Here is a 57,671-nt window from a genome sequence, read left to right as displayed (position 1 = left end):
TTTATAGCATAAACGCTATTTCCATCGTCTAATGACACCTCTACAGTATTTACATTTAATCCATATTTATTTTTAATATAGTTTGATATTTGATTGGCCAAATTTTCTTTATACACCTTCATTATCAATTCATCCTGTTTTTTCTGTATATCATCAATGTTATAATTAAATTTTGTATCAACTATCTGGGGTGTTTTTAGAATATCTCCGTCTCCGAAAGTTATAAGGCCAAGGATGGGTTTTATTACAGCAATCATCACTAGCATACCAATTACCAGATCTATATACTTTCTATATTTATTATCAGGTATCAACATATCAACTACAGTGACAAATATGACTAACATTGCAATATTTGTAATCCAGGATTTTAAAAAAAGCATCATACATATCACACCCTTAAAAAGCTGGTAGTAGCCAGTAATATGGCCAGTGATATAAAAAACATAACAGCAACTACAACAACGCAACTCATCAAAAGTGTAAGCGAATTGGCTACTCCTTCAATTCCCTTTACAACTCTTTCATCAGAAATAGGCTGTATAAAAGCTGCTGAAATTTTAAGTATAATCAGCAGTGCAAACATCTTTATTAATGGATAAACCGTTATAAATACCACGGCTAGCATCCCAATGACACCAATACTATTTTTCAATATCACGGTATATCTCAATATTGCATCAAAAGTATCGGACATCACGCTCCCCACCATAGGTATAAATTTACCCGTTGCAAACTTAGCTGTTTTGATCGCTGCATTATCAACGAAAGGAGATGTTATTCCTTCGACAGTCAGAACACCTAAAAACATCAAAGGTAAAAGGACAATGATAGTTGTAATAATACTTCTGATAAAATCGATATATTTGTCAATCTGCAGCCTTGTATTTAAATTATTGATCAACGACAGCACAGATATCCAATATATAACTGGAATTATATAATCCCTCATTATAGCACTTATACCTTCGACGGAAAATGCTATTATAGGGTTAAATGTCGCTGCTGAAACAGCAGAACCAGATGATACCAATGCTGCAAAAAGTGTGGGCATCAGTGCTTGCATAAAATTTACCATTTGATCAATAGTTCTTTTACCCACGTCCATCGATGCCTTAAAACTATTTAAAAGCAATATGACAATTACCATATATGTTACTATAAAAGCAATTTGACTAATGGTCTCATCATTAAAGCTTTGCTGAAGATTTATCAGCAGTGCACATATGACACTCAGAGCAATTATTTGGATTAAAAGCCTTATATTTAACGAAATCTCTCCGAATACTACTTTAAATATGTCAGGTATTAATTGGTTCATGTTAAGGATATTTTTCCCATTAATAATATCCCGTATTATATTCACTATATTTAATTTAGGAAAATTGCTATTTTGGCTGCTTATCTCATCCAATATCTGCTGGACATTTTCCACGTTTAAATTTTTTTCTTGCTGGTTTATTATATCCTGTGGCAGGTTAGAGGCAAAGGCAAATGTTATGATATTAAATATTATCAATGCAGATAAAGATATCATTTTTATGACTTCTATTTTTCTTACGTTCATATACTCACCTTCATCTCATAATATTTAGAACTGTATCCACTAGTGCCGTTAATATAGGTAATGCTTGCAATAGGATGAGCACTTTGCCACCAAATTCTACTCTTGAAGCAATACTGTTTTCTTCCGCATCCTTTAAAATCTGAGCTGCAAATTCTGTTATATAAGCAATTCCTACTATCTTTAACGTTATGCCAAGATATAATTTATCCACATGCGCTTTCTCGGATATATTTTTCAAAATGTCCAGAACAGGTAGTAATTTATCAACAGTAAAAATAAATATGATGATCCCTGTGACCAATGCTATTATCATGGACAGTTCAGGTTTTTGCTCCTTTAATATAATAGACAATAATGCAGCAATAAGACCTAACATGACAATATGCGCAATATCCATAAATAAAACTCCAATATCAATATAAATTGAAAATGCTTTTTACCGTTGTAAACAACTGATTTATTAAAGTGATAACCATCATTAAAACGACGACGATGCCTGCCAATGTAACCATCATGGCCTGTTCCTCGCGGCCTGAATGGGTTAGTATCATATTTAAAACAGAAACTAGTATACCTATAGCAGCAATTTTAAATATCAAGTCAACGTTCATTTTAGTACACTCCTTCACATCTATTCTTATGTGGCATTTATATGAGCAATATGACAATAATAGCCCCACATAAAAACCCAATTTCTTTAAAAAGTTTTTCATTTTTTTCTTTTAGCTTTAGGGCCAATTCCTCCTGTTTTGAGAGACGGCTTAACGCCAGCTTAAAAGCCCTGACCTGATTTTCTACGTCTGTTGACCCAAGAGTGTTACCTAAATGCTTAATTATTTTTATATCTTCTCTATCCAGAGGTAGATCCAATTTTTCAAGGGACTTAATAAAAGCCTGCTTTATAGAGCAATTCTCTTCTCTCTCTAATATCTCTATGGTGGCCTCAAAAAGTGGAGCAATCTCTTTGCTGGCAATTTTTGCAGTATTTATAAATGCCTCGGGTAAAGGTGTCTGTACGTATATTACCTCTGTCATCAAATACTCCAGACATCTCTGTATATCTCTTAAAGCAGTTAACCTCAATTTATAATTATTGGCTATGGATATACCTAAAAATGTTGTAGAAAACAATACCATAGTGCTTCCCAGAATCTTCAATATCACTTTATCACCTCCAATCTTTTTGGACCCTTATAAATAGGATTACCCTCGCTATCTAATATCTCTTCCAGTGTACCTGTGCCTAATCTTGGTGAAAGAACTATATACCTATCAAAGAATTCATTTTCAAATAAACCTTTAATATTAATCCTCTTCTTTATATCGTTCAAATCATACCCATGTATTGAAGTGATAATAGAAACCCCTGCTTTTAAACATTGGTTTATTGCTTTTATATCCTCAGCATCGCCAATTTCATCTGTGATAATCACAGAAGGAGACATAGACCTTATCATCAACAATATTCCTATATTCTTAGGACACGCGTCAAGAACATCGGTATTTGGCCCCACATTTCTCTGTGGTACACCATTGTGGCAACCTGCAATTTCTGATCTTTCATCTACAATTCCCACGTTAAACCCATGTAAACTAAGATTTCTGGCAATGTCTCTTAACAATGTAGTCTTACCACATCTAGGTGGCGAAATTATCAATGTATTTTTTATCTGACCATAATTTAATATATACTCTAAAATTCCATTTGAAATGCCTTCTAATTCCCTTGTAATTCTAAAATTGACACATGTTATATGCTTTTGCGTCTTTATTTTATCACCGTCAAGTACTACCCTACCTGTAAGGCCAACGCGATGCCCTCCTTTTATGGTTATAAAGCCGTTTTTGAGTTCATCTTCAAAGGCATATATAGAATAATTTGATATAAGCTGTATAACGCTTTCAATATCTTTATGTGTAACTATGTACGCATTGCTTTCATCTACAATGTGACCCAAGCTATTTATATGATATATTTGGCTATCCACAGAAATAGATAACGGTTTGTCCTCTCTTAACCTTATCTCTTCGATTTTCCCCATCTCAACATCAGAAATCTTCATAACAATTTCCCTTATATTTCTTGGGAGAGATGCTAATACCTCATCTAACACAACTTGTCCTCCTTTCAATAAATTTATATTATGGGTACACAGACTTTATGACATAAAAAAAGAGAACCCATCTTCATGGATTCCCTTTTTATACCATATCATTTTATTTTAATCCTCGTCATCATTATCGTCGTCAAAATCATAGTCCTGCTCTTCTAAATCCTTTACATATATCGTCTCATTACAATTAGGGCACACTATTTCACCGTCTTCATCATCAAAAATGTCTTCATCTACATATACCGTCTCATGGCAGTTAGGGCACTCTACTTCAACGTAATTATCATCTTCTTCATAAAGCTCATTTTCTATATCAGCCAGATCATCGTCAATAGTATCTACATAATCCTTTAAATCCGAATAGCTGCTCTCCAATTCATCGTAAGCGTCAGCAAATTCTTCAAGGGTGTCAATAATAGCATTTATGATCTTTTGTTCTTTAGTGCCTTCCATGCCAAGGCCTTCTGCCAAACCACGCAAATACGAAACCTTCTCATTTAAATAACTCACCTTAAACCCTCCTTTTCACAGATATATTATCGACACATATACACAATACTATACCCGCTCTATATATTCTCCCGTCCTTGTATCGATTTTTAACACGTCTCCTACGTTTATAAATAATGGGACCTGTATAACCGCACCGGTTTCCACTGTCGCAGGCTTTGATCCTCCTGTAGCAGTATCACCTTTAAAACCGGGCTCTGTTTCTATTACCCGAAGCTCCACAAAGGTTGGAGGTTCCACTGAGAAAACTTTACCCTTATAGGACTTGACTGTGGCGATCATATTTTCTTTTAAAAATTTCATAGCATCTTCCACCACATCTTTGCTCAGAGGAAGTTGCTCATACGTTTCCGTATCCATAAAATAATAAAAATTACCGTCATTGTATAAATATTGCATATCTTTTCTTTCTATGTGAGCTTCTTCTACCTTTTCTGTAGGGTTAAAAGTGCGCTCTAAGACAGCACCTGTGACTACGTTCTTTATTTTAGTCCTTACAAATGCTGCACCCTTTCCTGGTTTTACATGCTGAAAATCCACTATTGTGTAAATTTGACCATCTAACTCTATTGTAACACCTTTTTTAAAATCACCTGCTGATATCATTACATAATCCCTCCGTGTTTATTATTATAATATAATCAATTGTTTATTTGACTTAGTTATATCTATTGTACCATTTTCACCTACGAATATCATATCTTCTATTCTGACTCCAAACCTGCCGGGTATGTATATTCCAGGCTCTACGGTTATCACTGTCCCTGGCAGTAATAATCCGTCAGATCTTGGCCCCACCCCGGGCTCTTCATGAATCTCAAGACCTACACCATGTCCCAGGCTATGTCCAAAATATTGACCAAAACCCTCTTTTTTAATGAATTCCCTGGCTATACTATCGGCATCTTTTAGAGCCATATTTGCTTCGATATTTTCAAGGGCAGATATCTGTGCATTTAAGACAGTATTATAAACTTTCCTCATTTCGCTGTCTACGTTTCCTACTGCTATAGTTCTGGTCATATCCGAACAATAGCCTTCATAAACGCACCCAAAATCCATAGTCACGAACTCGCCATTGCGGATTTCTTTATTCGTAGGTTGACCATGGGGCAATGAACCATTTTTACCACTTACCACGATTGTAGGAAAGGAAGTCCCTGAAGCACCATTTTTCTTGATATAATATTCAATCTCATTGGCAATATCCTTTTCAGTGACTCCTGGCTTTATAAATCCACATATGTACTGAAACGCTTTGTCTGCTATATCTTGCGCTTTTTTTATCCGTTCTAATTCACTTTTTTCTTTAATCATTCTCATATTACTGATATAACTATCTATACTCTTAAAAGTCCCTGAAAATTTTTCTTTTAATTCTCTGTATAGGTCTACAGTCATGTATTTTTCTTCTATTCCCAGGGTATTAATATTTAAGTCAATGATTTGTTCGGCCATAAACTCAGTCACAGGATAACCGTGCTCCCGAACTTCAATCCCCTCAATAACCTCTTTTTGAGCTTGCTCTGTATATCTGGAATCAGTATAAAATATCACCCTGGTTTCTGTTATCAAAAGGAAACCCGCGTCCCCAGTAAAACCGCTTAAATACCTTATATTTACTGGTTTTAAGATTAAAGCTCCTTCTATCCCGTCTTTCTTTATCCTTTCACATAACTTCTTAATCCTTACCGTTTTGATCACTCCATTTCAAGCTAAAGTATTCCAGTGCCAGTAGATAACTATAAGCCCCAAAGCCCGCTATCTGTCCAACACACACCGGAGATAAAACCGATTTATGTCGGAATTCTTCCCTGGAATATATATTAGATAAATGCACTTCTACACAGGGAATATCAACCGATTTTATAGCATCTCTTATAGCATAACTATAGTGGGTATAAGCTCCTGCGTTGATTATTATCCCATCAACCCTCTTATAGCAACTATGGATAATATCGATAATTTCACCTTCGCTATTGGATTGAGCAATATCAACAATAATACCCAATTCCTTTGCACGAGCTGTAATTCTACGATTGATATCTTCAAGCCCCGCAATACCATATATGTCTTTTTCCCTTATTCCTGTAAAATTTAAATTGGGACCGTGTATCACCTGTACATGCATTATATACATACCCCTTATATAATATTGCTAATAATTGAAGTATATCATATTTAACTGATTTTGACCAGTATCATGTTCTAATTTGTCCATCACCCAGTACGATATATTTATATGTGGTAAGCTCTTTTAAACCCATAGGTCCTCTGGCATGAAGTTTCTGGGTACTTATGCCTATTTCAGCGCCAAAACCATATTGGCCTCCATCGGTAAATCTCGTTGATGCATTGACGTACACAGCCGCTGCATCTACTTCTCTCAAAAATTTTTTGGCTTTGCTGTAATTTTCAGTCACTATTGCTTCAGAATGCTTGGTCCCGTACTTATAAATATGCTCTATAGCTTCATCAATATCTCTAACGACTTTAACTGCCAGGATAAGGTCAAGATACTCCGTCGCCCAATCCTCCTCAGTCGCTGGAACCACCTCAGGACAAATTGCTCTCGTCTTTTCACATCCCCGTATTTCAACACCTGCTTTTTTAAATCGCTCTATCATTGGAGGTAAAAAAACTTGAGCTATTTTTTCGTTTACTAGCAAGGTTTCCATGGCATTGCATACACCTGGGCGTTGTACTTTCGCATTAAATGCTATCTCTTCCGCTTTTTTAAGATCTGCCTCATCGTCTACATAAGTGTGACAGTTGCCAACACCTGTTTCAATGACAGGAACAGTAGCATTCTGTACTACCGCTTTTATTAAACCTGCACCGCCTCTTGGTATGAGCACATCAAGATATTCGTTCATCCTCATCAATCGTTTTACGGTTTCCCTGTCGGTATCCTCTATAAGCTGGATACAACCCATTGGTGCACCGGCCCTGTAAGCTGCTTTTGAAATGATATCTACTATTGTCTTATTGGACTCAATAGCTTCAGATCCACCTTTGAGTACAACCGAATTGCCCGCTTTGATACATAAGCCAGCGGCATCTACTGTAACATTTGGCCGTGCTTCATATATTATACCTATGACACCTATTGGGACCCTAATTTTCCCTATAGTCAATCCATTAGGTCTTTTCCACATGCCCTCAATTTCACCAACAGGATCACTTAAGGTGGTCAACTCCTTTAATCCATCCACCATATCCTGTATTCTCCTGTGATTTAACGTCAATCTATCTATAAGCGCATTTGAAAGGCCTTTTTTCTTTTCTCTCTCTACGTCATAAAAGTTAGCTTCTAATATGCGTTCTTCATTATCCATAAGAGACTCTGCCATCTTTAAAAGGATTTCATTTTTTTGGTCCGATGATAACATACCCATTTTTCTCGACGAATCTTTTGCTTGAGCGCATTTTTGCACTAATTCATCAAGCATATTTTTTCCTCCCTAACACGTTTTAACCATGTTATCCCTGTGTATCACTTCATCACAGCTTTTTGAGCCTAATATTTCTTCTATTTTTTCTGATGAACAACCCATTATCTTTTTTACATCACAGGCTGAAAAATTCACTATGCCCCTTGCCACCTCGCGACCTTGTTCATCGTACACCGTCACTGTATCTCCCGCATCAAAATCCCCCTCAACATACTTAATGCCACACGCTAATAAACTCTTACCATTATTGATAATAGCATCCTTTGCTCCTTCATCTATAAATATTTTACCGCTACTTAAAGAGCCAAATGCTAACCATATACCTTTGCTATTTAACTTATGAGCAGAGGGTTTAAAAAACGTACCTATAGATTCTCCACTGACAATACGACTTAAAACCATATCAGCCCGACTGTTTGCTATTATCATACTGACGCCGGAAGCTGTGGCAATGCGAGCAGCTGTCAATTTTGTCCTCATACCACCGGTGCCATAACCACTAACGGCATCTCCCGCTGTTATCTGTATATCCTCCGTTATATTTTCAACTAAAGGTATAAGTCTGGCATCGTCGTATACATGGGGATCCTTATCATAGAGCCCATCTATATCAGATAATATTACAAGCAAATCAGCACCGATAAGACTTGCTACCATAGCCGATAAAGTATCGTTATCACCAAATTTTAACATAAGTTCTTCAGTTGCCACTGTATCATTTTCGTTGATGATAGGAACAACACCATATTCAAAAAGCTTTGACATGGTATTTATAAAATTGACACATCTCTTCCTAATGCTCAAATCATCGCGAGTGAGCAGTATCTGCGCGACACTTAAACCGTATTCGCTAAATAATTTCTCATATATATGCATAAGTATACCTTGTCCAACTGCGGCTACAGCCTGCTTCTCTCGGATAGACGTCGGTCTATGATTAAGGTGAAGTCTGGTCATACCGGCTCCCACCGCCCCTGACGACACAAGCGAGATATCAATACCGGCATTTCGGATATTTGTAATTTGCCTTACTAATTTTTCAATGGCTTCAATATCTAATTTCCCATTTTCATGTGTCAATGAGCTGGTCCCTATTTTGACCACTATTTTTTTATGTTTATTGCTATACATCACGACCTCCCTGATTCAATTTACTTAGATAAATCTTCTTAAGTTCCAGAGCATCTTCTGCCATCATGCCCCTCGATTCGCATATTATCGTCGGCTGTAACTTGCGCTCGACGAGCAATTCTGCCAAAGGTTCAAATTCAGGGCCAAACTGTGTATCTTTAAGATTCCAGTGTTTACTTTCCCCTCCCTCAGTGTACTCTATTCTACTAAAGTGTACATGAAAATGCAGTGCTCTTTCATCTTTTAATGACGACTCAATCGTATCTAGGATTCTGGCATAATCATCCTTATTTCTGATAGCTCCGCAGTCCCGTGCATGTATATGTCCAAAGTCTATAGTGGGGATAAGCCTATTATCAATGGAACATAAATCCATAACCTCGTCAACAGTTCCTAACTGATTCTTTTTACCCATAGTTTCAGGGCACAAAGATATATGACCAAGACCCAGGCTATCAATTTCTTCTAAAGCTTTTGCTAAAACATACTTTGCCTTTTCTAAAGCTTCTTTCCTTGACATTTTTCCAGGTACTCCCGGGTGAATCACAACCCTTGTTGCGCCCATCCAATCCGCGGCAATAACGCTGTCGACGATATACTTTATAGAATTGCGCCTTTTTTCTTCATCAGGGGTTGCCAGATTAATATAATAGGGTGCATGAACAGAAATGGTTATTTGTTGAGATTTCGCATTTATACCAAGAGATCTTGCAGTATCTTCTTTAATCCTTATTCCCCTTCCAAAAGAATACTCATATGCATCCAAGCCCATATCGCGTAACCACGCGGGCATTTCAAGAGAGGATTTATGACCTTGTTGATAAAAAATATCAGAATTGCCAGATGGTCCAAATTTTATCGTCATCATTTTCTCCTTTCTGCATCTTTTAAAATGTTAATGATTTCATGTGCTATAGTTTCAGGATCCTTCCCATCAATGTCAATAGAGTAATGGCTATTTTTAACATATAATGGGTGTCTTTTATTTAATAGCTCTTTTATAGTATTATAGGGATTTGAAGTGTGGAGCAATGGCCTATCTTTATTATCGCCAATGTGGGCAATAATAGTTTCTGGAGATCCTTTAAGGTAGAATACCAAGCCTTTCCCCTTTAAAGTATTTATATTTTGCTCATTTAATACGGCCCCACCGCCCAGTGATATAACACATTTATCCACGTCAGAAATATCCTTAATGATCTGGCTTTCTATCTGTCGAAAATAAGCTTCGCCATATCTTTTGAATATATCGGAAATGGATATTTTAGTTTTTTCAACTATCAAATCATCGGTATCAATAAAATTCCACTTCAAGTATTGTGAAACAATACGTCCTACAGTAGTTTTCCCGCATCCCATAAACCCTATCAAAACAGCATTCACATCAATTCACCTTGCCCCACATCAAGATCTTGGTACTCACTAATAGAGTATTATCATCAACATTAAATTGAATATTCCCATTATATGCAGTACTGCTTTTACCACAAATTCCTATTACCTGTAAGAACAACACATGGCGAAATACTTTATAGTCGGACTTCAAAGAATCAAAATATTTTAATTCTTTAATATAATATTTACCTGGATAATTATAGATATTTTTAACGGTGTTTGTGGACATTGTATCACACCAGTTGCTCATATAATTGTTAATAATACCATATACGTTATCCTTCGTAAGCAAAGAGCCTTGAGCTTCACGTTGTTCCTTTATGCATTGTATCTGGTTATTTAAGGACGCCACTGCATCTTCTATATAAACCTTCATTACTTCCATACCCGCTTCTGCTGAATACATGGCAGCAATTTCTTGTTTACTATAAAGCGCCATGGTATACTCTTGACTGGACATGGCGCTTAAAGCGGTTATATAGAGCAATGCTATTGTCACTATAAGTATAACAGCAACAGTAACCCATCCTCGTTGTTCCACAATTAATCACCACTATTATACATTAATTTCACTGATGCTGACAATACCTTCTTTTTGACTTTTATAGATATCGTCAACAAATCGCCTTCAAGGCGTGCATTAAAATCATCTATACCATAAGCTAGATCATTTTGTGCACTAGAATACATATAAATAGTTTTAGTTTCGGGAATATAATAAATATCCAGTGGGGCAGTGAAATTTGACTCCATTATATTGATTTTTCTACCCCCGTTCTCTATTACAATTTTTCCTCTGTCATTGACCTTCTTAACCTCACTTACTATTTTGTGCATAGCGTACCTGACATTTTGCTGTATATCTAAATCATTAATCATTCTGGTATAATAATCGTATGAATAAGAAGAAAAATAAAACGCTATCATTAAAACCATTGAAATCAATGCAAGGGACAATATTACCTCTATAAGAGTAAACCCTCTACTCATACCATCACTTCCTTATATAAGTGACCAGGCGAAAATATAAAGAATCATGCGCTTTCAATCGCAAAGTAACATCCAATTCCTCTATACTTTCAGGCACACCAGGAGGAAATATCTTTTTAATTGTAATATCATATTTACTGCTGTATTGCGAAAGGTCTACATTTTTATTGGACTTATAAAGTTCTATAATGCTTTGGGCTATATATGCCATTTCAGTTTGTATCTCCGATTCCTGGACGGCACTTTTTGTATTCTCCCACATATAAAAAATTGGAATACTTAAAACACCCATCAGCACTATAGCTAACAGTACATCGATTAATACAACGCCCTTTTGCTCTATTTTATCTTCACCCTTCCTGTAATAGGTCTAATCGTCAAAATAACGTTTTTCTCTTCATACGAAAGCTTTAAACTACATCCCGAACCATATATTCCTACAGGCATACCATCACTTTCAAATTTTATAGTATTGGACCCAGATATTACCGTCAATTTAACTCCATCAGGAAGATATACTCTGGACGAATTTATCCCATTACTTATTACATAATAAGTGTTATAAAAAATCAATGTATGGGTTTTATTAGTAAAATCTGATAACTCCTGGTAATATCTAATATCATTTAATAGTTTATGCTGTGCTGTTTCAAACTTAATAGAGCCTATATCAAAAGCATAAGGAACTGACACCGTTATGACAACTGCCAAAATCGCTAATGTGCAAATTAATTCCATCAACGTAAATCCATTTTTTATCAAAACAAATCCCTCCATTTATGTAAATTCGACATAAATAGAGGGATTCCTTCTTATTAATAAAATTTCTACCATTTTATGATTTATTCATCTATTTGAGAATGTTGACATCATGCCTTGGATTTTCTGCCACATATTGAGCAGCTTTTACTATCTCTGATATTATATCAGCCTCGAATTGCTGTTTCAGTATATTTACTTTTGTATATACCTCTCCTATCGGCGTCACAACATAATGAGGTTTCAAATTATTTAAAGCCAGCGCTGCAATATCCATTTTACACTTATCACATTTGCACACATCGATGTCTTTTATAATCCCATCTATCATCTCAAACACAAGATCTTCCATACAGTTCTTCACCTTTAACACACTCTTTCCCTCCTTTTTTCATTTTTTACCAATATTATCTATAAGGCTATTTATCGTTTCCTTTAATTGATTCGTTATCTCCTTATTGATCTCTTGCTGAACCTGGGAACTTCCCGTTTGAGTTAGATTACCATTAGATTGTGTTGATTGACCTTGAACAGGAGTTACTAATGGTTTAAACGGATCGTCCTTACCTGAATATTTTCCCATTTTCGCGTTCATAAAAGAATCTTTTTGGTAATATATATTTACGTTTATAATAGCATTTATACTTTCTTCAGATCTGGATAACGATACGCCTTTTATAGTGGTAAGCCTCCTAGAGTTCTGAATCATCGTCACAAAATTGGCAATGCATGTATAACTACCCTTGACATCAATAATCATAGGATATACCTTATAAACCTTTGATTTTGCTTCCTGCTGCTTTGAGCCTTGTTGCTCCTGGTCAAACTGAATCGATTGGATTTTTATTCCTGATGTCTCAGCATATTTATACAATTCTACTATAAAGTCCTCTATATTTGAATACTCAGGAATATACTCATCGTATAATGCCAGTTGCCTCTCATATTTTTTTATAGAATCACCTATATTTGAAACATCTATGCTTTTTGTAGTACTGTTATATCTTCTTTCCATCGACATATAATTTGCTTTTAATTCATTTATTTTCAATAGCCTTGGATAGATAATATATTGGTAATACAGCGCCAATATAGAGACGATTATCAAAAGTATGATCAACCGTTTTTCCCTATTTGTTAAACTCATCTTTGTGCCACCTTAAAGTATATATTCAAATTAAAAGACAATATACCCTTATTTTCATCTCCAATGGATACAGGTTTTATCTCATAAATATAATTTAAAGATTTGAGGTTCTTAATAAATAATGCTATATCTTCCGCAGATTTGGCCTCTCCAGTCAATTTCATCCCTTGTTCATCAGCTGTAAGATTTATAATAGAAACATTTCTAGGAGTTATTAAAGTAATATCATCGAATATAGCAGGCCAATCCATTCTGGTCTTTTTTATCTGCTCGACAGATTTTTTCATTGATACAACAGCATTTTCCAAGTCTTTAAGCCTTGAAAGGTCACTTATAGTACCATTCTTTGCCTTTATGGTTATGGAATCGATTTTACTTTCATACGTAGACTGCACCCTAACTGTTTCTACATAGATACCTATTAAAAAGGCAAAAAATAATAAAATTAACAATGTCTTTAAAATTCTTTTTTTTCTCTGATATTCTTTAATATAAATCTCTTCTGGCAGTAGATTGATGTCTTTTATATTCAACACCCCCTCAAGGCTGCTCCCAGTGCAGGCAATATACACTTCATATCTTCTGATGAAAAATATTTTATTTCTATATTAAAATAATCCTTTATAACCCCATCTAATCCTTTGATATTGGAAAGGCCACCGCTTAAATATATATATGATATATCCTTTCTAAAATGGGTGTAATAGTAATTAAATACCGTATCAATTTCCCTTAAAAGCGAGTCGAAAAAACCGTCCATTTGAATTATGTCATAATCGCCTTTTGTCAGTTTTTCATCAGCTGTATTCAAATCGATATTGTACTTATTTGCCAGGAGTAATGCTACATTTTCACTGCCAAAAGGTATTTCTCTGTAAAACCCGTATACTCCCCTTTCAGCGATCAATATCTTGGTGTATTTATGTCCCATATCTATTAATGCCATAGGATCATCTGTAAGAAATTTAAAAAATTTTATGGCTTTTATTACAGCGTTTGGGAAAATATCGACGGCCTTAATCTTCATTCTAAGCTTGACGGCTAAATTTAAGTATCCGTCTATAGTTGACCGTGGACAGGCAACTAAAAGCACTCTCAAGCCATTATCTATTTCGCCTAACACCTTGTAATCCACAATATAATCATCAGATAACATCGGTATATATTTACCAGCTTCAAACCTCACGGCATTTTTTAGCTCTGCTTCACTCATCCTGGGCATATATATCTCTCTTATTATAATATCAGAACAGGATAATGAAAAGCACAGTTGACCCTTAATCCTATTTTTCTTAAAAAAATCCTTTATACTAGAAGCCAATTTATCCACGTCTAATATTCGCCCATTGTTCACGCAATTGTCCGGCGTCAATAAGCTGTAATATTTGTATTTATCTTTTTTTAAAATAGCTATTTTTGTGAATTTAGAACCCACATCTATGCCGATATTCGGTAATAAAAATACCATTGTTCCTCTCCCATTTACAAGTTATTAAATATAGCAGGTTTATAGCTTCCCTTAATTATCTTCCACGTTTCTATCGATAAAGAACTTGAATTACCATGCGTATCCACTATCAGTTTGATATAAGCTGTATAAACCTGCTTACCTGCATGTCCTTCTGATGCAATTGATATTACATATGAAGAATTGCCGTTACCATTATTGCCGTTATTATTGCCATTACCATTACTTTTGCCGTTATTATTGCCATTGCCGTTACTATTATCTAGAACTGAAATACCTTTTATAATAAAATGTTTATCACCTTCTATTTTTTCTATCTGGTCTATATAACCACTAAGTGTCTGCTGTAAAATGTCCTCGTTGTCATTATTTCCTTCGTTTTGTTTGTTACCATTATTTTCTTTTTTGCCGCTATTATTATTTTTATTGCCATTATTTCCATTATTATTAGAATTGTTATCTATACTGTTATTTATAACAGCCTTCATGTATTCGATGCCGCTTTCAGCGGCATAAATTGCTGATAGATTGTCATAATCCCTATTTACTTTAGATCTTTGGTTAAAGGTCACCCATAAAACAGACAATCCCAACAATGACAATATAAAAAAAACAATTACAATTGAAACTAACGAATATCCTTTTTGATTCATACAATCACCTGCGCAAGACGACAGATGTCGTCAACGTATAATCCCTACGAGCACCTTTTCCTGTTATAAAGATATTTATCGTTCTCTCATTTACACTCACGTAAAAATTCTCTATGTCTTCTGCTAAAAGATACCTATTTTTATATACCTTTAAATCATTTTTGTCATAATTGTATTCATCATTACCTACTTTTAATATAAAATTTGAATCATCCGCTGAAATACTTATTAAATCAGAATCATTTACAGCTCGTATATCTTCTACTATACTATTCATTAAATCGTCCATTTGCACCTTAAGCTTTGCGTCGTCGCTTAATACCCTGAAGCTTAACAATTCATATCTAAAAAAAGAAGCCACAACCAGAAATACAATACTAAACAGCGATATAGTTATTATCAATTCCACCAATGTGAAACCTCTTTGTCCAAAAGTATATTTTACACTCATAAAAACCACACATTCAATTTTTCTCTCAGGTTATCCAGAAATTTTGCTAGCTTTTTTACAATTCCCCAATCGGTGCCTTTTAACCCATGAGCTTTTTCAATTTCACTGGCCAGATCGGCATTTTTGATAACACCCTTATAATCCACGCCGTAAAACTTATCGTGCAGAATATCCATAACATAATCAAAAGCTTTTTTAGAATCAGGTATAGCCAGGTCAAAAATCGTCTCTTTTGAAAATACGGTAGAGGCAAGATATATCACCAATACCAATATAAACATAGTGTTAAAAGTATCCGTATGGGCTCTAAGCCACTTGTAAAAGCTATCCTCCTTTGGTTTCCCATTTTGTTCACCGTTATTCCCAGGGGACTCATAAGACACATCTCCTGCCGTATAAGCTGTAAGCTCTACACCCCAATTGGGGGCATTTTGAGGATATACCTTAATGTGTACCTTGTTTAAGCCAGAAACGCCGCTCACATTAGAGGACTTTACATCAACACAATACCCTTTAGGCGGCTGATAACCTTCAGATACCTTCCCGGCCATCACATCTTCCATAACCGCCTGGGCAGCATTAAGAGTTTGGATTTTCGACCATGAGCCCTGATCTACTAAATAAGCTTGATTAAACAACCCTAATATAGGCACCATTATTATGCCAAGTATCCCTATCGTTACTACCAATTCCAGCAGTGTAAAACCACCTTGTTTATTATAAAGCCATTTCATGTATATCACCCTCTTATAAGGGTCATGTACCAGTTTAAAAGCTGATACCCAAACAAAATCGATATGAAAGCACCCACTGATATAAACGGTCCAAAGGGAATATAATCTTTACGTCCTTTCACCTTGGAAGCTATGAGGATGAGGCTTATCACTGCACCTATAACAAAGGACAAAAACAAGGTAGAGAGAACTAACTTCCAATCCACGTATAACGCTATTACTCCCATGAGTTTAGCATCGCCCATCCCCATGCCTCCTGAAATCAACGCTATTAAAAAAAGCAATCCAAACCCCAACAAAACACCTATGAGGTAATCATGCAAGCCCGTTAGATCTATTAATCTACAGACAATACCACCTATAAACCCCACTGCCAGGATTTTGTCTGGTATTATCATATGCTCTAAATCTATAAACGATAATGAGATCAACATCGAAACAAGCAGTGCATAAAAGAACGCATCAGCAGATACTCCAAACTTCCAAAACAGAAGCACAAAGGATAATCCAGTTATAGCCTCAACGGCAATGTACCTCGGCGATATCCTCTCGCCGCAGTGCGAACATCTACCTTTCAGCAATATATAACTTATGATAGGTATGAGTTCATGGGCTTTAAGTCTTTCACCGCAGCGAGTGCAGTGAGAAGGTGGATACGTAATAGACTCTTCCCTCGGCACTCTGTATATGACTACATTGAGAAAGCTGCCTATAATAGCGCCAATTATAAATACAAAGATATACAATATAAACATGATTACCTCCTTGAGGTTATTGAGATGAAGTATTCTTATTTGACGTTATTATATCCACAGTTCTTTTAACAGGATTAGTTGCTTTTGGCCATGAAACTTCTATAGTAGCTGTATTATTAGTACCAGAAGTTACTTTAACTGTAAAATCTCCTTCCCCCGATTGAGGTTTTGGTATATCCTCTAAATAACCATTATCTTTTAACGTTTGTAAATCTATACTAGTAGTACCACTATCAATACTGTTATCCAGTACATACCTTGCAGCTGCATCAGCTATAATTTGAGCTGTGGTTTCATCTGCCTTGGTCTTTGCATTGTTTAGTGTTCCTGTAAAACGAGGTACAGCAATTAGAGCCAGTATGCTTAATATAGCGAGCACTACAATAAGCTCTACCAGCGTAAAGCCCCTCTCGTCGCGGGTTTTTCTCGATAATGCTTCCCATATCCTCTTCATCCTTCTCACCTCCTTCCCCTCCATTTCAGTATTTGATGGTATTATACATCTGAAACATGGGCATGACAATTGAAATGACTATAAATCCCACAACTACTGCAAGGACCAGAATGATAACAGGCTCCAGCATTGTGGTCATCTGAGAGACAGCCCTGTCCACTTCGCCGTCAAAGAAATCCGCCGTCTTATCAAGAAGGCTGTCAAGCATACCCGATTCTTCACCGACGGATATCATCTGTATAACCATAGGCTGAAATACACCTATGGAGCTCAGCGGCTTTGAGAGACCTTTGCCCTGTCTTATACCCTCTTCAGCTCTTTTGAGCCCCTCTGCCACAATGACATTTCCCACTACTTTTTCCACCACTTGCATGGCCTGCATCACGGGTATACCACTGGCTAAGAGCACACCCAGTGTCCGGGTGAACCGCGAAGTTATTACACGGCGATTTAAATTGCCAAATATGGGTGCCTTAAGCTTAATCCAATCATACATGCGCCTTCCTTCAGGTGTCTTTATATACCTGTACAAAGACAATGCAGTGAGAAAAAGTATGGCAAAGATGTAATACCAAAAGTGACCTAAAATAAAACTAACAGTGAGCAATATCTTTGTAGGTAGCGGCAATTGTGCACCAGCACTGGTCAACATATTTATAAATGTAGGGAGAACATAAGAGACCAAAAATATAACAACTAAGACGGCAACTACCGAAACTATAGCCGGATATGTAAGCGCTGCCTTTATCTTCTGGTTTGTAGCATTTTCCTTCTCAAAGTACACAGCCATGCGGTCCAGTACCATATCTAACCGGCCGCTGACTTCACCTGCTTCTATCATGTTTATCAATATCTCAGGAAATACCGAATATGACCTCATAGATTCCGACAAGCTCTTGCCTTTTTGAACATCTTCGTAAATCTGGCCCAATACATCTCTCAATTTCTTGTTAGACGTCTGTTGGCGCAAGATGTCAAAGCAGTTGGCAATGGATATGCCCGCATTTAGAAGTGTAGCAAACTGCCTGCAGAATATAGCTAGATCCGATACCTTTACTTTTGAAAACTCAATACTTATGTTTCTTCCTTGTATTATCTCTTTTATCTCCACGGGGTATACTTTCTTATCTTGAACAGCTTTTACTGCTTCACTATAATTGTCTGCATCGATAGTACCTGAGACAAGCAATCCTTGTGCATCTCTTGCTCTAAAAAAATACTGGGGCATAATCTTCACCTTCTGCCTAAAAGCATAAGCATATTTTCTGGTTCCATAGCATACATCTGGGCTTCTTCTAATGTTATTATACCATTCTTATACAAGTTTGCAATGCTTGAATCCATTGTATGCATTCCATATTTAGCCCCTGTCTGCACTGAAGACTGTATTTGAAATGTTTTTCCTTCCCTTATGAGGTTTCTTATAGCCGGTGTGGCCACCATTACTTCTGTAGCCAAAACCCGCTTATTTCCGTCAGCACTTCTCAACAATTGCTGTGATATAACTCCTTCTAACACCATAGATAACTGTACCTTAATCTGTTGTTGCTGATAGGGTGGAAACACATCCACAATCCTATCAATAGTTTTGGCAGCTCCAATGGTATGCAACGTAGACAAAACCAGATGGCCAGTCTCAGCAGCCGTCAAGGCTATCTGCATAGTCTCCAGGTCTCGCATCTCTCCTACCAATATTACATCAGGATCTTCTCTCAAAGCGGACCTCAACGCACTGGCAAAGGACATACTGTCATAACCTATTTCCCTTTGATTTACAATGCTCTTTTTATGCTTATGAAGGTATTCTATAGGATCTTCCAACGTAAGTATATGGCATTCTCTATTGCTATTTATCAAATCGATCATAGCAGCCAATGTCGTGGATTTACCACTGCCTGTTGGACCAGTAACAAGCACAAGACCTCTGGTTTTCATAGCCAGGTCTTTTACGATTAAAGGAAGACCCAATTCCTCAATAGATGGTACATTTAACGCCACCATCCTTATAGCAAGGCTAAATGTACCCCTCTGCTTATAAGCATTTATCCTGAAGCGACCTACGCCGTGTAAGGAGTAAGAAAAGTCAATCTCGCCCTTCTGCTTTAGAATCTCATATTGCTCCCGAGACATAAGCTGCTGTACAAAGGCTTCTGTATCTTCGGCCCTTAAAGGCTGATAATCAGTTCTTACCAAATGTCCATTTATTCTTAAAACAGGTGGAATTCCTATGGTTATGTGGAGATCAGATGCCTTCCTGCTTACAGCCTCTGTCAAAAGCTCTATTATATCAACCATACAGGATTTACTCCTCCATATAAGCAATTCTAAGCATCTCATCAATAGTCGTCAAACCATCCAGGACTTTTCGCCTTGCGCTTTCTTTAAGTGTGATCATTCCCTGCTTTATAGCTAGATCTCTTAATACATCTATAGAGGCCTTTTCATTGATCATTTCCCTTATATCCTTTGACACGGACATGATTTCAAATACCGCCAGCCTTCCTCTATAGCCTGTTTTGTTACATAAAGCGCAGCCCCTCCCTCGATATAGCGTAAGATCCTCACTCACCTCATAACCCAGAAGGCGCTTCTCGCTTTCACTAGCCTGATAAGCGTATTTGCAATTATCGCACACCCTTCTTACCAGGCGCTGCGCTATGACACCTATAAGCGATGCCGACACCAGATACGGCTCAATCCCCATATCTACTAGCCTGGCTACCGTACTTGGCGCATCATTGGTATGTAGTGTAGATAATACAAGGTGACCTGTGATGGCAGACCTGACAGCAATCTGAGCCGTCTCTGTATCCCTTATCTCTCCTATCATTATTATATTAGGATCCTGTCGCAAAATCGATCTCAATGTCGTTGCAAAGGTAAGCCCCGCTTTCTCATTGACCTGCACCTGGTTTACTCCCGGAAGCATGTATTCAACAGGATCTTCAACGGTGACGATGTTCTTGTCGGGAGTATTGACCTCTCGCAACATGGTATAAAGGGTCGTGGTCTTACCGCTACCTGTAGGACCTGTCACCAGTATTATGCCATGGGAATTTCTGATAAAAAGATCAAAAAGTTTTAATTCATAAGGATTTAAGCCCAGTTCATGCTTAGATACCAAAAAGCTACTCCGGTCTAACAGCCTCAAAACAGCCTTTTCTCCATGTATTGTTGGAAGCACAGATACGCGTATATCCATGTCCTTCCCTTCCACGTTTAGCTCAATTCTCCCGTCCTGGGGCAACCTTCTCTCTGCAATGTTTAAATTGCTCATTATCTTTATACGAGTTATAAGGGGACCGTGAACGCTCTTTTGGGCGCTCATATTTTCTATAAGCTGGCCGTCTATCCTGAACCTCACCCTTACATCGGTGGCAGATGGCTCTATATGTATATCAGATGCCCTGCTTCTAACGGCCTGTTCTATTATAGAATTGACCAATCGAACAGCAGGGGCGTTATTTATCTCATCACTTTGTACCTGGGCATTTACCTCATATTCACTATCGAAATCATTTACAGCTCGTTCTACTTCCTCGGGTTCGTAGTACTTTTTTATGGCATCTTTTATATCCTCTTCTGTAGCTATCAGAGGGATAACATTCAATTTGGTTATGAGTTTTACATCATCGATCGCCAATATATCCATAGGATCGCTCATTGCGACATAAATATTGTTTTCATCTCTTTTTACGGGGATGAGCATATTACGCCTTGCCACTTCTTCTGGTACCATGAAAACTGCATTCTTATCGATGTAGTAGCGCTTTAAATCTACATGAGGTATACCCAACTGAAATTCTAATATCTCTATCAACCTGTTTTCTGTGATAAGCCCCATTTCAGAAAGAACCTTCCCCAGCCGCTTACCTGTTTGATTTTGAATCTTTATGGCCTGATCCAGCTGCTCTTTAGTGATTAATTCGTTTTCAATGAGGATATCTCCTAACCTTTTTCTTGCCATTAACTCACCTCTTATGTTACATTGTGTATATTATTCGACATATTAAACAAAATTCCTTCTTTTTTAAGATATGTAATTATAACGTCTTCTGGTATATCTACACCCGTCCATATCTTAAATGATTCTACTGCTTGCCCTATGAGCATCTCTATACCGTATACGATTTGACATCCTTTCTCTTTGGCCATCTTTATAAGTTTGGTTTCATAAGGATTATATACTATATCATATACCACTTTGACTCCTTTTGGAATGTCATCAACTGGCGAATTATCCACATGGGGCCACATCCCTACAGATGTGGTATTGACCAGCAGCTCCGCCTCATACTTTGAAATATTTTCTAACGTATCCGCGTTTACCTTGCATTTAGAATCTATTGATTGTATATGGCTTGCGAGCTTTACAGCGTTCTCATAAGTCCTGTTTATAATGTTAATCCTTTTTGCACCATTGAGTATAAGAGCTGTACATATAGCCCTGGAAGCTCCACCAGCTCCTAAAACAATGACCTCATTTATTTCTATATGATGATTTTTCAACGTATTTATAAAGCCTATGCCGTCGGTATTATATCCCTTAAAATGCCCATCTTTATTAATTACAGTGTTTACAGCTCCAATCAATCCGGCATTTACATCAACTTCATCTAGATATTTAATTATACTTTCCTTATAGGGTATTGTTACATTAAAGCCACTTAAACCTATGGCCTTAAAGCCATTTATAGCATCGCCTAGTCGATCAGGATTGATATCAAAGCACAAATAAACAGCATTTACACCTGCATATTTAAAAGAAAAATTATGTATATGGGGTGATAAGCTATGCTTTATGGGATGTCCTATAACGGCATAAAGCTTTGTACTGCTATTTATCACATTCATAATCTATCCCCTCAATTTATCCCTTAATTTTTTTTCAATTTTCCTGATAAGTTTGGTCCAGAAAAACTCTTTTTCTGATAATGGGTCTACGAGAATCGTATACATACCCATTCTGTTTCCTCCAAATACATCTGTAAAAATCTGATCACCTACAACAGCTATATTTTTCACCGGACAATCCAAATACTTAGACGCCTTTATATATGCTGCCTTCAAAGGCTTTTTAGCATTCCATACTACAGGACAATTCAAATCTTTATTAAATTCTTGAACCCTACTTTTGGTATTGTTGGATATAAGGCAGACTTTAAATCCTTCGTTTCTTAACTTATTTATCCAGAGATAGGTATTTTCATCCGGAACCTTATTCGACCAGGGTATCAAAGTGTTATCTATATCAACTATTATACCCTTTATTCCTATTCTTTTTAGATGATCTATGTCTATGTCGCTGAAGGTCTTATAATATTCATTTGGATAAAACAACAAAATCACTCTCCATGGCTACATTATATACAAAAAAGCGCCGTTGTTCAACGGCAGCTTCCCGGTATTAATAATTCTTTTAGAAGCTTTTTTAAAGCTTTTTTCTCAATCCTGGATACATAAGACCTTGATATACCTAAAATATTCGCGATCTCCATCTGAGTCTTTACACCCATATTGGTTAAACCGTATCTAAGCTCTATTACTAACTTTTCCCTGTTTTTAAGTACAGTATCAATTTTATCTTTTAACCTTTTTATCTGAAGTTTTGTTTCAACCTCGTTACATACGCTATCAGGATCAGCGACCGGTATAATGTCCATAAGCGATATCTCATTCCCCTCCCTATCAATTCCTATAGGATCTTGTAACGATACCTCATTTCTTTCCTTTTTATTTGAGCGGAGATACATTAAGAGTTCGTTTTCTATACAGCGTGAAGCGTAAGTAGCCAGCCTTACGCCTTTGGTTTTGTTGAAGGTCGTTATAGCCTTTATAAGCCCTATTGTTCCTATCGATATTAAATCGTCACTATCTATCCCCGCATTAGAATACTTCTTTACTATATGAGCAACAAGCCTGAGATTCCTCTCAACCAATATATTTTTAGCTTCTTCATCGCCATTTAGATACCTTTTTATATATTCTTCTTCTTCCTCAGCACTTAAAGGCTGTGGAAATGAATTGGCATTGCTGACATAACCAGATAAAAAAAACATATTATTTACAAGAGGCAAGAAAAAAGTAATAAGGCCTACCATGGCTTCACCTCCACAATAGCTTACAATACATCATATGAAATCCTGTGGAGGTGCGTGCAAGTCCACTTTATTTTATTTTTAAAATATTTTCAACAATATCTTTAAATACAGGCGCTGCTCTAACTCCTCCTTCTCCTCCGTTTTCTGCAAATACTACAACAGCATACCTGGGATCACTGTAAGGAGCGTAACCCGCAAACCATCCGTGAGAAATCCCGGTTTTTCCCGTTTCAGCCGTTCCAGTTTTACCTGCGCTGCCCTCCCGTATATCAGCTCTGATGCCAGTACCATCTGTTACCACATCCCTTAACATCTGTTGTAGTTTCTTAGCTGTGCTTGCAGATATAACCCTATAGGATCTATTAACATTTTCTTTCCTAATCAAATTACCGTTGTCGTCTACGATGCCCTGAACAATAATAGGAATATGCCGGATGCCGTTGTTCGCTATAGTTGCCATCATATCAGCTACTTGAAGTGGCGTTACAGTCAGCGTCCCCTGGCCAATCGACAAATTGCCAATACCTGCCCCTGCTACCTCTTTCGGTTGGGGTATGTGGCCAGTGTTTTCCTCTGAAAAATTAATCACCTTATTTCCAAAGCCAAATTTTTCTGCCATATCAATAATTCTGCTGCTTCCCACTCTTTCTCCTATTTTTATAAACGTGGTATTGCATGAGAGAGCAAAGGCTTTATCCATATCCACAGGCCCATGGGCTTTATTCTTATAACAAGGGTATGATATACCATCAATTTTAACATTGCCCGTACAATAGAAAGTCTGTTTTTCTGTGATTACATTATTTTCCAAAGCTGCCGCTGCCACAACGGTTTTAAAGACTGACCCCAGCGGATATGCTGTAAGGGCTTTATTTACCAATGCCCCATCGCTGTTACTCAGGTATTCTGATATTTTTGATGGGACAAAATTAGGCCTGCTGGCCATAGCCAATATTTGGCCTGTCTTGACATCTAATATCACCACAGCTCCATTTATATGATGTTCATCCATAACATCTTCTGCAATTTTCTGTATGTGATAATCAATAGTAGTTTTTATACCATAAGATCTACGCTTTACTCCTGTAATTGTATACTGTGAGCCGAGACCCTTTATTGCTTGTAAGTTCCCATCTAAAAAAATGGTATATTGAATTTGTCCTCCTGAATTCAATACATTATCATATGCTTTTTCAATGCCGTATACCCCGCTGTGTGAGTAAAGATTTAAATAACCTATTATATGAGACGCTATCGCCTTATCAGAATATCTTTCGGATACTGTCGCTATGTATATGCCATTTTGTTGTGTTTTTATATTGCTATTTTCAATTGCAAGAGTAAATGCTGTACCATTTAACAGTTTCTTTAAAGTAAGGACATCACAACCTGTTATGCGCGTCAGATAAGATATGGCTTTGTTTTTATCTTTTATAAGGTCTGGAAACACTACAGCGTATTGAGTTGATTTTCTTTCTGTGATAGGTATCATATTTCGATCATATATAGTTCCCCTATAATCAGATAAATAGACCCTCCTTACCCGCTGGTCTACAGCCGATCTCGAATAAATACTGCCATTCACAATCTGGATATAAGCAAAGCGCGCAATCAAAATAAAACTCAAAGCAAGTATCATCGATAAAAGACTATTTATCCTCTTCAAAAAAATCACCCAGTCTATTATTTACCATAATAGACTGGGTTATACCTTTTTCCTTCTCAACATATCATAGGGTTTTACTCTATTTTTCACCTTTATTTTAAATAACTGTTGTGGGTGTGGCGCGACGTCTATAGTATTTCCTTCTTCATCGTACATTTCTTCAATGACCTGTTCAAAATAGTCTCTATAAGGGCCTATGATTTCTACTTTATCGCCTTTAAAAACCCGATTTCTCTGTTCTATCGTCGCTAACCCGGTTTTTTCATTGTAATCAAGAACCATCCCGACAAAGTCATAATTCCTTATATAACTACTGGTCTTATAGTTCTGTGATTCGTATGGTTTACCTAAGTAAAAACCGGTGGTGAATTCCCTATAACTGGCCTTTTTAAGCTCATCAAGCCATTGCTCCTTAAACTCATATGCTTCAGGTTTTTTGTAATACTCATCTAAAGCTTTTCTATATGCGCCTACCACTGTGGCTACATAATACGATGATTTATTTCGGCCCTCTATCTTAAAACTATTTATGCCCGCATCAATCATCTGTGGAATATATTGGATCATACAGAGGTCTTTAGAATTTAATATATAAGTCCCTCTTTCGTCCTCTTCTATTGGAAAATATTCTCCAGGGCGTTTTGCCTCATATAATGCATATTCCCACCGGCATGGGTGCGCACATTCACCTTTATTGGCATCTCTACCTGTCATATACATACTTAAAAGGCACCTGCCCGAATAAGATATACACATCGCACCGTGAACAAAAGCTTCAATTTCCAAGTCATCCGGTATGTTTTGGCTGATGTAACTTATTTCCGCTAGAGAAAGCTCTCTTGCTATTACAATCCTTTTTATACCTTGCCTGTACCAGAATAAGATGCTTCGAAGATTTACTGCATTTGCCTGCGTGCTGAGATGGACGTCGACATCTGGCGCTACTTCTTTTACTACAGATAAAACCCCAGGATCTGATAATATTATACCGTCTGCACCATTATCTCCCAAAAAAGCCACATAATCACTCAATCCCTTAAAATCATCATTATGTGGTATGATATTTACCGTTATATACGCCTTTTTGCCTCTATCGTGCAGGTATTGTATTCCCTTTCGAATGTCTTCTAAAGTAAAGCCTACACCCGATCTGAGCCCAAATCTATTTTCACCGAAATACACTGCATCCGCGCCATATTCTGCTGCTACTATCAATCTCTCTAGATCACCTGCAGGCGCCAGAAGCTCAACCTTTTTTTTATTCATCGCACAACACTACCTTTTTCTATTGCTTTTATCGCATTCAGGTGCTGGTCATAACTGTGCGAAAAGACGTGAGAACCATCACCTCTAGCAACATAGTAATAATAACCTGTTTTTGCGGGATTCAACGCCGCCTGGATAGATTTGTACCCTGGATTACTTATAGGGCCTATAGGCAAACCTTTAACATAATATGTGTTATATGGCGATTTGAACTCCAAATCTTTCAGAGTGAGTCTATCTTTCTGTATACCCAGGGCATATAAAACCGTGGCATCCACTTGTAGTTTCATGCCTTTATTTAGTCTGTTGTATATAACACTGGCAATAAGTGGTCTATCCATATCAATTCTCGCTTCTTTTTCTATCATTGATGCTACAATAACGACTTCATCTAATGGTATACGTTTATTTTGTGCGTTATAATACTTTACTACCACATCATCAAATCTCTTTAACATCATATCAATTACCTGATGTTCAGATGTTTGCTTTTTTATGAAATAGGTATCCGGAAACAGATAACCCTCCAGCCTATAAGGGCGATTAGAAGGTATATCTTTTAAAAATGCATAATCAAAAATTCCAACCTTACATTCTTTTAGAAATTCATTACGGCTCCATCCCATTTGTGACAATTTATCAGCGATCTGCGCTACCGTATAGCCTTCAGGAATAGTCAACCTGACGTATTCACTGACATTGCTGCCCTTTGTTAGAATATCCACAATGTCTTTATAAGGCATGTCCTGCTTTAACTGATATTTTCCGGCTTTAAAATTATTCCCCTTTCCGTTGATTTTTAAATAAAGCATAAAAAAATATTCATTTTTTATTACCTTATTTTCTTTGAGGATCTTGGCTATGCCTAAAGCTGTTGTATTAGCGGGAATTACCACATTTACACTTTTATTGCTGCTACCAGCAGGAATACTACTATTGATGTAGTATGCTATTAGAAAAACAATAACCAATACTATATATAACGCATACAAGGTATGTTTTTTTCGCATAGCCAAAATCCCCCTTTTTATTACATCCTCACTTTTTCCAGTACATCGCCGATTATCTTATAAACATCGGCAACCAAAGTGCTAAAAGAATATTCAGCTTGAAGGTATTCATTTAAGTCCATGTTCATGGAAAGAACCCGGTAGAGGTTTTGAAGCTGTTTCAATTCTTCATCGGCCTTTTCGCCCATCATCTGTTTTGTCTGATAATTTAATTGTTTTTGATGAAAATCTTGCAACATTTCTTTATTTTTAGGATTTGCTTCTATCTTTTTTTTAGCTTCTACTAGTCTTTTATACTCTTCACAATTTTCTATAGCCGAAGCCAGGGCATAAGCCGCGTCATGAACATTTACCATGAAACCCTCACCTCATATCTCCATAATAATCGGCAGTATCATCGGTTTTCTAGCGGTTTTTTCAAATAAAAATTTAGTTACAGCATTTTTAATTTCTGATTTAATAGTAGCCCATTCTGTAAAGTTGTTGCTCAAACACTCATCAAGAGACTTTTTGACGACTTTTTTTATTTCTTCCATAAGATCCTCTGATTCTCTGACATATACAAATCCTCTTGAAATTATGTCGGGTCCTGCGATCACAGAACCGCTATCCTTTGATATGGTGACAACAACTACCAAAAGGCCATCTTGTGAAAGATGCTTGCGATCCCTCAAGACGATATTCCCCACATCGCCCACGCCAAAGCCATCCACAAGCACTCTCCCGGCCGTAACAGTGCCGGCTATTCGCCCGGAATCTCTGTTAAATTCCAATACGTATCCATTATCTGCAATAAATATGTTCTCTGGTGGCATTCCAAGATTTTCAGCCAACTTGGCATGTTGCTTTAAGTGTCTATATTCTCCGTGAACGGGTATAAAAAATTTTGGTTTAACAAGCGTGTGCATTAACTTTAGCTCTTCTTGGCAAGCATGACCAGATACGTGTACATCTGCCAAAGCTTCATATACAACTTCAGCTCCTTTTTTAAACAGCTGGTTAATCACCCTTGATACAGTCTTTTCATTGCCAGGTATAGGATCTGCAGAAATTATCACAAGATCCCCTGGCACTATATCGACTAATTTGTGTTCTGAATAAGCCATTCTGGTAAGTGCAGACATTGGCTCTCCCTGACTACCTGTTGTCAAAATAACCACTTTATTATGAGGTAGTTTAATAGCATCTTCCAGCGATACCATCATATCACTGGGTAAATTTAAGTACCCTAATTCTACAGCCACATTTATTACGTTAATCATACTTCTGCCACTCACAGCAAGCTTTCTATTATACTTATAAGTAGCGTTTATAACCTGTTGTATACGATGAATATTTGATGCAAAAGTGGCAATCAAAATCCTGCCCTCAGCACCACTAAAAATATTATCAAGTGCTTCGCCAACAGTTTTTTCAGAAAGAGTATAACCTGGCCTCTCAATATTGGTACTATCTGCCAGCATAACCAAAACACCTTTTTTACCTAGCTCTGCAAATCTGTGTATATCCATTGGCTTACCATCAATTGGTGTGTAATCCACTTTAAAATCACTGGTATGAACTATTACACCCATAGGCGTATGAATTGCCAGGGCCACAGAATCTGCTATACTGTGAGTCGTTCTTATAAACTCTACTTTAAAATTGCCTATTTCTACTGACTCTCCAGGATTTACATTTATTAATTTAGAATCTCTTAGCAAACCTTGTTCTTTTAATCTGGTTTCAACAATCCCCATGGTCAAACGCGTACCGTAAACAGGCACATTTATTTGTTTTAAAACATAAGGCAAAGCACCAATATGATCTTCATGACCATGAGTCAATATAATCGCTTTTACCTTTTCTTGATTTTTCAAAAGATACGAAATATCAGGTATCACCAGATCGATCCCTAACATTTCATCATCAGGAAAAGCCAATCCACAATCTACTACTATAATCTCATCTTTGTATTCATAGACCGTCATATTTTTTCCGATCTCATTTAATCCACCCAATGGTATAATTCTTATTTTAGAATTTTTGGCAGGCACTATTTCTCTCCTTTCTGAACCCGTTCATACAAACCGATCACGCACCGCTATTATTTATTATACTTTATTATAATACCCAGTTCAAGCAAAAGAAAAAGTCAAAGATAAACCTGCTGGTTATTTCTTTGACCTGCAATTCTTACAATAACCAAAAAACCTTACATTATGGTCAACGATTTCAAAATTCTTCTCTTTTTCTATTCTCTTTTCCAGATCCTCCAACAAATCTTCTTCTACTTCGAATATTGCTCCGCACTTTAAGCAAATAAGATGATGATGTTGATGATCCTCTTTATTCTGGTATAATTCATACCTGCTTCTGCCATCATCAAAATTCAATTTGTAAATAATACCTAGTTGTTCAAATAGCTGAACGGTCCTGTATACCGTAGCGAGCCCGATCTCAGGATATTTCTTTTTAACAAGATCAAAGATATCTTCAATCGACAGATGCTTATCCAAATTTTCAATTATGGTATCAAGTATAACTCGCCTCTGAGTCGTAAGTTTATATCCGTTTCGCTTTAACTGATCTTTTAATTCATCAATAAACGAATTCAATACCATCACCTTTATGTTAATCTTTTTAATAACAGTTTATTCTTACAAAATTATTTTGTCAATACCAAAAACAGTATACCTTTCGGTATACTGTTTAATTAATCTTCGTCCTCATCGCTATCTTCATCGTCTTCATCATAATCATATGTTCCTCTACTCAGCTCCTCATAAGCTTCAGCAACCGCATTAAATTCGTCATCATCTTCTATACCTACAAAGACATCCTCACCATTTTCATCCTGTTCCACTCGCAGTATATATGCATCGTCAGTATCTTCTTCGGTAGGTGTAACAATTACATAAGTATTATCATCTACGTCCAGAGAAGCTATCAGTTCGAACTCTACCTCGTTGCCATCCTCATCAAAAAGCACTATAGTATTGTTTTCATTCATATTATCCATAAAATCACCTCATTATAAGTTATGATGCTATTCTATACCATTATATAAAATCTGTCAACAGCGTTTTTTGATATTATCCAGATATGACTGTAATATCAAAACAGCTGCCATTTTATCTATAACTTTTTTTCGTTTTTTCCTGCTCATATCTGATTGCAACAATACCCTTTCAGCTTCAACCGTCGTCAATCGTTCATCATAAAATTCACAGTTTATATCTGTTTTATTTTTCAACTTTTGAGCAAATTCAATAACAATTTTCGCCCGTGGCCCTATGGTATTATTCATATTTTTCGGCATACCTATTACTATTGATTCGACACCATACTCTTTTATTATTTCTTTAATTCGCTCTATATCGTTTTCAATACTACTCCTTTTTATCGTCATCAACCCCTGGGCAGTTATACCCAGGGGATCAGAAATAGCCAGACCAATGGTTTTGTCGCCCACATCCATTCCTAATATCCTCATATCATTCTCCTACATATTTTTTCACAAGTTCTTCCAATATATCATCTCTTTCCAAGCGCCTTATAAGGCTTCTAGCATTTTTATAACTTGTTATATACGTTGGATCGCCCGAAAGCAAATACCCTACAATCTGATTTATAGGATTATAACCTTTTTCTTTTAAAGCACTATAAACCTCAAATAGAATTTTTTGTGCCTCAGTTATGTCCTCTCGGTCAACCTTAAATTTCGCAGTTTGTTGTTCTTTGTTATTATCCATTTACATGCACTCCTTTTCAAAAGGAACTAATTATTCAACTGACCTTCTATAAGCTTTTTTGCCAAAGCCAGAGCCTCTTCTACTTTTGACGGGTCTTTTCCTCCTGCCTGCGCCATATTGGGTCGACCTCCACCTCCTCCGCCTGCAATCTTGGCTACTTCTCGCAGTACATTGCCTACATGTATTCCTTGTGCCACGGCACCTTTAGTAGCCATACCTACAAAATTAACTTTATTCTTTTCAATCCCCGCTAAAATCACCACGCATTCTGCAAACTTTTCTTTGATACTATCCCCTAACAATTTTAACCCATCTACATCAATATTTTCTAATTTAGCTGCCACAAGCTTTAGATTAGAAATATCTTGTGCATTTTCCATTAATGTATGCGCATAAAATGAAGCTATTTTCTCATTTAATGCATTCTTTTCCTTTTCCAGCCTCTTAATCTGCTCCATGAGTTCATCAATCTTACCTAGTAATTCCTTAGAGGCACTAATCTTTAAAAGCCTCGATGCCTTTTCAACTATACCGTCTCTCTCATTAAGGTAAGCCAGCGCACCTCTTCCCGTAAGTGCCTCAATACGCCTGATACCCGCTCCAACACTGGTCTCAGAAATAATCTTAAATAAACCAATCTGAGAGGTATTTTCTACATGGGTTCCACCGCAAAACTCTTTACTAAAATCTCCGATACTGACTACCCTTACAATGTCTCCATACTTTTCATCAAAAAGCGCCATTGCTCCTGATCTTCGAGCTTGATCAATAGGCATTTCTTCAACAGAAACACTTATGTTTTCATATATTTTCTTGTTGACTTCCTGTTGAATCCTTTCAATAACATCATCACTTATCTGTTCAAAATGAGTAAAATCAAATCTCAATCTATCCGGTCCAACATAAGAACCAGATTGATGGACATGATCTCCTAATAAATTTCTCAAAACCTTATGCAAAAGGTGTGTAGCTGTATGATTTCTTGCAGCATCTTCTCTTCTATCTACATCAATTCTACCAATTACGTCATCGCCAACAGATATTCTACCACTCAGTACACGCCCATTATGAAGGATTTTGTCTCCGCCAAATTTAACCGTATTCTCAACTTTGAACTCCATATTATCATTAAAAATAACACCTGTATCTCCTACCTGACCTCCGCTTTCAGCATAAAAAGGAGTTATATCCAGTATAATTCCTACTTCCTGACCTTCCTCGGCACTATTTATAACGCTGTCGTTCAAAATAATCCCCAATACTTTGGCCTCTGCTTCGTATTGCTCATACCCCACAAATTGTGTCTTAACTTTGGCAAATTGCTCCTTCGTATCGTCCAATGACCACAAGGAAGCATCTGCAATAGCGTGAGCCCTTGCCCTTTCCTTTTGTTCTCTCATTAATTCGTTGAATGCTTCTTCATCTACAGAAAACCCTTTTTCCGCTAATATTTCCTTGGTCAAATCGAGAGGAAAACCATAGGTATCATAAAGTTTAAAAGCTTTTTCGCCAGAAAGCACTGAATAGCCATGTTGCAACAGTTCATCAACGTACTGATCCAGGATATTCAATCCTTGTTCTATAGTTGCTGCAAAACGCTCTTCTTCTCTTTTTATAACCCTTTTTATGTAATCACTCTTGTTTTCTAACTCTTTATACGTGCCTCTATACTGTTCTATAACCTTCTGGCATACTTTGAATAAAAACGGCTCATTTAACCCCAATAAACGTCCATGGCGAGCTGCTCTCCTTATAATCCTCCTCAATACATATCCTCTTCCTTCATTGGAAGGCAATATGCCATCAGAAATCATAAAAGTTATACCTCTTATATGGTCAGTTATTACTCTCAGCGAAACATCTTTTGAAGGGTCTTCGCCATATTTTATACCTACCATATCCGATATATGGTCCATTATTGCCTTTATAATATCTACTTCAAATATAGACTCTACATCCTGAATAATAACTGCCATTCGCTCAAGCCCCATACCCGTGTCTATATTAGGATTTGGCAGAGGATTATAATTTCCAGCCTCATCTTTATCATATTGAGTAAAAACAAGATTCCAGAATTCTAAAAATCTATCGCAATCCTCACATATGTTCTCATCGACAACTTCATTATCAACTTCTTTACCCCTGACGATGCCGTGAAACATGTGGCAATGAGCCTTACCGCATTTGCCCCTTTTTTCTCCCCTATCATAATAAAGCTCTGAACAAGGACCACATGGGCCTGTACCTATTTCCCAAAAATTATCTTCTTTCCCCCTTCGGATAATCCTATCCTCAGGTACTCCAACCTGCCGCCAAATTTCAAAAGCCTCTTCATCTTCTTCGTAAATAGTTATCCATAACCTATCTTCAGGAAGCTTATAGACCTTTGTTGTCAATTCCCATGCCCATGGAATAACTTCTTTTTTAAAGTAATCTCCAAAAGAAAAATTACCCAACATTTCGAAAAATGTACCATGACGAGCTGTTTTCCCAACCCTCTCTATGTCAGGAGTCCTGATACATTTCTGACATGTGGTTACACGTTTACAAGGCGGTGTTTCCTTACCAGTAAAATACGGCTTTAATGGCGCCATTCCGGAATTTATTAACAAAAGGCTTTTATCATTCTTAGGTATCAACGAAAAACTGGGAAGCCGTAAATGCCCTTTGGATTCAAAAAAAGATAGATATAGCTCCCTTATTTCATTCATCGATAGTTTCTCCATGTCGTTCCTCCTGATAAAACATACATTTTTGTTTTAATTTATTATACCATATATTTTTAAACCATGTCCATGTTATCAACAATATAATTTAATATTACTTTTATAGTTGCTACAACAGGTATGGCAAAAAACATACCCCATACGCCAAAAAATTCTTCACCAATTAAAAGTGAAAATATAATTACTACCGGATGCAAACCAACGCTTTCACCTACAATCTTAGGTGATAAAATACCACTTTCTATCTGGTGAACAATTATAAAAATCACAACAGCTGATAACGCCTTGTAAGGGGATTGTATTAAACCAGCTATTACCGCTAACCCACCACTTACAATTGGCCCCAAATACGGAACGATATTCAAAATGCCAGCTATTATGCCGATTAATATGGCAAAGTTTAGACCTATAGCATAAAGGCCTATGGATGTTACTATAGCCACAAACAATGCTACAAGTAGTTGACCATTAACAAAACCTTTTATAACCTTATCAATTTCTTTTAGCAATTCGCTAATGGTCTGTCTATATCTCCCAGGGAAAAGCATCAAAAACTGTTCATATAAATACTTTGAATCTTTTAAAATATAAAAAGCTATAATTGGCGATAAAATAAAATTGACGCTTTGACTCATAATTGAAATTAAAGTTTTTATTCCATTCCCAATTATAACAGATATTTGCTTGTTTATTTTACCTATATTATCTATAATTGCTGTTTCCAGCTGTGGTGGTAAATATTCAGAATATCTCTTTTGGACAATTTTTTCTATATCATTAAATAATTTAAAGTAATATGGCAAAAGCGTACCAGCCTGAGATATTTCACCTAATATCAAAGGAATTATATAATATACAATTAAAGAAAAAACTAATATTATAATACCATATACAATTATTATTGCTTTTAATCGAGAAAACTTCTTTTGCGTCAACCAATTCACAGCGGGCATTAATATGTATGCCATAATAGAAGCTAATAAAAAAGGCATTAAAACCTTTTTTAATTTTATTCTATAGATAAATATAAAAGCAATCGTAAATATTAACAAGAATATCATTATATATTTTTTCACTTTATATCACCTTATGTACGGCATAAAAAGCATAGCCTTTTATGCCTATAGTTTCATACTTTTGCCATTTTTCTTATGGCATTAAATGCTTTTTCTGCCATATCACGTTTGATACCTTTGTTCATCTTTTTTAAACCCCGTTCTGCAAGGTATGTCACAAGACCTCCCAAAATCATACCTCTTAGCAATTTTCCATCCAATACAATTACCTCCTCGTTACAATAATATCGTGGCCATCATATATTATATCTTCATTTCTTTCTATAAAACTGCGTCCATTTATCAGGTCGCTTATTAAACCGTCACTCAATATATAGCCTTTTACCTGGTTATTTCCTGTATCTACAACCGCGTCGCTGACTATGCCCAAATTTTTGCCCTGAGTATCCTTGACACTACTACCTACGAAATGAGAATTCCGGTGTATAAATATATCAGAATTCTCACTTAGATCTTGTATAGAATACTCGTCCTTTACAACCAGATAATCTTTAGTAATGTGGGATATATTATTTGCCATCACAAACTTTGGGCTTTTAAAAATGCTTCCACTGTTTATAATGTATCCCACAATGCTGTCTTTTAAAGGTCCATATACTACGTCTTTTACATTGCCGAGTTTTTTTCCTGTTTTATCAGAATATACAGGTAGATTTAAAAGTGAAGAAGCTTTTATCATAGACATACCTCACTTTCTTATTTTATTTTTTCTCTTTTAAATACAAAAAATGCACCGTGCATCGGTGCATTTCTAATTATTTTTTACTATAATTCCTCCACCTACAACTATTTCCCCGTCATAAAACACAACAGCTTGTCCTGGGGTAATCGCCCTTTGAGGGTTTTTAAATTTTACTTTAACTTTGTCTTTTCCCATAGGGGTTATAACAGCCTGAGCTTCTTTAGCAGTGTACCTTATTTTTACATTAACATTCATCGCCTCTTCTAATCTGTCAAAAGGTATAAAATTCAAATCTTCAGCGATAAGTTCATCACTATAAACATCCTTTTCATCTCCGACTACCACAATATTTTCCTCCGGTTTTATGTCTACTACATATAATGGTTTTCCTGCAGATATACCCAGTCCTCTGCGTTGACCTATGGTGTAATGGGCAATACCTCTATGTCTTCCCAGGATATTCCCTTTAGTATCGACGAAATATCCAGCTTTTATCTCATCAGGCTTTTGCTCTTCAATAAATTTACCATAATCATTATCAGGTACAAAGCATATCTCCTGGCTTTCAGGCTTTGCTGCCACAGGCAACTTTAATTCCTTAGCTATTTCTCTTATTTGAGGCTTAGTATAATAACCCAGAGGCATAACTGTGTGCTCTAGCTGTTGCTGTGTAAAACTGTAGAGCACATATGTCTGATCCTTATTCTGATCAATCGCCTTTTTAAGAAGATATCTGCCCAAATTATCGTCGTATTCAATTTTAGCGTAATGACCTGTGGCAACATAATCAGCCCCTATTGACAATGCTCTATATAAGAGAGCCTCAAATTTTATAAAGCGATTACATGCAATGCATGGATTGGGCGTCCTACCATGTAAATATTCATCTACAAAATAGTCAATCACTTTCTCTTTAAATATGTCCTTGAAATTTAACACATAATGTGGTATCCCCAGTCTATTGGCAACTCTCCTGGCATCTTCAACCGCTGACAGCGAGCAACAACCGCCTTCATGGATGATCTTATACTCATCTTCATCAGGCCATATCTGCATAGTAACACCAATGACTTCATAACCTTCCTGTTGCAGCAAGTAAGCTGCAACAGAACTATCGACACCACCACTCATACCCAAAACAACTTTTTTTGCCATTACTCCACCTGCTTATTGATACCATGTTTTTTATAATAATCCTCAATAGCTCCTTTAACCGCTTCCTCTGCCAGAACAGAACAATGCATCTTCGTAGCGGGTAAGCCATCAAGAGCTTCTGCCACTGCTTTATTGGTCAATTTAAGAGCTTCCTCTATCGGCTTGCCTTTTATCATTTCTGTAGCCATACTGCTGGTCGCCACAGCTGCACCACAACCAAAAGTCTTAAATTTGGCATCAACTATGATACCATCTTTTATCTTAAGGTATATCTTCATAATATCGCCACAAACAGGATTTCCTACTTGAAAAACGCCATCTGCGTCAGGTATTTCTCCTACATTTCTTGGATTCATAAAATGATCCATAACCTTTTCGCTATACATTATTATTTCCCCTCTCTTGCTTTTTCGTATAATGGAGACATCTCCCTTAACCTTGCCACGATATCAGGCAAAACCTGGATTACATAGTCGATTTCCTCTTCCGTATTCTGTTCGCCTATAGAAAACCTCAATGAACCATGGGCCAGTTCATGAGGTAATCCCATTGCTAAAAGCACATGGGATGGATCCAATGAGCCTGACGTACATGCAGAACCGCTGGAAGCACATATTCCCTTCATATCCAGGCTCAGAAGCATAGATTCTCCCTCTACATACTCTACTGATATATTTACATTACCAGGCAACCTCTTTTCAGGATGCCCATTGAGTTTTACATGGTCTATTTTGTTCAGCAAACCATTAATAAGCTTATTTCTAAGGAATGTGAGTTTTTCCATACTTTGATTGAGGTTTTGAGTTGCTAACTCTATTGCTTTTCCTAGGCCTACTATTGCTGGTATATTCTCTGTACCTGCCCTTCGACCTTTTTCCTGTCCTCCACCGTGCATATACGGATGAATCTTTACACCCTTTCTAATATAAAGGGCTCCTATTCCTTTAGGACCATAAAATTTATGAGCTGATAGAGAAAGCATATCGCAATTTAATTTTTTCACGTCAACAGGTATATGACCAACTGCCTGAACTGCATCAGTATGAAATAGTATACCGCGTTCCTTTGCTATTTCTCCTATCTCTGCCACAGGTTCGATTGTACCCACCTCATTATTCGCATACATAACAGAGATTAGAATAGTCTGATCTGTTATAGCTTTTTTAACCTCTTCTACATCAACTAAGCCATATTCATCTACAGGAAGATATGTTATTTTAAAGCCCTGTTTTTTAAGATATTCACAGGTATGAAGCACAGCGTGATGCTCTATAGAAGTAGTTATTATATGGTTGCCCTTTTCTCTCAACGCATAGGCAGCAGCCTTTATAGCCCAATTATCAGATTCTGTGCCGCCGCTGGTAAAGTATATCTCAGCAGGATCAGCTCCCAATGCTTTTGCAACTCTATCCCTAGCAATATCCAGCGCTTTCTTTGATTCTCTACCATAAGAATAAAGGGTTGAAGCATTTCCAAATTTTTCAGAAAAATACGGCATCATCTCATCCAAAACTTCTTTTTTGACCGGTGTGGTTGCCGCATTATCTAAATATATTTTCTCCATAAATTGACCTCCTAAATCATATATAATACATGTATGAATCTTTACTATTCATTTTTTTATAATCATCAACCATATCCTGCAAAGTTATAGAGTCAACTACCTTATTTAAACTATCCTTTATTTTCTGCCATACCAACCTTGAAACGCAAAAATCGGCACGCTGACACTCTACCTCTTCCCCATCAATAACACATTCTACGGGAGCCAGAGGACCTTCCAATGCCCTTAAAATATCTCCTACAGTTATCTCGCTAGGTGCCATAGCCAATGTATAACCGCCCTGAGCACCGCGGGTACTTTTTACAAGACCAGCTTTCTTTAAAATAGCTATTAACTGTTCAAGATAGTGTTCCGATATATCCTGCTTTTCGGCTATAGTCTTTAGCGCAATAGGGCCTTCACCATAGTTTAATGCCAACTCAAGCATGGCTCTGACGCCATATTGTCCTTTTGTAGAAAGTCTCATCGTACACCTCCAACAATTCCTAGCTATATACTAGGATTTACACAATTAATTTAACATATACATGGCATATTGTCAAGTATTTTAGATACAAAACAAGAGGAGCTGGTTTAAAAATCACGTATAAACCCGCTCCATGACTAGTTAACGCAATATTGGTATCATAAGAATGGCTCAATTGTTCCTTTATCGTCAAATCGCAAATCAAATGGTTCAGTCAAAATTTTAATATCTTTTCGCCCCTGTACCATTGGAATTAAATTTTCCGATATCATTATTTCCTCTAAACTCAATGTATTTTTTATTCTAACTATCGTTGGACCATATTCTGCTACACTATTCAATGTCTTAATAGCAGCTTGTATGGCTAGCTTATCAGTATCCAGCACCATTGGCACTTTTACGGGACCTACCACCGTAGATGTAAGGGCATTGGGATATGTCTGGTCAAATCTCATCTTTTCAAACAATCGACGGGTGGTAAAATCAGCGGTACCTACACCATTAGCATTCCCGTGAGATTTTTCCGTAAGGCTGAGCACAACTATCCTTTGTACATCAGGTCCTCCTGAAGCATAGGGGGTAGGGTACCTCCCAGTTACATTTGGGTCCATGCCGTCCCCGCTTATATCCTTTCCTATTTCATCTATAACAAGTATATCAAATTTATCTAAAAGTATCTTTCCCATATGCTGTTTCGCCCACATTAAAAGCTCCGCTTCTTTATCCTCCATTTCTTCGGGATGTAGTACTTCTATTCTGGCGGTTTCATCATAAGCATTTTCTACTATGCCTACTCCGAAGACTATAGGCATTTTCTTTAATGCAAATCTGGCTATTTGAGGTACGTTTTTAGCCATATAACCAAAACCCATGGCATGGCATATTTCAGCACCTTTTTGCTTGCCTAGTCCGATAGTTATCATCTTCATAAGCCCTGATTCTATACGACCTCTAAAGGCAGTATGCGGTTTTATCCTGTTTATGATGACTATAGCATCGGCTGATGACGCAATTTTATCAAAATATACGGGCAAACCGTCATCGGTTTTCCCTAGTTGCACCACCTCCATTGACGATTTTATAGGAGCTCCCACGTATTCTTCAGTTACTCCCAGACCTTCAAGCACAGCCCTCTGACCTTCAGCAGTGGCCCCACCATGGCTACCCATAGCAGGTACTATAAAAGGTGAAGCACCTTTTTTCTTAATTTCGTTGATAACGGTTCTTACAATAAGTGCGATATTTTTTATACCCCTGCTGCCTACAGCAACAGCTACCGATTGCCCTGGCTTTATCCTTTCTATGAGACCCGAATTCTGTAACTTTTCCACACATGCTTTTTCCACATCATCTATTCTCGGCTGTTCAAAAATTTGGCGGATTTTTACCATCTTTGGTATAGGTATATCCGAGAGAAGTTCTTCAATAACACCGCTCATATTATCTCCTTCTCCTATTAATTAATTTCTTTCATATACAATTTTATCAAAAATCACGACAGTTTTCCATTTTGTTAGATTTTCGTCATTTATTCATATCTAAGTGCCTCTATCGGGTCAAGTTTGGCTGCACGGGTCGCAGGGTAAAGTCCTGCTATGACCGTCACAAGTATTGAGAAGGCAAGAGAACCTAAAACAAGCCACAGGGGTATATAAAATATTTCGGTATAAGTTCCACCCTTACTCTTTATATAGATGTTAAATATAAACCCGAGGATTTTTGTACCAAGCCATCCGAATAAAATCCCCATTATGCCTCCGATAAATCCAAGTAAACCGGATTCTACCAGGAAGAGATTCTTGATATTATCCTTCGACGCACCGACTGCTTTCATTATACCAATAGACCTTGTTCTTTCATATATTGACATTATCATTGTGTTTATGACGCCTATTGCTGCAACGAAAAGCAAATGCATTAATGTGGATTTCCCTGAGCCTGATGGGCCAACAACTGCCACAAACTCTCCGTCCCTTATTTTAAGGTCAACTCCGTTTAATGCAGCGACTTGTTCTTTTCCCATCTGGTAGAATTTAAAAACCTTGTTTACTTCTATCATGCTTTGGCCTCCTTTTTATAAATCTATCTTTTTATCAATAAGATATGATGTTACAATGAACAGCCCTATATATACAAGTATTTGGAAAATAGTGCTTGCTATATTTATTGGTAATACTGTAAAAGATAAAGCAACGACGCCACTTCTTTGTGCAATTTCTGAAAATGGACTGATATTAAAATTATATGGGAATAAATTTATGAGATAACTAGAGATTTTAGTAATTATATAGGAAATAAGTAAAAATATTACTAATGATAAAATTTTCCCATATTTTTTATTGTAAAAAGCTATTTTGCTGATTGTAAGGGAAAAATATGACAACACTAATACTGCGATAAAAGTCAATAAAGCAAATATAAATGTGTACAGTACAGAAATTTTATACTGGAGTATCGTATCTATAAGTGCTTTAGCTTCATGCATATATAATAGATTTATAAATGCCATTACTCCAGATAAGGTTATAAATAATGTAAATTCAATGATTGATATAATTAACTTTGAACCAGCTATAGCATAGCCTCTCTGTGGCAGTGTGAACAAAAGGTAGCCTGTATCACCGTACATATCCCTCTGATACAACATCACTCCTGATATAAGTACGGCTACAAAGCAGGCAAATCCAACCATAAAAGATACAACGAATGGTAAGCCATCTGACCATGTATCATTTTTCATTATAAGGTATATATTCAATAAAATTAAGGCAATTGAAAATCCAAGATAGTATTTATACCTTCCCGCAAGCTCATACTTTATTAGTTTAAGCATTATGCATACACCTCCCTGAAGATTTCATCAATAGATTTATTTCTTTCTGTCCTTAATTCTTCGGCATTTCCATTTAAAATAATTTCACCATCTGAAATAAATGCGACATCGTCAAAAAGCCTTTCAATATCTCTTACAAGGTGTGTTGATATAATCATTGAACTATCTTCGCGGATATTATCAATTATTGCGTCAATTATCTTTTCTCTCGCATTAGGATCTATACCGCCAAGGGGTTCATCAAAAATATACAACTTTGCATTTCTCGAAAGCACAAGTGTAAGATGCAATTTTTCAAGCATTCCTTTTGAAAGTGAAGTTACTTTATCATTTTCATCAAGTTTCATAAAATCCAACAGTCTTTTTGACTTTTCAAGGTCAAAATCAACATAAAAATCTTTGAAGAAATTTATTGCATCTCTAATCCTCATCCATTTATAAAGGTAGTTTACATCAGGCAGGTACGATACAATTGATTTTGTATAAATGCCCGGTTTCTGACCATCAATTAGTATTTGACCAGATGTTGGTCTCAATATGCCTGCTGCAATCTTCATAAATGTAGTTTTGCCGCTGCCGTTAGGACCCAAAAGCCCGAGTATTTTCCCTTTTTCCACTTCAAGGTTTATTCCTTTTAATGCCTTTTTACTGTAATAGTTTTTAGTAAGGTTTGTCGCTTTTAAAATCAGATCCATCAGTTGACCTCCTTTTTAAGATATTCTTTGATAATTTCGAGTATTTCATTTGAATTGAAACCTAAGCTTCTCATACCTGTTACAAATGATTCAATTATCTCTTTTGCCATTTCTTTTTTTAATGATGCAAGTTTTTCGGTATTCTCAGTTATAAATGTTCCCATGCCTCTCTGTGTATATGTGACATTTTCTCTTTCAAGTTCCTGATAAGCTCTTTGAACAGTATTTGGATTTACCTTAAGGCTTTCGGCCATTTCCCTTACAGAAGGCAATTTATCTCCTCCCTTTAGTTTTTTTGTAACTATATCCCGCTTTATTATATCCATGATCTGGATGTAAATGGGTGTTCTCTCGTCAAACTCAATTTTCATGTTCCACCTCCATATCACTATCATAGTGTACTAACTAAATAGTACACTATGATAGTATAAATGTCAATAGGATAAACAATTTGTTGTACGTAAATTGCAATATTAAATGCAACATTTTCTAAAGAATTAATAAAACCATAATTTGCTAACCTCATCTAAAAAACATTCTTCAGGTGTCTTGTATCCTAATATCTTCCTTGGAAGTTGATTGCACCAATTTTGTATCCGTTTTATAGCCCCTTGTCGCCCGACAACAATTACTGTAAAATATTATTGTACATTCCTTATAACTGAAACAGCAGTTATAAAAATATAATCGTAATAAAACAGCAGCGGGTGAGATAAATGAAGTCAAAAAACATTTTAAAATTAGCTGTATATGCCGGTGAAATGATGTTAATGTACGGTGCAGAGACCTATAGGGTAGAAGATACTATAAGAAGGATATGTATAAGCGGTGGAATACCATTTGCTGAAAGTTTTGTAACGCCAACAGGTATTTTCGTATCTGTAGAAGACGCAAACGGTGAAATATTATCTATGATTAAACGAATTGAAAACAGGAGCATTGATTTAAACAAAGTATCTCTTATTAATGATTTTTCACGACAATTTGCTAAGGGAAAAATTAGCGTTGAAGAAGGTTTTATAATTTTAGACAAAATCAAAACAATGAAAAAATATAACGTGCTAACGAGGATGCTTTGTGGAGGGGTAGGCTCAGCTTTTTTTACGCTGATTTTCGGGGGTTCATATATGGATTCACTGGCCACATTAGTTATTGCCACTGTTGTTGAGTACATATTGATTTTTTTAGATAAATATAATCTCTCTTTGTTTTTTATAAATATTCTGGGAGGCTTTGTCACAGCCATCATGTCCATTGGACTAGTAAACATAGGATTGGGCGATCACATAGATAAAGTTATAATAGGTACTATCATGACAATGGTGCCAGGGGTTGCTTTAACCAATGCCATTCGAGATACCATATCAGGTGATCTGGTATCAGGATCTTCAAGAGCAGAAGAAGCACTTATAATAGCAATTGCAGTAGCTGCGGGCATTGGTTCAATTTTAAATCTCTACTTAAAATTCTGGAGGTAATAAATGTTTTTACAGGTCGTTTACGCTTTTTTTGCTACAATAGCATTTGCTGTTGTGTTTAATGTCCCAAAGGATGAATTAGTTAGTAATGGTATTAGTGGTGCATTAGGTTTATTTTGCTACCTATATTTTTACAAGTTAAGTGATTCAAAAACACTGGCTTCTTTCATAGCAGCAATAACTATTGGCATATGTGGTGAGGTATATGCACGGCTCCATAAAAAACCTGTCACCATGTTTATTGTACCTGCACTTATTATGTTAGTACCAGGAGCCGGCTCATATTATACCATGATATCTATATTGCAGCAAAAATACAAAGATGCTTTAAAATACGGCATCGAAACAGGAACCATAGCCTTAGCCATAGCAGCAGGATTACTTCTCGTAACATCTTCTGTGAAAATCATAAAATTAGGCCAAGAAAAAAAGCAAAAATAGACTAGATAAATAAAAATTCACGCATTCCCGCTATCTCAGTAGGAAAATGCGTGAATTTTACATAATTTAATTTATAATGCTCTTTCAATAAAAGTCTGGAAATCTTTTTTAGGTCTGGCACCTATTATTTTATCAAAAACCTGACCATCTTTAAATAATATAATCGTAGGAATGCTCATTATTCTGAATCTCTGTGCCAAATCTTCCTGCTCATCTACATTTACTTTGCCTACTTTCAATTTATCACTATAATCTTCTGAAAGTTCTTCTATAATAGGTGACACCATTCTACACGGCCCGCACCATTCTGCCCAAAAATCGACCAGCACAGGCTTATCTGATTTCAACACCTCTTGCTCAAAATTATCAGATGTCAATTCTACAACCATTTTAAACACCTCGATGTTATTTTATACTATTTCATGAATTTAATAAAGGTTTCTACTAACTCATCAACCTTTTCTTTCCTATCGCTTTCATCAACGGAGTTAACTACGCAACCCATAGCATGACTTTTAAGTATTATCGATCCAACCTTGTTTATAGCTGATCTCACTGCTGCAATCTGTACCAACACATCCACACAATATTTTTCTTCTTCAATCATCTTTTGAATGCCTTTTATCTGACCTTCTATCTTCTTTAATCTCTTTATCAAATCATCTTTTTGTTCGCTATAAGATACACTCACTTATAACATCTCCCCGCGTTTTTTGTAATCTATTAGATCTTTTATAACCTCGCCTGCAATTATAAATCCCATGACAGGCGGTACAAAAGATACACTGCCAGGAATCTGTCTTCTCAAAGCACAACGACCTTTACTTTTATCAGGACATACGCAGTTATTTTTGCATGTAGCTACCTCGCTCAAGCGCGGCTTTATAGGTGTTTCTTCCGAGTAAACTACTTTCAACGATTTAATATTTCTTTTTCTCAGTTCATATCTCATAATTTTCGCAAGAGGACATATTTTAGTTTCATAAATATCAGCAACCTTTAGTTTTGTGGGATCTAATTTGTTTCCGGCCCCCATAGCGCTGATTATCGGTATGCCTAAATTTTTACATCTTACTACAAGATCAATCTTTGCCGTAACAGTATCGATTGCATCTACCACATAATCATAATCTGTAGAAATCATTCTCTCTGCGTTGTCTGGAAGATAAAATTCCTTAAATGTCACCACCTCAGCCCTCGGGTTTATATCCATAACCCTTTGCGCCATAACTTGAACTTTAGGCTGACCTATGGTTTTCGTAGTGGCGTGAATTTGCCTATTTATATTTGTAATGCAAACATCATCGTCATCAATTAATACCAATTTCCCAACGCCTGATCTCGCTAATGCCTCAACTACATAGGAACCCACGCCGCCAATACCAAAAACTGCTACAGTACTCCTGTACAATTTTTCCATGGCTTCGGAGCCTAATAATAATTCGGTCCTTGAAAATGCATGCTGTTTCATATGTCCACCTTAATATGTAATTCCCTTAACTGTTTTAGATCTACAGGGGATGGTGCATCTGTTAACAAACATGAGCCATTCTGTGTTTTAGGAAATGCAATCACATCCCTTATATTATCAGTACCTGTAAGAAGCATTATCAACCTATCAAAGCCATAGGCAATCCCTCCATGAGGTGGTGCACCATATTTAAATGCTTCCATTAAAAAACCAAATCTTTCCCACGCCGACTCATTAGTAAACCCCAGCACCTTAAACATTTTTTCTTGGATATCTGTTGAATGTATTCTTATACTTCCTCCCCCTAATTCAACGCCATTTAGTACAATATCATAAGCTTTTGCACGTACTTTTTGCGGTTGTGAATCCAGCAATGGAATATCTTCATCCTTCGGAGCCGTAAATGGATGGTGCATCGCTGTATATCTGTGCTCCTCTTCATTCCACTCTAGTAGCGGGAAATCTACCACCCATACAAACTTATAATCGTCTTTTTTCATTAACCCTAATTTTCTACCAAGGTGTAATCTCAGCCTTCCCAGCACGTTGAAAACAACAGCATCTTCATCTGCTACAATCAAGAGTAAATCGCCAGGTTTTGCATTTAATCTTTTGATTATCCCATTAATTTCTTCTTCTGTCAAGAACTTGAGAATAGGCGATTTAGGACCATCTGAATCTATTGATATCCATGCAAGGCCTTTAGCTCCAAAGTCTTTTGCTAAGTCTACCAACGCATCAATCTCTCTCCTGCTGAACTTTTCTCCACAACCTTCGGCGTTTATTGCTCTAATACTTCCCTTGGATAAAGCAGACCTAAATACATTAAAGTTAGTCTCCTTTAATATATCTGAAAGATCCTTTAACTCCATACCAAATCGCAAATCAGGCTTGTCGCTACCAAATCTTTCCATGGCTTCTTGATACGTCAACCTCAAAAAAGGCGTTTTAAGTTCAATACCTAAAACATCACCAAAAACCTTTTTTAAAAGTCCTTCGTTTAGCTCAATAACATCATCCTCTTCTATAAAAGACATCTCTATATCAATTTGAGTGAAATCTGGTTGCCTATCCGCCCTTAAATCTTCATCCCTAAAACATCTAGCTAACTGAAAATATCTATCATAGCCGGCAATCATTAAAAGCTGTTTGAACAACTGTGGTGACTGAGGTAGGGCATAAAAAGTACCCGGTTGCAATCTACTTGGCACAAGAAAATCCCTTGCTCCTTCAGGAGTGCTTTTCGTAAGATAAGGCGTTTCTATTTCTAAAAAACCATGATCTATTAAATAATCCCTTACAATCTTTGCAACCTTACTCCTGGTTATGAGATAATTTTGCATTTTAGGCCTTCTCAAATCGAGATACCTATATTTTAGTCTGACGGATTCAGATACGTTGACATCGTCTTCAATCATAAACGGTGGCGTATCTGACACACTCAGTATTTTTAGATCCTTTGCCCTAATCTCTATCGTCCCTGTAGATATGTTTGGATTGTACGTTTCTTCATCCCTTTTTACCACATCTCCTATTACCGCCAGTACATATTCATTTCTAACCTTCTCGGCTTTTCTAAATACATCACCTAAAGACTGGTCAAAAACTACCTGTACTATCCCCGTCCTATCTCTTAAATCAATAAATATCAAACCACCTAAATCCCTTCGCCTCTGAACCCATCCCATGACCACTGCTTCACGACCTACTTCATTCTCTGTCAATAAACCACACATATGTGTCCGCTTTAAACCGCTTAATAATTCACCCATTATTGTTCCTCCTTTTAGTTCTTTAGTACATCTTTAAGTACGTCGACCAATTGATTAAAAGGTACTTCTCTTTGGTTGCCTGTAACCATATGCTTTAATATTGCAAAACCTTTTTTAATTTCTTCGTCCCCAATGATAAGTACGTATTGTGAATTAATTTTATCTGCATATTTTAACTGTGCCTTTATGCTTCTTCCCATATAATCTTTGTCACAGGATATACCTCTATCCCTTAGCTGTTTTGCCAGTCTATACGCAAAATCATCAGCCTGTTCACCTATGGCAACAATAAATACCTCAACATTGTTAGCTTTTGGTATTTGTATATTTTGTGCCTTTATAGTCAGGATGAGGCGCTCCAAACCCATGGCAAAGCCTACTCCTGGCATATCGGGCCCTCCACATGCTTTTACAAGCCCGTCATATCTTCCGCCGCCGCATACTGCATTCTGTGTGCCGATATCTTCAGAAATAATCTCAAAGGCCGTCTTCGTATAATAATCAAGACCTCTTACTATAGAAGGATCAACCTCATATTTAATATCCAAAAGATCTAACCTATTTTGCAACCTACTAAAATGATTTTTACAATCATCACATAAATAATCTAATATAACAGGTACACCTTCAAATTGTTCCTGGCATGATGGGTTTTTACAATCAAGCACCCGCAAAGGGTTTTTCTCGTATCTTACTTTACAGTTATCACACAGCTTGTCTAATCGCACTTTTAAAAAATCTTTTAAGGCTCTATTGTAATCAGCCCTGCATTTTGCACATCCAATACTATTTATCTTTAGCTTCAGGCCTTTTAAACCCACCTTATTTAAAATACTCATAGCCATATCAATAGCTTCTGCGTCAATAGAAGGATCGTCGGAGCCGAAAACCTCTACCCCAAATTGATGAAATTCCCTCATTCTCCCAGCTTGAGGCCTTTCGTATCTGAACGCAGAAATAATATAATAAAGCTTTGTCGGCTGCGGTTGTTCAGTTAGTTTGTTTTGAATGAACGCCCTGACCACTGATGCCGTACCCTCCGGCCTCAGTGTAATACTTCTGCCGCCTTTATCTTCAAAGGTGTACATCTCTTTTTGCACTATATCTGTGGTATCTCCCACACCTCTTTGAAAAAGTTCGGTGTGCTCAAAGGTAGGTGTTCGTATCTCCCTATACCCGTATTTACCCGCTATTTCCCTGGCTACATTTTCTATATATTGCCATATATATACTTCGTCCGGCAGTATGTCTTTTGTCCCTCTTGGAGCTGTTGTCAGCATTTTAACACCTCTCCTGTACTTTTAATTTAAGCAGTGTTTATTCGGTAAACATCTATAATACCTGTCAGCAGTTTTATTCTATTTATGAGCTTATTTAAATCTTCTTTTGTGTTCACCTCTACCGTTAAACTTATAGATGCGAGATCATCTTTGCTTGCCCTTGCATTCAGCGCTTTTACAGAGGTTTTAGCTTCTGACAGGATATTAGTTACATCTGTAAGCAAACCATATCTATTGCGAGATATAATTTGTATATCAGCTGGAAATCTATTATCTACATTTATTGCCCATTCAACCTCTACAAGCCTATTATTATCCAAAGAACTATTTGTTATATTTACACAGTCCTTACGGTGTATTGTTACACCGCGTCCCCTAGTTATATAACCTATTATTTCATCCCCAGGAATAGGGCTGCAACATTTTGCGAACTTTACCATTATATTATCTATTCCTTTTACTTTTACCCCTGTCTGATTTTTCTTTTCACTAAATTTCTTTTTAACCTCTATGTTTTCTATGTTTTGTTCAGTAATAATCTGCTGACCATCAATTTTAAGCTCTTCCTTTATCTTTAAAACAACCTGTACAGGTGTAATTGAACCAACTCCTACCGCCACATACATCTCATCGGTGGTTTTGAAATTTAGTTTTCTTAAAACAGCATCATAAATCTCATCTTTAATCGCGTATTGGCTCAATCCCTGCCTTTTTATCTCTTTTTCTATCAAATCTTTTCCCTTTTCAATGTTTTCTTCTCTCTGCTCTTTTTTAAACCACTGATTAATCTTATTTTTGGCCTGCGAACTCTTTACTATTTTTAGCCAATCCCGACTGGGTCCATGATTTTTATTAGGCGATACCATTATTTCCACGATATCTCCTGTTTTTAAGACCGTATCCAGGGGTACAATTTTACCATTGACCTTTGCACCAATACACCTGTGCCCTATATCGGTGTGTATCATGTACGCAAAATCAATAGGAGTAGATCCATAAGGAAGATTTATTACATCGCCCTTAGGCGTAAATACAAATACCTCATCAGTAAAAAGATCTATTTTTAATGCCTCCATAAACTCCCTGGGATCTTTTAACTCTCTCTGCCATTCAAGCAACTGTCTCAACCATGTCAATTTTTCATCAAAATCATCTTCAGAGCTTTTTCCCTCTTTATATTTCCAATGAGCTGCAATGCCGTATTCCGCTGTCCTATGCATCTCCCATGTCCTGATCTGGACTTCAAATACTTGCCCTTTTAACCCTATAACCGTGGTGTGCAAAGATTGATACATGTTAGGCTTGGGCATAGCGATATAATCTTTAAATCTACCTGGTATAGGTTTCCATAATGTGTGTACAATGCCCAATACCCCATAGCAATCTTTCACAGTGTTCACTATCACTCTTATGGCAGTCAGGTCAAAAATCTGTTCAAAAGTTTTGTTTTGAAGCTTCATTTTTTTGTAAATGCTATAAAAATGTTTGGGCCTTCCATCAATCTCTGCTTCAATGCCAATGCTCTGAAGTTTAGCTTTTAATATCTCTATGATACTTGAAATAAAAGCCTCTCTTTCTTTTCGTTTTTGTGCAATCTTGTCAACAAGTTCATAATAACCTTCTGGATCAATATACCGAAGAGATAAATCTTCTAACTCCCATTGTATCTTGGAAATACCAAGACGATGGGCTATCGGGGCATATATTTCCAGCGTCTCTTTTGCTTTTTCAACTTGCTTATCAGATGGCAGATATTTAAGAGTCCTCATGTTGTGCAATCTGTCCGCTAATTTTATGAGTATGACCCTTATATCTTTAGCCATGGCCATAAGCATCTTACGCATATTTTCGGCCTGTTGTTCTTCTTTTGTCTTATATTCAATTTTACTCAGCTTAGTTACACCATCCACTAAATCGGCGATTTCTTGGCCAAACTCATTTTTTATATCTTCGTAAGTAAACGGAGTATCTTCAATGACATCATGTAAAATACCTGCAACAATGGTACTAATATCCAGCTGTAAATCAGCCAAGATCAACGCTACTGCCAGCGGATGTGTAAGGTATGGCTCTCCTGACACTCGTACCTGACCTGAATGAGCCTTTTCCCCAAAATCAAAGGCTTTCTGAATGATTTTCACATCTTCATCGCTGGAATATGCCTTAATTTTATTTATTATGTCATCTAACATAATTCATCACCTGACTACCATTGCTTATCCATATCAATATGGATATTGAATTAACGATACTACATCGTAATCGCTCAGTGTCCTTCTACCTCCCAGCTCTGTGAGCTCAATTAAAAACATCAATCCTGTTACGTTTCCACCTAATTCTTCAACTAATTTTACCGCTGTAATAATTGTCCCCCCTGTAGCAAGCAGGTCATCCACTATAAGCACATTTTGACCCGGCTTTATGGCATCCTTGTGCAATTCCATCGCATCAGTACCATATTCTAATTGATATTCTCTCTTTATTGTTTCAGCTGGCAATTTCCCTGGCTTACGTATTGGGACAAATCCAACGCCAAGCCGATAAGCTAATGGTGCTCCTATGATAAAACTTCTAGCTTCAGGACCGGCTATTATATCTATCTTTCTGTCACTACATCTCTCGGCCATCTCATCTATTATATATTTGAGTGCAACACCATCTTTTATAACTGTCGTGATATCTTTAAAACTTATCCCCGCTTTAGGAAAATCAGGTATAATTCTTATCATTTCTTTTATTGTTGTTAGATCCATTTAAACCCTCCTAGATATATACATTTTAATAAGTACAATCTAATTATACAATATTTTTCGACATAAGAAAATCACTTGCTATATTACGCACCTTTAATAATTTCATGTACAGCCGAGAATTATTTAGATTTACTTTGCCTACCTGATTTATAGCGTAATATATTCCGTCGTCTTTTTCTGTCACTTTAATTAGTCCAAGTTCTCTAAAAATCTGCGTGCACAAATCAATTTTTAAAGGGTTTTTATTTAACATTTGTATTAACCTCTTACTGGAAATCTCTTTACCACATTCTTTTATACAAATATATACATCCTCAAAATCGCTTCTAGTCGGTATCATATCACAAACATCCTCGCTGTACAACAGCACATGACAAGGGTCATCAATAAAAAATACATTGAAGTCCATAACATTCATTATATCTTTTAAATTTTCTATATCGACAGGTAAATTTAAAAAAATTATATTGTGAAACCTACTGAAGTCCAATAAAGTATAATCAGGATTAACCAGCAGGATATTCTTTCTTTCATCATCAATGACTTCAAAGCACAATCCTATATTTTCAGACAGTTCACCAAACTTCCTTATAAAATTGATTAATTGTCTGAAACTATATACGATTATAAGATTATTATACTCTTTTAGCAAAGCAGGGAGCAGAGCTTCTTCTATTTTTTTCGCTTTTATATCTGATATCTTAACATGTTTTGGCGAAAACTCGCTCCTTAATATTACTCGCTTAAACGTATTTAAATATTTATTATATAAGTTTGTTATTTGACGTTTTGAATATCTCACATCAATTAAGTTAAACTGTAAATTGTTCTCATCATTCCATTTATTTATTTCTAAATTACAGACCACATCAATACAATCACCTTGTTTGATATCATTTATCAAACTTCCCATGTTAAATCCCACAGCATTTATTTCTCTGCCTTTACTACTATACAATTTCAGCCTCAAATGTCTATCATCGCCAACATTTCGCACATCGCTAACAGTCAAATCCTTACATAGGAAAACGGGTTTTTGATTACCTATACCATAAGGTTCAAGCAGAGACAATTCTTCTGCTGTATCTATAAGATAATACTCCTCAGGCAAGACCATGTCAATATAAATTTCAGGTGTTTTATGTTCGGGCTTCAAAATATTTTGTGCATACAAATTAATTTGTTTTTTAAAGACATCTATATTTTCTGCTTTTATGGTTAATCCCGCAGCCATATCATGTCCACCATATTTCTCTAAATATGGCTCACATACTTTAAGAGCTTCATATATATTGAAATATTTTATACTTCTACATGAACCTTTTCCAATGTCACCGGACAATGATATTACAATACACGGTCTATTATATACATTAGCCAATTTAGAAGCCACAATGCCGATTACACCTTCATGCCACCCTTCTTTTGCTAGCACAAGTACATCCGGAAGCATTTCGCTCTCTACCATATTTACAGCCTCAGAGTAAATCTCGTTTTCTATATACTGTCTCTGACTATTTAATCGGTTTAATTCCTTAGCTATATCAATTGCCTCATTCTTGTTTTCTGTCAGTAATAATTTTAACCCCAATTCTGGAGTAGACATCCTTCCAGCCGCATTTAACCTCGGCCCAATTTTATATCCTATATCTTCAGACTTTACATCGCCGGTTATCCCGCATACCTCAATAAGCGCCGTAATTCCAGGATCGCTTCTCTCATTTATCTTTTCTAAACCCAATTTTGCTATAATTCTATTTTCACCTACTAATGGAACAATATCTGAAACCGTACCCAACACTGCATATTGAATAAAATCATCTACCGAATATCCTAAAGCCATTGACAGCTTAAAAGCAATCCCAGCCCCAGCATAAAGTTTAAATGGCGATATATCATCTTCCCTTTTTGGATTGACAATACAATAGGCAGGAGGTAAAACCGGTCCACATGTATGATGGTCTGTAACAATTACGTCAATACCGCAATCATTAGCATATTTAATCTCGTCTAATGCTGTAACTCCGCAGTCAACAGTAATAATTAACTTTACACCACAATCAATCAAATACTTTACAGCATCGATATTTAGACCATAACCCTCATCAAGTCTATCAGGAATATAGTACATAACATCAGCCGATAATCCTTTTAATGCCTTATATAGTATAGCAGTTGAAGTTATACCATCTACATCATAATCTCCATATACAGCAATCTTTTCACCTTCGTCTATAGCTTTTTTTATTCTCTGTACAGCTTTTTTCATATCCTTTATTTCAAAAGGATCTCTAATCATGTCTTTAGATATATAAATATCAATTCCCCTTTTGGCAGCAAGTTGTGTCACTATAGACTGCTGATTTAATATATCACAGCCGATCCAACGATATTTTCTTGTAAGCATGAGATCATCCCTCTACTTCTTTTTTGTAAACCAGCTGCTAATGATCATGGTCCCTATAAGCCATAATCCTATAACACAGGCAATTAAATAACCTAATATACCAAACAAAGGCATATCCAATACTTTGGGCCCTGTATTTATCTGCAATGCCAGTGAGGAACCAACAATTAACGCAGATACGATGATGCTCAGTGATAGTTTGTTTGTTATTTCTCTCAATGCGTCTTTTATTTCATCAATATCATTATATTTTATTTCTATTGCCATATCGCCTTTTTCCGTTTTTTTTAGAATTTCATATATCAAATATGGCATTTTAAAACTCAGGCGCAGCAACTTCTTAATTTCCGGAATAGTTTCATCTATGTATGTTAGCGGGTCTAACTTCTTTTTAAACTTGTGTATAGAATAATCCTTTATGAGAGTCGAAAGGTTAAAGTCAGGATCTAATATCTTTCCAACGCCTTCAATAGTAATCAATGCCTTAAACAATAGCGTAAAATCGGCTGGCAAAACGATGCTGTGCTTATATACAATATTCGTTATTTGACTTATTAGATCCTTCATGTTTATATCTTTTATAGATGCATTATAATACACATCTATAATATCCTTCAAATCCCTTTTAAAAGAAATAATATCTGTACTAGATGTTATGCATCCCATTTCTTCAAAATCTTCTACCATAGAATCTACATCGTCATTTATAAAAGCCTCAAACAAATTATATAAAAATCGCCTTTGTATCCTATCGAGTTTACCTACAGTACCAAAATCAATATAGGCGATTTTATCATCACCCAATACCATTATATTACCTGGATGTGGATCACCGTGAAAGAAGCCAAAATCCATAACTTGTTCTAAAAAGCTGATAGCGCCAATCCTGGCAATATTCTTTACGTCCCAATGGCTTCTTTTTATACGTTCTATATTTTTTACGCCTATTCCATCTATATATTCTAGCGTGAGAACTTTTCTGGTAGTATAATCCCAATATACTTTAGGAATGACAACATGATTCCTGTTAAGAGAATTTTTATATAGGTTTTTGAATTTTTCTGCATTTCTAGCCTCCAATGTATAATCCAGCTCTCTCTTTAATGCATTACACATTTCCGTTGTTACCTGCACAAAGGATACTGGCCTATTTTTAACGTGTTCATCTAAAAACTGAGCAATCTCAGCGAGCACATTGATATCACTGCTAATCATATCATCTATGCCTGGTCTCTGTATCTTTACCACGACTTTTTCTCCTGTAGATTTCAGTGATGCCACATAAACCTGTCCTATAGACGCTGACGCAATAGGTGTTTCACTAAAATAATCAAAAACGTCCTCAATTCTATAACCTAATTCGCTCTCGAAAATGCGCTTTGCGTCTATAAAGTCAAAAGGTTTAACTTTATCCTGCAATTTTGCCAATTCACTGGCGATATCCTGCGGTATCAAATCAGTCCTTAAGCTTATCATCTGTCCTAATTTTACAAAAGTCGGGCCCAATTCTTCAAGGGCATGTCTTATTCTAACAGGTAAAGGAATATCATCGATTACCAGTTTTCTAACCCTGGTTTTTATTCCTAAATTGTTTAAGAGTATGTACAAACCATTTTTAGCCAATACCTCTATGATTTTTTTATACCTTTTTATGTTTTTTCTGTTCAATCATAGTCACCTCAAAAAAATTAATGATAATAATATCACCATGATATTATTATCATTAATCCTTTATTTTAATTATTGACCTTGCCTTATTTGTTCCTCCAGAGTTTCTATCCGCCTCTTTAATTCCTCAAACTCACTGCGCGTAACAACGTTTGTCGATTTCATTATTTTCTGAACCTCATCAGAAATTTTTTCTTTCATTTTTTGGCTTTGCTCTTCCGCTAACTTCATCATTCTATTTACAAAGGCGCTTTCGTCATTCTTGGCAATTTCTCCGCGCTTTACCAATTCACTGGCAATTTCCTGAGCCTTATCTTTGGTAAGAGAGATCAATCCGATCCCAGCCAGTATTATATCTTTTAGCATATCAACTCCTCCTTTAATTCGTTTTATATGATGCCCTTTTTGAAACTTCCCTATTCTTTAAAATATACCATATGGGACTGGCTATAAAAATTGATGAATAACCTCCGCTTACAATACCTATCAAAAGAGGTAAAACAAACTCACGTATTGATGGTCCGCCAAAGAAATACAACGCTACCAGCGTTATAATAACGGTCAATAACGTATTAATAGACCTGGCCAGAGTCTCCATTATACTCCTATCCGCTATAACATCGTATTTCTCTCGCCTCATTATCTTCAGGTTATCTCTTATCCTATCAAAAATAACGATGGTATCATTTATAGAGTAACCCAGCACTGTCAACATAGCTGCAACAAATGGTGTGTTTATGGGTATGTTAAAAATCGCATAGGCAGCATAGAGTATCAAAAGATCGTGTATCAAAGCCAAAACAGCTGCTACACCAAATTTAAACTCAAATCTTATGGTTATATAAATGAGCATCAGGATAGACGCTACAATCACAGCCCATATAGCCTGATTTCTCAACGTCACTCCCATAGAGGGACCAACTTTCGTAGTGGAAAGCGGTTCATTCTCTGGCAAATTAAATCTTCCCTTTAAAGCCTTAAACAGCTCTACTCTTTCCTGATCTGAAAGACTTCTCGTTTTGATTTGTGCCACATCAGGATTGTTTCCTATCTGTTGAACATAGCTATCTTTTAAGAGGTTTTTACTGCTCAATACATCGTTTATCTGGTTTACCAAAGCCTTAGTCACCGGCTTGTGAAAGTCTACCTGCATGAGGGTGCCGCCAGCGAAATCCACGCCATAGTTTACTCCGCCGCGAATTGCGGTGAATAAAAAACCGATTAGTATAATTGCAAGTGATATACCAAACCATATGTTTCTCTTTGCTATAAAGATTCCCATGACCGTACCTCCTTACGCTCCATATAATTTAAGGTTGGTGATGTTGGTATTTACAAGCATCTTTAGCAGCAATCTCGTCAGGGTTATAGCTGTAAACATGCTGGCAAGAACACCTATTATAAGGGTAACAGCAAAACCCTTTATGGTACCCGAACCCATATAGAAGAGCACGACACCTGCAATTATGGTGGTCAAATTAGCATCAAACACCGTCCAAAAGGCTTTAGCAAAGCCTGCATCAATAGCTGACCTCAGGGATTTTCCATTTCTTAGTTCCTCTTTGACCCTTTCAAATATAATAACATTAGCATCCACAGCCATACCTATAGAAAGAATAATACCAGCCATGCCGGGCAATGTCAAAGTAGCGTGTATGAGAGCCAAGACAATCAGTGTTATGACCGTGTAAACAATTAACGCCAGGTCAGCAACAAGCCCAGGCAACCTGTAATATGCAATCATAAAAAGCATAACGAGAATTATGCCGTATAATCCCGCCATCAAGCTTTCCCTCATGGAATCCATTCCCAGAGTAGGACCTATTGCCCTTACTTCCTCTGCC

At 36.5% G+C, this 57,671-nt stretch carries 69 protein-coding genes and 1 pseudogene (2 of these 70 cut by a window edge); 2 read left to right on the top strand and 68 right to left on the bottom strand.

All coding sequences use genetic code 11. The features are described 5' to 3' along the window. The 56 genes and pseudogenes from spoIIIAF to BUB87_RS14080 form a co-directional block, all read right to left on the bottom strand. Positions 1-386: the 5' portion of a stage III sporulation protein AF gene (gene spoIIIAF / locus BUB87_RS01950; RefSeq protein WP_073341417.1), read on the bottom strand. The gene continues 175 nt to the left of window position 1, outside the view; 386 of the gene's 561 nt are visible here — the first part of the coding sequence; it begins with the start codon at positions 384-386; its stop codon lies beyond the left edge, outside the window. 5 nt (positions 387-391) lie between these two features. Then, positions 392-1,567 carry a stage III sporulation protein AE gene (spoIIIAE, locus tag BUB87_RS01945; protein ID WP_073341416.1) on the bottom strand — a complete coding sequence of 392 codons (1,176 nt, stop codon included), beginning with the start codon at positions 1,565-1,567 and terminating at the stop codon, positions 392-394. Between the two features lie 10 nt (positions 1,568-1,577). After that, positions 1,578-1,964, bottom strand: a complete 387-nt coding sequence (gene spoIIIAD, locus BUB87_RS01940; protein WP_073341415.1) for a stage III sporulation protein AD — start codon at positions 1,962-1,964, stop codon at positions 1,578-1,580. 16 nt (positions 1,965-1,980) lie between these two features. After that, complete coding sequence (spoIIIAC, locus tag BUB87_RS01935) at positions 1,981-2,178, bottom strand: stage III sporulation protein AC (protein ID WP_073341414.1); 198 nt, start codon at positions 2,176-2,178, stop codon at positions 1,981-1,983. Positions 2,179-2,215: 37 nt separating this feature from the next. Further along, on the bottom strand, positions 2,216-2,731 hold the full coding sequence (gene spoIIIAB / locus BUB87_RS01930) for a stage III sporulation protein SpoIIIAB (RefSeq protein ID WP_073341413.1): 516 nt from the start codon (positions 2,729-2,731) through the stop codon (positions 2,216-2,218). Further along, positions 2,728-3,681 (bottom strand): stage III sporulation protein AA, encoded by a 954-nt coding sequence (gene spoIIIAA, locus BUB87_RS01925; RefSeq protein ID WP_268761559.1) that lies wholly within the window; start codon positions 3,679-3,681, stop codon positions 2,728-2,730. The genes spoIIIAB and spoIIIAA overlap by 4 nt, the downstream gene beginning before the upstream one ends. Positions 3,682-3,789: 108 nt before the next feature. After that, positions 3,790-4,191: a CD1247 N-terminal domain-containing protein gene (locus BUB87_RS01920; RefSeq protein ID WP_073341411.1), complete on the bottom strand. Its 402-nt coding sequence runs from the start codon at positions 4,189-4,191 to the stop codon at positions 3,790-3,792. Between the two features lie 48 nt (positions 4,192-4,239). Further along, positions 4,240-4,797 (bottom strand): elongation factor P, encoded by a 558-nt coding sequence (gene efp / locus BUB87_RS01915; RefSeq protein WP_073341410.1) that lies wholly within the window; start codon positions 4,795-4,797, stop codon positions 4,240-4,242. Between the two features lie 24 nt (positions 4,798-4,821). Further along, complete coding sequence (locus BUB87_RS01910) at positions 4,822-5,895, bottom strand: M24 family metallopeptidase (RefSeq protein ID WP_234945924.1); 1,074 nt, start codon at positions 5,893-5,895, stop codon at positions 4,822-4,824. Beyond that, positions 5,873-6,322, bottom strand: coding sequence for a type II 3-dehydroquinate dehydratase (gene aroQ, locus BUB87_RS01905; protein ID WP_073341409.1), 450 nt, complete (start codon positions 6,320-6,322; stop codon positions 5,873-5,875). The genes BUB87_RS01910 and aroQ overlap by 23 nt, the downstream gene beginning before the upstream one ends. A gap of 70 nt (positions 6,323-6,392) precedes the next feature. Then, positions 6,393-7,643, bottom strand: coding sequence for a glutamate-5-semialdehyde dehydrogenase (locus BUB87_RS01900; RefSeq protein ID WP_073341408.1), 1,251 nt, complete (start codon positions 7,641-7,643; stop codon positions 6,393-6,395). 12 nt (positions 7,644-7,655) lie between these two features. Continuing rightward, complete coding sequence (gene proB / locus BUB87_RS01895) at positions 7,656-8,777, bottom strand: glutamate 5-kinase (RefSeq protein ID WP_073341407.1); 1,122 nt, start codon at positions 8,775-8,777, stop codon at positions 7,656-7,658. Beyond that, on the bottom strand, positions 8,770-9,642 hold the full coding sequence (locus tag BUB87_RS01890) for a TIM barrel protein (RefSeq protein ID WP_200792733.1): 873 nt from the start codon (positions 9,640-9,642) through the stop codon (positions 8,770-8,772). Before BUB87_RS01890 ends, proB begins: the two co-directional genes overlap by 8 nt. Then, positions 9,642-10,160, bottom strand: coding sequence for a shikimate kinase (locus BUB87_RS01885; protein ID WP_084110766.1), 519 nt, complete (start codon positions 10,158-10,160; stop codon positions 9,642-9,644). Before BUB87_RS01885 ends, BUB87_RS01890 begins: the two co-directional genes overlap by 1 nt. A gap of 1 nt (position 10,161) precedes the next feature. Beyond that, a complete protein-coding gene (locus BUB87_RS01880; RefSeq protein WP_073341405.1) occupies positions 10,162-10,713 on the bottom strand; it encodes a hypothetical protein in 552 nt (183 codons plus the stop codon). A gap of 2 nt (positions 10,714-10,715) precedes the next feature. Next, the gene (locus BUB87_RS01875; RefSeq protein ID WP_073341404.1) at positions 10,716-11,162 is read right to left on the bottom strand and encodes a PilW family protein; all 447 of its coding nucleotides are present in this window, start codon (positions 11,160-11,162) and stop codon (positions 10,716-10,718) included. A gap of 4 nt (positions 11,163-11,166) precedes the next feature. Beyond that, positions 11,167-11,373 (bottom strand): hypothetical protein, encoded by a 207-nt coding sequence (locus BUB87_RS14625; RefSeq protein ID WP_159432348.1) that lies wholly within the window; start codon positions 11,371-11,373, stop codon positions 11,167-11,169. 128 nt (positions 11,374-11,501) lie between these two features. Continuing rightward, the gene (locus BUB87_RS01865) at positions 11,502-11,924 is read right to left on the bottom strand and encodes a type II secretion system protein (protein ID WP_159432347.1); all 423 of its coding nucleotides are present in this window, start codon (positions 11,922-11,924) and stop codon (positions 11,502-11,504) included. An 88-nt stretch (positions 11,925-12,012) separates the two neighbouring features. Next, positions 12,013-12,294 carry a late competence development ComFB family protein gene (locus BUB87_RS01860; RefSeq protein WP_073341401.1) on the bottom strand — a complete coding sequence of 94 codons (282 nt, stop codon included), beginning with the start codon at positions 12,292-12,294 and terminating at the stop codon, positions 12,013-12,015. An 18-nt stretch (positions 12,295-12,312) separates the two neighbouring features. Beyond that, entirely contained in the window at positions 12,313-13,068 is a 756-nt protein-coding gene (gene pilO / locus BUB87_RS01855; protein WP_073341400.1) for a type 4a pilus biogenesis protein PilO, read from the bottom strand. Then, on the bottom strand, positions 13,065-13,604 hold the full coding sequence (locus tag BUB87_RS01850; protein ID WP_234945923.1) for a PilN domain-containing protein: 540 nt from the start codon (positions 13,602-13,604) through the stop codon (positions 13,065-13,067). Before BUB87_RS01850 ends, pilO begins: the two co-directional genes overlap by 4 nt. Further along, entirely contained in the window at positions 13,598-14,536 is a 939-nt protein-coding gene (gene pilM, locus BUB87_RS01845) for a pilus assembly protein PilM (RefSeq protein ID WP_073341398.1), read from the bottom strand. The genes BUB87_RS01850 and pilM overlap by 7 nt, the downstream gene beginning before the upstream one ends. A 14-nt stretch (positions 14,537-14,550) precedes the next feature. Continuing rightward, a complete protein-coding gene (locus BUB87_RS14315; RefSeq protein ID WP_073341397.1) occupies positions 14,551-15,189 on the bottom strand; it encodes a type IV pilus modification PilV family protein in 639 nt (212 codons plus the stop codon). A gap of 4 nt (positions 15,190-15,193) precedes the next feature. Then, positions 15,194-15,640 carry a type IV pilus modification PilV family protein gene (locus tag BUB87_RS01835; protein ID WP_073341396.1) on the bottom strand — a complete coding sequence of 149 codons (447 nt, stop codon included), beginning with the start codon at positions 15,638-15,640 and terminating at the stop codon, positions 15,194-15,196. Then, positions 15,637-16,374, bottom strand: coding sequence for a type IV pilus modification PilV family protein (locus BUB87_RS01830; protein WP_073341395.1), 738 nt, complete (start codon positions 16,372-16,374; stop codon positions 15,637-15,639). Before BUB87_RS01830 ends, BUB87_RS01835 begins: the two co-directional genes overlap by 4 nt. 5 nt (positions 16,375-16,379) lie before the next feature. Then, positions 16,380-17,132 carry a prepilin peptidase gene (locus BUB87_RS01825; protein ID WP_200792738.1) on the bottom strand — a complete coding sequence of 251 codons (753 nt, stop codon included), beginning with the start codon at positions 17,130-17,132 and terminating at the stop codon, positions 16,380-16,382. A gap of 13 nt (positions 17,133-17,145) precedes the next feature. Further along, positions 17,146-17,583, bottom strand: a complete 438-nt coding sequence (locus BUB87_RS01820) for a competence type IV pilus major pilin ComGC (RefSeq protein ID WP_073341393.1) — start codon at positions 17,581-17,583, stop codon at positions 17,146-17,148. Between the two features lie 25 nt (positions 17,584-17,608). Next, entirely contained in the window at positions 17,609-18,811 is a 1,203-nt protein-coding gene (locus tag BUB87_RS01815; protein ID WP_073341392.1) for a type II secretion system F family protein, read from the bottom strand. Positions 18,812-18,816: 5 nt separating this feature from the next. After that, entirely contained in the window at positions 18,817-19,878 is a 1,062-nt protein-coding gene (locus BUB87_RS01810; protein ID WP_073341391.1) for a type IV pilus twitching motility protein PilT, read from the bottom strand. Between the two features lie 7 nt (positions 19,879-19,885). After that, positions 19,886-21,550, bottom strand: a complete 1,665-nt coding sequence (locus BUB87_RS01805) for a GspE/PulE family protein (RefSeq protein WP_073341390.1) — start codon at positions 21,548-21,550, stop codon at positions 19,886-19,888. 11 nt (positions 21,551-21,561) lie between these two features. Next, positions 21,562-22,437: a shikimate dehydrogenase gene (aroE, locus tag BUB87_RS01800; protein WP_073341389.1), complete on the bottom strand. Its 876-nt coding sequence runs from the start codon at positions 22,435-22,437 to the stop codon at positions 21,562-21,564. A 3-nt stretch (positions 22,438-22,440) separates the two neighbouring features. Then, positions 22,441-22,923, bottom strand: a complete 483-nt coding sequence (locus BUB87_RS01795; protein WP_234945922.1) for a YqeG family HAD IIIA-type phosphatase — start codon at positions 22,921-22,923, stop codon at positions 22,441-22,443. Between the two features lie 47 nt (positions 22,924-22,970). Beyond that, positions 22,971-23,684, bottom strand: a complete 714-nt coding sequence (gene sigK, locus BUB87_RS01790) for an RNA polymerase sporulation sigma factor SigK (RefSeq protein ID WP_073341387.1) — start codon at positions 23,682-23,684, stop codon at positions 22,971-22,973. Positions 23,685-23,751: 67 nt separating this feature from the next. Next, a complete protein-coding gene (locus tag BUB87_RS01785) occupies positions 23,752-25,350 on the bottom strand; it encodes a peptidoglycan D,D-transpeptidase FtsI family protein (RefSeq protein WP_143156591.1) in 1,599 nt (532 codons plus the stop codon). Positions 25,351-25,389: 39 nt separating this feature from the next. Further along, positions 25,390-26,616, bottom strand: coding sequence for a peptidase U32 family protein (locus BUB87_RS01780; RefSeq protein WP_073341385.1), 1,227 nt, complete (start codon positions 26,614-26,616; stop codon positions 25,390-25,392). Continuing rightward, a complete protein-coding gene (gene mltG, locus BUB87_RS01775; RefSeq protein WP_073341384.1) occupies positions 26,613-27,626 on the bottom strand; it encodes an endolytic transglycosylase MltG in 1,014 nt (337 codons plus the stop codon). The genes BUB87_RS01780 and mltG overlap by 4 nt, the downstream gene beginning before the upstream one ends. A gap of 20 nt (positions 27,627-27,646) precedes the next feature. Continuing rightward, the gene (locus BUB87_RS01770; RefSeq protein WP_073341383.1) at positions 27,647-27,982 is read right to left on the bottom strand and encodes a YlbF/YmcA family competence regulator; all 336 of its coding nucleotides are present in this window, start codon (positions 27,980-27,982) and stop codon (positions 27,647-27,649) included. Between the two features lie 12 nt (positions 27,983-27,994). After that, on the bottom strand, positions 27,995-29,662 hold the full coding sequence (locus BUB87_RS01765) for a ribonuclease J (protein WP_073341382.1): 1,668 nt from the start codon (positions 29,660-29,662) through the stop codon (positions 27,995-27,997). A 117-nt stretch (positions 29,663-29,779) separates the two neighbouring features. Then, on the bottom strand, positions 29,780-30,223 hold the full coding sequence (locus BUB87_RS01760) for a Fur family transcriptional regulator (RefSeq protein WP_073341381.1): 444 nt from the start codon (positions 30,221-30,223) through the stop codon (positions 29,780-29,782). A gap of 98 nt (positions 30,224-30,321) precedes the next feature. Beyond that, a complete protein-coding gene (locus tag BUB87_RS01755) occupies positions 30,322-30,627 on the bottom strand; it encodes a DUF1292 domain-containing protein (protein WP_073341380.1) in 306 nt (101 codons plus the stop codon). 54 nt (positions 30,628-30,681) lie between these two features. Then, on the bottom strand, positions 30,682-31,101 hold the full coding sequence (gene ruvX, locus BUB87_RS01750; protein ID WP_073341379.1) for a Holliday junction resolvase RuvX: 420 nt from the start codon (positions 31,099-31,101) through the stop codon (positions 30,682-30,684). Position 31,102: 1 nt separating this feature from the next. Next, the gene (locus BUB87_RS01745; RefSeq protein ID WP_073341378.1) at positions 31,103-31,360 is read right to left on the bottom strand and encodes an IreB family regulatory phosphoprotein; all 258 of its coding nucleotides are present in this window, start codon (positions 31,358-31,360) and stop codon (positions 31,103-31,105) included. A 26-nt stretch (positions 31,361-31,386) separates the two neighbouring features. Beyond that, on the bottom strand, positions 31,387-34,086 hold the full coding sequence (gene alaS, locus BUB87_RS01740; protein ID WP_073341377.1) for an alanine--tRNA ligase: 2,700 nt from the start codon (positions 34,084-34,086) through the stop codon (positions 31,387-31,389). Between the two features lie 56 nt (positions 34,087-34,142). Further along, entirely contained in the window at positions 34,143-35,162 is a 1,020-nt protein-coding gene (locus tag BUB87_RS01735) for an AI-2E family transporter (RefSeq protein ID WP_073341376.1), read from the bottom strand. A gap of 53 nt (positions 35,163-35,215) precedes the next feature. After that, positions 35,216-35,362, bottom strand: coding sequence for a hypothetical protein (locus BUB87_RS14310; RefSeq protein ID WP_159432345.1), 147 nt, complete (start codon positions 35,360-35,362; stop codon positions 35,216-35,218). Between the two features lie 5 nt (positions 35,363-35,367). Next, positions 35,368-35,841, bottom strand: a complete 474-nt coding sequence (locus BUB87_RS01730) for a PRC-barrel domain-containing protein (RefSeq protein ID WP_159432344.1) — start codon at positions 35,839-35,841, stop codon at positions 35,368-35,370. 72 nt (positions 35,842-35,913) lie between these two features. Then, on the bottom strand, positions 35,914-36,999 hold the full coding sequence (mnmA, locus tag BUB87_RS01725) for a tRNA 2-thiouridine(34) synthase MnmA (protein WP_073341374.1): 1,086 nt from the start codon (positions 36,997-36,999) through the stop codon (positions 35,914-35,916). Then, positions 36,999-37,385, bottom strand: coding sequence for a Fe-S cluster assembly scaffold protein NifU (gene nifU / locus BUB87_RS01720; protein WP_073341373.1), 387 nt, complete (start codon positions 37,383-37,385; stop codon positions 36,999-37,001). Before nifU ends, mnmA begins: the two co-directional genes overlap by 1 nt. Positions 37,386-37,387: 2 nt before the next feature. Continuing rightward, positions 37,388-38,563: a cysteine desulfurase NifS gene (gene nifS / locus BUB87_RS01715; RefSeq protein WP_073341372.1), complete on the bottom strand. Its 1,176-nt coding sequence runs from the start codon at positions 38,561-38,563 to the stop codon at positions 37,388-37,390. A 16-nt stretch (positions 38,564-38,579) separates the two neighbouring features. Then, positions 38,580-39,029: an RrF2 family transcriptional regulator gene (locus BUB87_RS01710; protein WP_073341371.1), complete on the bottom strand. Its 450-nt coding sequence runs from the start codon at positions 39,027-39,029 to the stop codon at positions 38,580-38,582. Between the two features lie 158 nt (positions 39,030-39,187). Next, positions 39,188-40,468: a nickel pincer cofactor-dependent isomerase, group 22 gene (locus tag BUB87_RS01705; protein ID WP_073341370.1), complete on the bottom strand. Its 1,281-nt coding sequence runs from the start codon at positions 40,466-40,468 to the stop codon at positions 39,188-39,190. Between the two features lie 89 nt (positions 40,469-40,557). Further along, complete coding sequence (locus tag BUB87_RS14930) at positions 40,558-41,088, bottom strand: FtsX-like permease family protein (RefSeq protein WP_073341369.1); 531 nt, start codon at positions 41,086-41,088, stop codon at positions 40,558-40,560. Between the two features lie 15 nt (positions 41,089-41,103). Beyond that, entirely contained in the window at positions 41,104-41,862 is a 759-nt protein-coding gene (locus BUB87_RS01695; RefSeq protein ID WP_073341368.1) for an ABC transporter permease, read from the bottom strand. After that, the gene (locus BUB87_RS01690) at positions 41,862-42,557 is read right to left on the bottom strand and encodes an ABC transporter ATP-binding protein (RefSeq protein WP_073341367.1); all 696 of its coding nucleotides are present in this window, start codon (positions 42,555-42,557) and stop codon (positions 41,862-41,864) included. The genes BUB87_RS01695 and BUB87_RS01690 overlap by 1 nt, the downstream gene beginning before the upstream one ends. Further along, the gene (locus BUB87_RS01685; RefSeq protein WP_073341366.1) at positions 42,557-42,928 is read right to left on the bottom strand and encodes a GntR family transcriptional regulator; all 372 of its coding nucleotides are present in this window, start codon (positions 42,926-42,928) and stop codon (positions 42,557-42,559) included. The genes BUB87_RS01690 and BUB87_RS01685 overlap by 1 nt, the downstream gene beginning before the upstream one ends. Positions 42,929-43,054: 126 nt before the next feature. Next, positions 43,055-43,162, bottom strand: a pseudogene (locus BUB87_RS14080) (IS30 family transposase); the annotation flags it as partial. Positions 43,163-43,273: 111 nt separating this feature from the next. Between BUB87_RS14080 and BUB87_RS01680 the strand changes: the two are divergent. Both BUB87_RS01680 and BUB87_RS01675 read left to right on the top strand, forming a co-directional pair. Next, positions 43,274-44,035, top strand: a complete 762-nt coding sequence (locus tag BUB87_RS01680) for a threonine/serine exporter family protein (RefSeq protein WP_073341365.1) — start codon at positions 43,274-43,276, stop codon at positions 44,033-44,035. A gap of 3 nt (positions 44,036-44,038) precedes the next feature. Next, positions 44,039-44,476 carry a threonine/serine exporter family protein gene (locus BUB87_RS01675; RefSeq protein WP_073341364.1) on the top strand — a complete coding sequence of 146 codons (438 nt, stop codon included), beginning with the start codon at positions 44,039-44,041 and terminating at the stop codon, positions 44,474-44,476. Positions 44,477-44,547: 71 nt separating this feature from the next. Here BUB87_RS01675 and trxA read toward each other — a convergent pair whose 3' ends face one another. The 12 genes from trxA to secD form a co-directional block, all read right to left on the bottom strand. After that, positions 44,548-44,865 (bottom strand): thioredoxin, encoded by a 318-nt coding sequence (trxA, locus tag BUB87_RS01670; protein ID WP_073341363.1) that lies wholly within the window; start codon positions 44,863-44,865, stop codon positions 44,548-44,550. 26 nt (positions 44,866-44,891) lie between these two features. Further along, entirely contained in the window at positions 44,892-45,167 is a 276-nt protein-coding gene (locus BUB87_RS01665; protein ID WP_073341362.1) for a metal-sensitive transcriptional regulator, read from the bottom strand. Next, positions 45,168-45,947 (bottom strand): tRNA threonylcarbamoyladenosine dehydratase, encoded by a 780-nt coding sequence (locus BUB87_RS01660; RefSeq protein WP_073341361.1) that lies wholly within the window; start codon positions 45,945-45,947, stop codon positions 45,168-45,170. Then, a complete protein-coding gene (gene aspS, locus BUB87_RS01655; protein WP_073341360.1) occupies positions 45,944-47,719 on the bottom strand; it encodes an aspartate--tRNA ligase in 1,776 nt (591 codons plus the stop codon). The genes BUB87_RS01660 and aspS overlap by 4 nt, the downstream gene beginning before the upstream one ends. A gap of 14 nt (positions 47,720-47,733) precedes the next feature. Beyond that, a complete protein-coding gene (hisS, locus tag BUB87_RS01650; RefSeq protein WP_073341359.1) occupies positions 47,734-48,999 on the bottom strand; it encodes a histidine--tRNA ligase in 1,266 nt (421 codons plus the stop codon). A gap of 26 nt (positions 49,000-49,025) precedes the next feature. Next, the gene (locus tag BUB87_RS01645; RefSeq protein ID WP_073341358.1) at positions 49,026-51,191 is read right to left on the bottom strand and encodes a RelA/SpoT family protein; all 2,166 of its coding nucleotides are present in this window, start codon (positions 51,189-51,191) and stop codon (positions 49,026-49,028) included. Between the two features lie 33 nt (positions 51,192-51,224). Next, positions 51,225-51,752, bottom strand: coding sequence for an adenine phosphoribosyltransferase (locus tag BUB87_RS01640; RefSeq protein ID WP_073341357.1), 528 nt, complete (start codon positions 51,750-51,752; stop codon positions 51,225-51,227). A 43-nt stretch (positions 51,753-51,795) separates the two neighbouring features. Further along, positions 51,796-54,159 (bottom strand): single-stranded-DNA-specific exonuclease RecJ, encoded by a 2,364-nt coding sequence (recJ, locus tag BUB87_RS01635; RefSeq protein WP_073341356.1) that lies wholly within the window; start codon positions 54,157-54,159, stop codon positions 51,796-51,798. Between the two features lie 12 nt (positions 54,160-54,171). Continuing rightward, on the bottom strand, positions 54,172-55,827 hold the full coding sequence (locus BUB87_RS01630) for an ABC1 kinase family protein (protein WP_073341355.1): 1,656 nt from the start codon (positions 55,825-55,827) through the stop codon (positions 54,172-54,174). 72 nt (positions 55,828-55,899) lie between these two features. Next, entirely contained in the window at positions 55,900-56,193 is a 294-nt protein-coding gene (locus BUB87_RS01625) for a phasin family protein (protein ID WP_073341354.1), read from the bottom strand. A 13-nt stretch (positions 56,194-56,206) separates the two neighbouring features. After that, a complete protein-coding gene (gene secF, locus BUB87_RS01620) occupies positions 56,207-57,109 on the bottom strand; it encodes a protein translocase subunit SecF (RefSeq protein WP_073341353.1) in 903 nt (300 codons plus the stop codon). 12 nt (positions 57,110-57,121) lie between these two features. After that, positions 57,122-57,671 carry the 3' end of a protein translocase subunit SecD gene (secD, locus tag BUB87_RS01615; protein WP_073341352.1) on the bottom strand. 683 nt of this gene lie beyond the right edge of the window, so only the last 550 of its 1,233 coding nucleotides appear in the window; the start codon falls outside the window, past its right edge — the gene reads right to left on this strand; it ends in the stop codon at positions 57,122-57,124.

The organism is Caldanaerobius fijiensis DSM 17918 (genome assembly GCF_900129075.1).
GTDB classification, from domain to species: domain Bacteria; phylum Bacillota; class Thermoanaerobacteria; order Thermoanaerobacterales; family Caldanaerobiaceae; genus Caldanaerobius; species Caldanaerobius fijiensis.
This window is presented reverse-complemented; position numbering and strand designations above follow the sequence as displayed.

Coding starts and splice junctions, on each gene's coding strand:
- sigK (WP_073341387.1), bottom strand. CDS start 23,684: ATGGTAGGCCTTATTACTTTTTTCTTGCCTCTTGTAAATAATATGTTT.
- trxA (WP_073341363.1), bottom strand. CDS start 44,865: ATGGTTGTAGAATTGACATCTGATAATTTTGAGCAAGAGGTGTTGAAA.
- BUB87_RS01815 (WP_073341392.1), bottom strand. CDS start 18,811: ATGCCCCAGTATTTTTTTAGAGCAAGAGATGCACAAGGATTGCTTGTC.
- BUB87_RS01695 (WP_073341368.1), bottom strand. CDS start 41,862: ATGCTTAAACTAATAAAGTATGAGCTTGCGGGAAGGTATAAATACTAT.
- recJ (WP_073341356.1), bottom strand. CDS start 54,159: ATGCTTACAAGAAAATATCGTTGGATCGGCTGTGATATATTAAATCAG.
- nifS (WP_073341372.1), bottom strand. CDS start 38,563: ATGGAGAAAATATATTTAGATAATGCGGCAACCACACCGGTCAAAAAA.
- proB (WP_073341407.1), bottom strand. CDS start 8,777: ATGTATAGCAATAAACATAAAAAAATAGTGGTCAAAATAGGGACCAGC.
- BUB87_RS01730 (WP_159432344.1), bottom strand. CDS start 35,841: ATGATAAAAGCTTCTTCACTTTTAAATCTACCTGTATATTCTGATAAA.
- BUB87_RS01755 (WP_073341380.1), bottom strand. CDS start 30,627: ATGGATAATATGAATGAAAACAATACTATAGTGCTTTTTGATGAGGAT.
- BUB87_RS01705 (WP_073341370.1), bottom strand. CDS start 40,468: ATGAGCGGTGTTATTGAAGAACTTCTCTCGGATATACCTATACCAAAG.
- mltG (WP_073341384.1), bottom strand. CDS start 27,626: ATGCGAAAAAAACATACCTTGTATGCGTTATATATAGTATTGGTTATT.
- BUB87_RS01710 (WP_073341371.1), bottom strand. CDS start 39,029: ATGAGACTTTCTACAAAAGGACAATATGGCGTCAGAGCCATGCTTGAG.
- mnmA (WP_073341374.1), bottom strand. CDS start 36,999: ATGGCAAAAAAAGTTGTTTTGGGTATGAGTGGTGGTGTCGATAGTTCT.
- BUB87_RS01890 (WP_200792733.1), bottom strand. CDS start 9,642: ATGACGATAAAATTTGGACCATCTGGCAATTCTGATATTTTTTATCAA.
- BUB87_RS01805 (WP_073341390.1), bottom strand. CDS start 21,550: ATGGCAAGAAAAAGGTTAGGAGATATCCTCATTGAAAACGAATTAATC.
- BUB87_RS01645 (WP_073341358.1), bottom strand. CDS start 51,191: ATGTTAGATGACATAATAAATAAAATTAAGGCATATTCCAGCGATGAA.
- BUB87_RS01745 (WP_073341378.1), bottom strand. CDS start 31,360: ATGGATAATAACAAAGAACAACAAACTGCGAAATTTAAGGTTGACCGA.
- BUB87_RS01900 (WP_073341408.1), bottom strand. CDS start 7,643: ATGCTTGATGAATTAGTGCAAAAATGCGCTCAAGCAAAAGATTCGTCG.
- BUB87_RS01770 (WP_073341383.1), bottom strand. CDS start 27,982: ATGGTAAATGTTCATGACGCGGCTTATGCCCTGGCTTCGGCTATAGAA.
- BUB87_RS01820 (WP_073341393.1), bottom strand. CDS start 17,583: ATGAAGAGGATATGGGAAGCATTATCGAGAAAAACCCGCGACGAGAGG.
- ruvX (WP_073341379.1), bottom strand. CDS start 31,101: ATGAGGATATTAGGAATGGATGTGGGCGACAAAACCATTGGTCTGGCT.
- spoIIIAC (WP_073341414.1), bottom strand. CDS start 2,178: ATGAACGTTGACTTGATATTTAAAATTGCTGCTATAGGTATACTAGTT.
- efp (WP_073341410.1), bottom strand. CDS start 4,797: ATGATATCAGCAGGTGATTTTAAAAAAGGTGTTACAATAGAGTTAGAT.
- BUB87_RS01660 (WP_073341361.1), bottom strand. CDS start 45,947: ATGAAACAGCATGCATTTTCAAGGACCGAATTATTATTAGGCTCCGAA.
- BUB87_RS14930 (WP_073341369.1), bottom strand. CDS start 41,088: ATGATAGAAGTAAACAAGGTTTTTAAATTCTACCAGATGGGAAAAGAA.
- BUB87_RS01625 (WP_073341354.1), bottom strand. CDS start 56,193: ATGCTAAAAGATATAATACTGGCTGGGATCGGATTGATCTCTCTTACC.
- BUB87_RS01875 (WP_073341404.1), bottom strand. CDS start 11,162: ATGAGTAGAGGGTTTACTCTTATAGAGGTAATATTGTCCCTTGCATTG.
- BUB87_RS01685 (WP_073341366.1), bottom strand. CDS start 42,928: ATGAAAATTGAGTTTGACGAGAGAACACCCATTTACATCCAGATCATG.
- pilM (WP_073341398.1), bottom strand. CDS start 14,536: ATGGTATTTTTATTACCGAATATCGGCATAGATGTGGGTTCTAAATTC.
- BUB87_RS01835 (WP_073341396.1), bottom strand. CDS start 15,640: ATGAGTGTAAAATATACTTTTGGACAAAGAGGTTTCACATTGGTGGAA.
- secF (WP_073341353.1), bottom strand. CDS start 57,109: ATGGGAATCTTTATAGCAAAGAGAAACATATGGTTTGGTATATCACTT.
- spoIIIAD (WP_073341415.1), bottom strand. CDS start 1,964: ATGGATATTGCGCATATTGTCATGTTAGGTCTTATTGCTGCATTATTG.
- BUB87_RS14315 (WP_073341397.1), bottom strand. CDS start 15,189: ATGAATCAAAAAGGATATTCGTTAGTTTCAATTGTAATTGTTTTTTTT.
- BUB87_RS01830 (WP_073341395.1), bottom strand. CDS start 16,374: ATGAAATGGCTTTATAATAAACAAGGTGGTTTTACACTGCTGGAATTG.
- pilO (WP_073341400.1), bottom strand. CDS start 13,068: ATGAGTTTAACAAATAGGGAAAAACGGTTGATCATACTTTTGATAATC.
- aroQ (WP_073341409.1), bottom strand. CDS start 6,322: ATGCATGTACAGGTGATACACGGTCCCAATTTAAATTTTACAGGAATA.
- aspS (WP_073341360.1), bottom strand. CDS start 47,719: ATGGGTGAATTATTAAGCGGTTTAAAGCGGACACATATGTGTGGTTTA.
- BUB87_RS14625 (WP_159432348.1), bottom strand. CDS start 11,373: ATGGCATATATAGCCCAAAGCATTATAGAACTTTATAAGTCCAATAAA.
- BUB87_RS01690 (WP_073341367.1), bottom strand. CDS start 42,557: ATGGATCTGATTTTAAAAGCGACAAACCTTACTAAAAACTATTACAGT.
- spoIIIAE (WP_073341416.1), bottom strand. CDS start 1,567: ATGAACGTAAGAAAAATAGAAGTCATAAAAATGATATCTTTATCTGCA.
- BUB87_RS01680 (WP_073341365.1), top strand. CDS start 43,274: ATGAAGTCAAAAAACATTTTAAAATTAGCTGTATATGCCGGTGAAATG.
- nifU (WP_073341373.1), bottom strand. CDS start 37,385: ATGTATAGCGAAAAGGTTATGGATCATTTTATGAATCCAAGAAATGTA.
- BUB87_RS01810 (WP_073341391.1), bottom strand. CDS start 19,878: ATGGTTGATATAATAGAGCTTTTGACAGAGGCTGTAAGCAGGAAGGCA.
- BUB87_RS01675 (WP_073341364.1), top strand. CDS start 44,039: ATGTTTTTACAGGTCGTTTACGCTTTTTTTGCTACAATAGCATTTGCT.
- aroE (WP_073341389.1), bottom strand. CDS start 22,437: ATGAATGTGATAAATAGCAGTACAAAGCTTTATGCCGTTATAGGACAT.
- BUB87_RS01640 (WP_073341357.1), bottom strand. CDS start 51,752: ATGGATCTAACAACAATAAAAGAAATGATAAGAATTATACCTGATTTT.
- alaS (WP_073341377.1), bottom strand. CDS start 34,086: ATGGAGAAACTATCGATGAATGAAATAAGGGAGCTATATCTATCTTTT.
- hisS (WP_073341359.1), bottom strand. CDS start 48,999: ATGCTGACAACAGCTCCAAGAGGGACAAAAGACATACTGCCGGACGAA.
- BUB87_RS01780 (WP_073341385.1), bottom strand. CDS start 26,616: ATGAATAAAAAAAAGGTTGAGCTTCTGGCGCCTGCAGGTGATCTAGAG.